The sequence below is a fragment of the Candidatus Methylomirabilota bacterium genome (assembly GCA_036001065.1).
Taxonomy (GTDB): domain Bacteria; phylum Methylomirabilota; class Methylomirabilia; order Rokubacteriales; family CSP1-6; genus MNEF01.
The window spans coordinates 1-56,631 of the sequence record DASYUQ010000116.1 but is presented as its reverse complement, the minus strand read 5'-3'; the positions used below and the strand labels follow the sequence as shown (position 1 = coordinate 56,631).

Sequence of the window (56,631 nt, the reverse complement as noted above, 5' to 3'; positions counted from 1 at the left end):
GCGAGATGCCGAGGATCCAGCCCGTCCAGCGGAGCGTCGCCGCCGCGTCGACCGGGCTGATGGCCTGGATGTGGAAGGGCAGGCTCACATAGACGAACGACCACGCGAATGTGCCGAAGAACATCGCAACGGGCAGGAGGTGCAGCCCCCGGAGGGTCACCGGCAGAGCGGCTTCAGCCCGTCACCTGCCGAGCACGCAGAAGCCCCGGGCCTCGATGCCGAGCGCCACGCCGAACCTGCTGCGAGCGAGCGATGGCCCCTCGAGAGGTCGTGATCACGGTCGTGCAGATGGTGGCAAATCACGGGGCCGGATGCAACTTTCGCCAAGGCGGGCTGAGAGTAGCGCTCCCAGGCCAAGGGCCGACCGCGCCTCCCTTCAGAGTGTCATTGTGTCGTTGTAGTGACGTACACGGGCCATTCCCATCGCCCGAGTCCGGTTCTCGGGCGACTCGCATCCGCCGCCCAAGTCCCCGTCGAACCGTCAGTTCAGCACGCAGGCTCCTTCCCACCGTTTCCCCCGAGATTGGCTCGGCGCTTGCCTCATGGATGTTGTCGAAGTCACGGAGACCCCTTCCCGATAAGGGCAAACCTGTCGTGAGGCAGGGACGCAAAGCCGCGGGTCAGGTGAAGCTGACAGCCGGGCTACCGAAGGAAGGGTGGAAGTTTCTGGGCTTGGGGTCTCCTGAATCGGAGGGGACCTATGGCCTCAGAACTCGCCGGAAGCGTTCAACGCCTCCCCGGCGCCCCGCGGCACTTTTCAGTCTCGAGTCCCCCTAGCCACCGGCCAGCCCTCTCCTGCTAAAGGGGCCACGCTCGAACCGACTCTGGCATCGATGACCAGTCCCCTGCGCCTCTTGAAAGCGGCGGCGATCGAAGCGTCCGCGCGCCCCACAAGGTCCTCCCCCTCCGCTGAGATCGACCGCTCGTCGGACACGACACGAGCTTGGTCGAGCGGTCCGCGACCGTCGTCTTGGCCTGCAGCGCTTCGCCGAACCACCGCGGTGGCGGCGGGGATTCGCCGCGAGATCAATCTCACCGGCGCCGGTATCGGTGTGACGCTGATCGCCGCACTCCTCTCCATCGCCGTCGTGGCTATCCGGATCTTGAGTAATCGTGCTGCGGCAACGTGGCCGCATCTACTCGCAGGACTCGTCTTTCTCCTCATCGTCACCTATCTCATCTACGGAAGCCTCGTGTACCAACTCACCCGCTTCGCCTATCTCAGGCGGCTTTGGCTTCACCGGCGCGCGTCAGACGATGATCTGCTCCGACTCTACCGGGCGCCCCACGTCCCCCCCGTGACGGTCCTCGTCCCCGCTTACAAGGAAGAAGTGCCAGTGGTCAGAAAGACGCTCCTTTCGGCCGCGTTACAGGGTCGCCCGAAGCGTCGCATCGCGCTCCTCATCGACGATCCGCCGCAACCAACGAACCCGCACGATCTCGCAAGTCTCTCGGCTATGCGGCGCTTACCCGAGGAGATCGAAGAACTGCTTCGAGAACCCCGACGACGGTGTACCGCGGCGTTCGCCGCCTTTTGTGACCGCCAGACAGACGCCCCTCTCGACCTCAGGCACGAACTGCGTCGGCTGTCTCGGCTTTACCGTGACATCGGTGCCTGGTTCCGGACCCAGGCGGCCGAGCATCCGATCACGGATCATGTCGACGAACTCTTCGTTGAACTGACTTACCGCGGCCAGGCCCGCTGGTGCCTCAGGCGGAGCAACGAATTGGCCTGGGGGCCGACCTCGCGCCACTTCGACGACGAGGATCTCATGGCCGCCTATCGATGGCTCGTGAGCTTGTTCGATGTCAGTGTGACCAGCTTCGAGCGAAAGCGGTACGGCAACCTCTCCCACGCCGCCAACAAGGCGATGAACCTCAACAGCTATCTCGGTCTCATGGGGCGGTCGTTTCGTGAAGTGGTGACGCCGGAGGGGCAGCTGATCCTCGAGGAGACCGGCCAGGCTGGCGCTGAGTTTTCGGTGCCTGACGCGGATTACGTGTTGATGGTCGACGCCGATAGCATCCTCCACCCCGAATACATGACGCGGCTCATCCACCTCCTGGAACAACCGGGGCACGAAAAGATTGCGGTGGCTCAGACGCCCTACAACGCGTTTCCGAATGCCCCCGGAGTTCTTGAGCGGATTGCCGGCGCCACCACGGACATCCAGTACATCATCCATCAGGGGTTCACCCACTATGGGGCGACATTCTGGGTGGGCGCGAACGCGCTCGTCCGCAAGCGCGCGCTCGAAGACATCGCCGTCGTCGACGTGGAGCGCGGCTATCCGATTCGCAAGTTCATTCAGGATCGGACCGTGATCGAAGACACGGAGTCCAGCGTGGATCTCATTGATCGGGGGTGGCAGCTTTACAATTACCCGGAGCGGCTCGCGTTCAGCGCGACGCCCCCGGACTTTGGCGCGCTGATCATTCAGCGGCGGCGCTGGGCCAATGGCGGCCTGATCATCCTGCCGAAACTGATCCAATATTTGTGTGGCCGAGCCTCACGAGGACGGAGGCTCGCAGAAGGGCTGATGCGCTGCCACTATCTGACTTCCCTCGCCGCGGTCAACACCGGCCTGCTCGTGGTTCTGGCGTTTCCGTTGGGCGAAGGCTTGGAAACTCTCTGGCTGCCCCTGACGGCGGTGCCCTATTACGCGCTCTATACCCGGGATCTGCTGCAGAGCGGCTATCGTGCTGGTGATGTGCTTCGGGTGTATGCGCTGAACTTGATGCTGATCCCCATCAATCTGAGCGGTTCTTTTCAATCACTCCGTCAGGCGTGGACGGGACGGAAGACCGCCTTCGGCCGCACCCCGAAAACCCAAAGTCGCACCCGGGTGCCGCGCGCCTATTTGGTGGCGGAGTACGTTCTCCTGGCCCAGTGGCTCCTCGGCGCCGTCGTGGAACTCCTGCAAGGACACTCACTCCACGCCGCGTTGGCGTTCGCGAACGCGGCATTTCTAGCCTATGCCATCGCCAGCTTCATCGGATTGCCGAAAATCAATTGGCTGACCCTCGCCCGCAGAGCGGACCTGCGGTCTCCGTGAACGACCCGCCTCGACCGCAGCCGCGCCTCACCGGCAGAGGCTCTCATTCACGAAACCGTAGACTTGCGGCACGTTGTGTCGCTGGAGGGTCCGAATCATCCGCTCAGCCACCGCGAGTCGACTCATCCCCGGTGCGGATGTCCCCAGGGTCTTCTCGTTCGTTCCCTCTCGGGGGCGCCGGTGTTCCGCGCTCACCAGGGCCGTTCGAGGTCTCGCGGTTCGAAGCGGTGGTCGCGCACGGTCCAGTACGACTGCCGGTTGTCAGCGCCGCGCTTGAGGTTCAGGGAATCGCCGTGCGTGCGCCGGTAGACGAAGGCCACGGGAGCCAGAACGACATAGTAGACGAGGGTCAGCAGGACCTTGGAGTTGACCGCACCCAGTACGGCCGCGAACCCGAGCCACGCCCCGGCCAGCCTCACCGCCAGCCGCTTGAAGAACAATCCGATGAGGAGCAGCCCCAAAGCCACATACCCGAATGCCGGCACGTTGAAGACCAGTCCGCAGACGATGCAGGCTGCGGCCAGAACCGCGAGGGTCTCGAGCGACCGGTGCCGCTCGTCTTCACTGCGTTGAATCGCCACTGTTCGCCCTACGCGCGGGATCAGAAGATGGTGTAGATAAACGGGGCGATGGCCGAGGCGCCGCCGCCCACGATGAGGAGACCGATCAGCGCCAGCATGATGACAACCGGTGCCAGCCACCACTTCTTTCGTTCCTTCAGAAAGTCCCACAGGTCCCTGGCCAGTGCCATGGCCCCTCTCCTTTCAAAGCGTCTCGAGCAGGAACTTCGCGATCAATGCGTGGGTCGCCGCATTCGGATGCTCGTTGCCATTCAGCTTGTGCTTCCAATCGGCCGTATAGATGTCGGCGATGATCCTGTGCACCTCCAAGAGTCTGATGTTGGCCGCTCGCAGCCGCTCCACAACCACGGAGTAATCTTTGTCGTAGGCCCCCCACATGACGACACTGAATTGTCCCCCGTATCGCGCCTCGAACAGCTCCTTCGATCTCTTGACGATCGCCACGTAGAGGTCGATGTCCCTCGACGTCCTCCGCCAGCCTAGGAGGACCGGAGCCACCGCTGGAAAGATGTGGGAGCGGTTGAGCACGGAAAAGGCGGCGTCCCCGTAGCTCGCGTAGAACGGTCCGCGGTACTGCACCGCCCCATCCCTGCCGAGGACATACCTCGGCGCGGACGGCCCCCACGAGACGGCCGGGTAGTTTCCGGCCGATCGCTCGATATGCTCGATGAGTCCCTGGTACACGGCTCGGCTGGGAGACTTGCCTCCAGCGAATTCATCGATGAGGCCGGTTTCGAGGATCCGGAGCATCTGATGAGGGCCGTAGCCGTGGAATCCGAAGTTGTACGCCCGGAATCTTCCCTTCGCGAGCGCCTCAAACACCCACGGCATGGTTTCCCGATCGCCCACGCCCTCGCCGACCGTCACCGAGCAGCCGAAGAACACGACGTTCTCGTACTCGCCGGCCCGGGTGGCCGGAAAGGTCTTCAGGTCGTGCGGTGCTATCCGAAGACCGTGGGGGTTGGTGGTGTAGACCACGTCCTCCAAGACTCGGCTGCCCGCCCACACCCTCGCGCGCGCCTTCACGTTGGGCGCGGCGGCGTACCCGCGGAGCTCGTCCGGGACGAAATACCCGCCCCCGATCCGCCCAAAGAACTCCCCTTCGTACTTCAGAGCTGGCGCCTGGCTCCCTCCCCGGCCGAACGGCAGCCATCCCCCGAAGTACGCCTCGGCCACCCCCACGGCCAGAGCCAGCACGGCGACGTTGAAGAGAAGGGCCTTGAACGCCGTCCCTGCTCTCGACGCGACCGCCGCACCCATGAGGAGGACGGCCGTGCCGACCGAGACGTAGACGAAAGGGGAATCGACGTCCCGGTTGAAGACGAAGCCAGAGTAGAGGACCACCCCGAGACCGATCGCCGCCGCTTCCAGGACGGCTCTAGTCCACCCCAACCGTCTCTCTCCAGTCCCGCTCCTCCGGCCACACCGGCTGCCGGCGCTTGTCGAACAGAAGGTTTCCGATCACCAGGTAGTCGATCTCCGTCCGCATGAAGCACCGGTAGGCGTCCTCCGGTGTGCACACGATCGGCTCCCCTCGGACATTGAAGCTCGTGTTCGAGACGAGGCCGTAGCCCGTCCGATCCTTGAACGCCTTGAGCAGCCGCCAGTAGCGGGGGTTCGTCTCCTGGTGGACGGTCTGCAACCGGGCGGAGAAATCGATGTGCGTCACGGCCGGGATGTCGGAGCGGATGTGGTACAACTTCTCCCGCCAGCCTCGGGCCCCGTATCCTTCCGGCAGCGCCTTTCTCCGCTCCTCCCGCACTTCCGCGATGAGGAGCATGTATGGGGATGGGGTTTCGATGTCGAAGTACTCTTCGAGGTCCTCCATCAGCACAGACGGCGCGAACGGGCGGAACCCCTCGCGGAACTTGATCTTCAAGTTGAGCTTCTTCTGCATCTCGGGGTTCCGGGCATCGGCGAGAATGCTGCGGTTCCCGAGTGCCCGCGGCCCCCACTCCATCCGCCCCTGATGCCAGGCCACCACGTTCCCGGCGTCGAGCAGGCCGGCGACCTCGTCACACAGCGCGCCGAAGTCCTCATAATGCCGGAACGACGCGCGGTGTCTGCGGACGGCCTGCCGGACCTGAGCCTCTGAGTACTGCGGTCCCAGGTAGGCCCCGTTCATTCGGTCGGTCTTGCCGTCGGCCTCCCGGGGATTGTTCAACCAGATGTGATGGGCGCAGTAGGCGGCCCCCAGCGCCCCACCGGCGTCTCCGGCCGCCGGTTGGATCCAGATCTCGTCGAACAGCCCGCTCTTGAGGATCTTCCCGTTGGCCACGCAATTGAGGGCCACGCCCCCGGCCAGGCAGAGATACCTCGAGCCGGTCAACCGCCGGGCCTCCCGCACCATGTTGAGCACGATTTCTTCCGTGACCTTCTGGATCGCCAGCGCCAGGTCGCAGTATTCGGGCAGCAACTCCTCTTCAGGCCTCCGGGCCGGCACGCCGAACAGCTGCCGCCACCGATCCTCATCGACCATCCTGAGACCGGTCGCGAAATCGAAATACCGCTGGTCCAGCCAGATGGATCCGTCCGGCCTGACATCCACGAGGCGTGTCCGGATCAGCGCGGCGTACCGCTCCACCCGCTCGGACGCCGAGTCCCCGTAGGGCGCCAGTCCCATCAGCTTGTATTCCCCGGAGTTGACCCGGAACCCCAGGAAGTATGTGAAGGCTGAGTAGAGGAGACCGACGGAGTGAGGGAAGCGAAGCTCTCGCAGGATAGCCAACCGGTTCTCGTGCCCGCGGCAGATAGAGGCCGTCGCCCACTCCCCGACGCCGTCGATGGTCACGACCGCCGCCTCCGGGAAGGGAGAAGGATAGAACGCGCTGGCCGCGTGCGAGAGGTGGTGCTCGGGGAACAGGAGCCGCAAGCGCTTCCGATCGAAGCGCTCGATCTCCGACAGCTCGTCCAGGATCAGGCTCTTGAGCATGAGCTTTTCCTTGATCCAGCCGGGCATCGCCGAGAGGAAGGACTTCAGGCCGCGGGGGGCGAAGGCGTAGTAGGTCTCGAGCAGGCGCTCGAACTTGAGGAACGGCTTGTCGTAGAAGACCACCGCGTCGAGTTCGTCGACGGAGAGGCCCGCTTCATCCAGGCAGTGGGCGACCGCGTGACGGGGGAACGCGGAGTCGTGCTTCTTCCGCGTGAACCGCTCTTCCTGCGCGGCCGCCACGACCTCGCCGTCGCTCAGCACAGCGGCCGCGGAATCGTGATAGAAAGCCGAGACGCCCAGGATCCGGGACATAGCCGGCCCCTGTCATTCGCAAGTATCGTGCCGCAGCGATCCCAGCCCGGAACGGCAAGGCCCGACCGATCGGTGCCGAGATGGCGTCTTATCGCAAGCCTGCGCGGCTGCCTCGGGACGGGGGAGTCTCGTCGCCGGACCGTCCGTCCTCGAACCACTGGCGTCGTGGCTCATGGTGTTGTCAAGCCGGCACGCGCCTCGTCGGGACGGTGACAATCAGCGCCATGCTCCCAAGGTGGGCGACCGAGGCGACGGAGCCGTCATGACGGTGCGCTCGGTGCGATGGACACGACGCGCGTGGGTCCCGGCGATCGACCACTGCAACCCTCGCGCAGCCGCCCTCCCACTCGTCTCAGAGGGAGGCGGGCAGAACCCCTGGGCCTCGATGCCCAGGGCGGTGTTGAACTTGCTGCGGAAGATGGGTCGAGTCACGGCCCACTGGAATTCCGCGTTATTGCGTTGCAGATCGAGGCAGGTCGATGCATGACCTGCCTCGAATCTGTCACCCAGCTGTCACCCGCGAATCGAACGGAGAAATTGCCTGAAGGTGGCCCGGCTGTCCACATCCTCGATGTCGGCCGCAGCCGCAAGCCGGACGACAACGCGCTTCACCGACCCCAACCGTGAATCCGGCTAAGAACACTCGTCCCAGGTAGCGAGGCCCACTATATCCGCTTGTTAGCGGACCCCCTACTTGGAGACGTTTGCGAATGGCGTCTTGCCGTGAGTCGCCCTGAATTGCTCGATGAGGCGAGACTCCGATGAGTCGGCGTGATGGTCCGCACATACTCGCCAATGCACCGCGAGACCTCGCCAATCGGAAAGATGCCACAGAAGACGGCCGCCCCGATGGCCTACAGGTTCTCCATATCCGAAGTCGACTAACTGGCGTAGACGTTGCCGAAGTCCTTGGCGCCCGGCTGCTTTCCCGACGTATACGACTCGAGCACCTTCCACCCAGTTCTCTTCCACGACATCGGTGGGGTAGGAAGGATCTTGGCCCTTGAACCATCCGGCCTCGCTCTTCGGGAGAAAGACGGGCTTCCCCGTCGCATTGCGCATGACAATGTACACCCCAGCAACCAACGGGACGACACCACACCTGCAGGCATACAGGTCTTGGACAGTCGCGCCATCGGAGAGCTGGTTCAATCCGATTCCGTCGACCACGTTGCTCACGGCCCCGCAACGGTCGCGCTAACCGGCCGCCGAGGAGCGACGCGACGAGGGTACCCGCAAGCGACGCTTGCCGGCGGTCCGGTTCAACGCGTGGTTAGCTGCCATCTTCAACATCCCCATCCCGGCGAGAGCAGGCCAATCGTGTTTACCGACGTTGCTGGAGCGTGTGCATCGACGACCAGCGTGTACAAGACTTGTTACTTGTGCGTTCCTCGGTACTCGGGCCACTTGCGTTCAAGAGCACCTCTGTAGTGGCGTTCGATTGAGCGACCTTTCTCGATGGAGAAGAGGTCTTCAGTCTGTGTTCCGTCTCTCTTGTCATACCGTAAGCCGATCACAAAAGCGCTCGCAACGGACGTTGGCCGGGAAACCGTCAACTGTCTCAACTCTCCATCGTCCTGCCGCAGTCGGATGCCTTGGCTCTCCAAGAGCGCAAAAAGGTCCCTTTCAGTATGCGACCGGTCGCCGGTGACATGGCGGGTCCACATGGCTTCGAGCTCGGAGTATGGATCACTCATCGCAGCGAACTCTCGCGATCAGCTGCGGCGCGGAGCGCTGTCAGCTGCATGCCGTGCTTGGGCAGCACGTTTGTTGGCAAGCCATGAAGAAAAGTCCGAAATCCACTGCCGCTGTGCGTCGGTCTCCGGGACCTCGATTCCCCTTGATCCCCGAATAGCTTTAATTGCAGTCTCAGCATTCTGACCGCTTGAGATGAGAGCAGCTGCTGCGACCATCGCCGATCGGCCTATGCCTTGGCGGCAATGGAGGGCGACGCTCTTTCCCGCTTTCAGCGCAGCGACGATTTGATCTACCAACTGCGCAACTGCCTCGCGAGAGTTCGGAACACTACGATCAGGGATAGGGAAGGAGCGAAATTCGAGGCCGCTGGCCGCAGAAGAGGCCGATTCGCCAGCAAGGGCGAGTTCCACTTCCTCGTCAGGCTCCAAAAGCGACACGACAATGTCGATACCCGCCTCACGCCAAGCTCGCGTCTCATCGTCGAGCCACTCTGCGCCGCGGGGTCGAGGGACAATCCCGAGTCGTCCTTGCCACGGCCCAGCGATCCAGAAGACCTTCGCTCCCATCCCTACTATTCTCCCACCTCTTGAGGCACCACTTCTCGCGGAAGGGCGTCCACGCTGACGCCCCGCTCGCGCAAGACCACGATTCGGTGATGGCCGTCGAGCACAGTACCGTCTGGCCTCGCCTTCAGCGCTCCCGGCCTACCCAACGCCAGGGACTCAATAAGCTCGGCCGTCGATAACCGACGAAACTGGTCAAGCTTCACTCTACTGAGGATGGCTTCAGAATGCAGCAACCGAAGCGGTGGCTGCGCCACGTACCCCCCCAAACTCTGCAAATGTTGGTGAATGTTGCCCTAGCCTGAACCGAGATGACGAATTCGCTTTCCTCCCCCGGAAGCGCACGGTCAGCGGCCGCAGTGCGAGCAACACGAGCACCCGGCCCGCGGCGCTGTAAGGTTCGGCTACCTCCTGTAGGCCGGCCTCGTTCAGCCAAAGAGCGCATCGTCGAAATCGTCGGCTCCAAGAACATGGCCCCTCTCGATTGTAAGGAGCAGGAGCTCGCGCAGCAGCCTGTACGAGTCGTTCATCGCCAACACGAGCTGCTCTCGCGGCAAAGGTTCGCCGTGAACCGCCTTGCTTCGAAGGCCGTAGAGTCTCTTCACAGCCTGAAACCTCGCCCTCCTGGGCTCGCCCCGTTTTTCGAGCAGACTGGCACACAGGATCGAGATCCGATAGACCAGCTCAGAGGAAACGCCGAACACGGCCTCGATACCGCTCCAGATTCTGCCCACTGCGAGACGCGGCTCCTTTGCGTAGCGCCAATCGATGGCGGCCTCGACGGCGTCTTCGCGCGTGCCGGGGCGCCTCTGTCCTCTATGGAACTCCACCGGAAGTGGCGCCGGGTCCTGGCGGCCGGCCGCGTCCGCTACCGGTCACCCGAGCAGCTGCGCCACACCTTCGCCTCGACCCTCCTGAGCCGGAACGCTCCGTTGCTCTACGTCCAGCAGCAGGGCGGATGGCGCAGCGCAAGTGTCCTGCTTCGGGTCTACGCGCGATGGCTGCCTCAGGACCTGCCTCCGTCTGTCACCCCCGTGTCACCGGAGATTCAGAGGGTCGCCGAGGCAACAGAGAACCGTGCTCGGTAAGTCCTTGAACTACCTGAGCACGCAAAACCCCTGGGCCTCGATGCCCAGCGCGGTGTTGAACTTGCTGCGGAAGATCGAGCCCGTCATCGCGTCGGTATGTTAACCCTTTACGGGTTGCATACCGAGGCAAAACGCGGCACCGGACGCAACCCAGGCGCAACCGGAGGCCTTGCTTGACCTCCGTCGCAACCCCAGGCGGCGGTCCCTTCCGGTCCGCCCTCGTCGCCACCCGGAGGGGGCTAGCGCGAGGAGCCGGCCAGGGCGCCTATCGGTGCGGACTGGTGGTGTTGCCTTCGAAGATCCCTGCCCCGATACCGGGCAGCTCGTCGGCTCTCGGCCCGAAATACTTCGCGACGTGGATGCCGGTATTGCTGTCCTCCCAGTAGATCAGCCCGTCTTTGAAAACCGGGTAGCTCACCGCCATACCGTGCGGCGCCGTCATCACATAGCCCACCTCGCGTGGCGTCTGCGGCTGCGAGATGTCGATCGCCCGAAGGCCCTGCCCGAACCAGGTGATGAACACGAGGTTCTCGAACACGGTTGGATTGTGAACGAACATGCGGCGTCGGCGGCGGGGTTGGCCGCTCGGCTCGGTTGTCGCCTGGAACATACAGTTCTCGATCTGAACGATCGGAACGGTGAAGGTGCCCACTAGGGTGGGGGTGATTTCGGAGTCTATGGAAGCGATGCCGAAGCCCCCGGCAGGACAGTCCGTCTTCTCGTCGGGGATGATCACGTAGGCAGGACGATTCTTCGTGTTCGACTTGTCGAGGGAGGGTCGGTTGGGTACCCAGACGGCGCTGTGGAGTCCCGTGCTGGTGCTGATCGCAGGAGCAATGTCCATGCGTGAGCGGCTCATCAGCGCTTGGTACTTCTGAATCTTCTTCTGGCCGGTCGCGCCGGAAGCGAGGAAGGCCTTAAGACCGGGATCGTCGTTCATCACCATGTGGAGGCAGTCGTTGGCGACTTGCGGGAGCTTGAGAGCATCGACGTCGCCTCCGATTGCGCCGCCGACGAACACGTTGGTGGACACCTTGTTGCAGCCCGCCGCACCAGCGACCAACGCGGCGTTGATTTGGCTCGCAATCGCCACCGAGTTCAGGATGTAGAAGCCGGCGGTGCCGTGCGCGACGTAAATGCGCTCTCCGTCGTCTGACATCGAGAGGGAGTGCAGACGATTGTTCTGGACCGTCTGCTTGCGGAGCGGAACTCCGTAACTGTCCGTCAGGTGGCTGAAGTCGGCAAAGCGGCCATCCGAAAAAAGGCCGGTTGCATCGGGCTGCTCGTCGAGCGGAGGGCCGCCCACATCCTGAAGCGTGAACTCCGCAGCAACCTTGAGGTCCGCGGGTACCTCTCCAGTTGCCTCATCCGTGATGCCCACGACGTAAGCGTCGGAGATCTTCCGTCCCGGGCTATTGGTATCCGGTCGGCCGGCGCCGGCAAACGATGCCATGATGGCGAGGACGCGGTTCTGGTTCTTCGGATCGCTCCAGACGAAGAACTCGTGAATCTCGCCATTGACGTTGAAGTTGTTGCTCTGGTTGATCGGCAGGCACGTCGCCGGGTCGATGTTGAACACCTGCAAGATAGTTTTTGTGGTGGTCCTGGCGATCCGGACGAGGAGCATGCGATCGGCGCCAGAGGTCGTCGTGTACCGCAGAGCACGAAGCTCCGCGTCGCTATAACCCACACCACTGGCATCGACGATCGCGGCGAACTCGGGGATTGGCGTGGTGATTGGCACGGGCGCGTCGCGCTCGGGGTCCGGCTGGATTCGGTAGGCGCTCATCCCGTCGGCGAGGCCGGGCCCATTGGCCTGTCCGACGTAGATGCAGTCGCCGGCAAGGGCAAATCCTCGCTTCAGTTTGCCGTCCGCGTCCAGGTCGCCGCCGAACTTCTCGCCGGTGACCGGGTTGATCTTGGATGCCAACGTCGGAACCCAGTGGAGGTGCTGGAAGTTGCGCGACAGGCCCAGCTTGCGCTCGAGGCGAAACGCTCCGGCCATCGCGTCGGCGTCGCTCGAGAAGGGGTCGATCTCGCCGAGGGCATTGACCCGCCGGCTGGGAATCTTGCCGAGGGGTGGGTCCCAGGTGCTCGGCTGACAGCCAGCCGGGTCGGCTGAAGGGTCCTTGCAGATCTCCTTGCCCGGTGCCTCGGCGGGCAGCAGGCCCAGGAACAGGAAGACGACGGCGCAGGCCATCGCGGCCCGCGGAAATGGCGGTCGGTATCTGCTTCGCATCGATTCCCCCCTTTCCCCCGAGACCGTAGGCCGATCTCGGCTCTCCCACGCTCCTATTGCGGCGCTGAACCGCCACCGGGTCCGAAGCAGCGACCCAAAGGGGAAGATCGAATCCTGCCTTGCCCCTACTTCGGCGTCACTGCCTTCGTCGCCGACCCACAGAAACTGCTCCGGACCTCGATGTTCTGCGGGTTCACCGGCCAGGTGAACTGCCCGCTATACCTGCCATCGCCCCCTTTCGTCAATGTGCCGATGGGATCTCCCGTCGCCGTCACGAACACACGGAGCGTCGCGGTCGAACTCGTGCTCTTCGCCGCGACCCGGAGCTCCCGCTTGTTGGCGAAATAGTCGGCCTGCTGGATGGTGATGGTGTCCGTCGTCGTTGGCGGGCTCACAGTCAGCCCGGCGGACCTCGTCACACCTTCGTAGGTCCCTGAGATCGTTACCACCGTCGAGACGCAGGCAGCCGTGGATCCTGTGAAACTTGCGCTCGTGACCCCGGCCGCTACGGTCACGCTGGCAGGGACCGTTGCCACCGCCGAGTTGCTGCTGGAGAGCGTGACCACCGCGCCGCCTGGAGGCGCAGCCGCGGTCAGGGTCACCGTTCCGACCAAAGGCGCTCCGCCAGGCACGCTCGCGTCGTTGAGACTCAAGGAGTAGACAGTCGCCGTTATCGCTGGAGTCACGGTCAGTCGGGCGGACGCGGTAAGGCCGCCGTAGGTTCCTGCGATCTCAAAGCCGATCGGGGCAGCGTACACCGGGCTGGTTGATACCGTGAAACTTGCGCTCGTGGCCCCCGCTGGTACGGTCACGCCGGCCGGAACCGTGGCAACAGTGCTATAGCTGCGGAGCATGACCGTCACGCCACCTTCCGGCGCCGCCGCATTCAGGGTCACCGTACCGGTCGAAGGAGTTCCCCCGGGCACGCTGGTGGGATTAAGGCTCAGAGAGGAGAGACTGGGTGGGGTCACAGTGAGCTCGGCGGACTTGGTGACGCCACCGTACGCCCCTGAGATCGTCACTGAGGTAGGAGCAGCGACCGAAATCGTGGAGATTGTGAAATACGCGTACGTGGTCCCGGCCGGGACTGTCACGCTCGCAGGGACCGTGGCAATCGCAGGGTTGCTGCTGGAGAGCTCGACCGCCGCGCCGCCTGCCGGGGCCGGCGCACTCAGGTACATCAGTCCAGTCGAGGGGGTCCCCCCGGTCGCGATAGGGAGAAAGATGTATAGGAGAGTCGGCGGCGCGATCGGCGCGTACACGGCGAGCACAGCGGATCTGGTCGCGTCATCGAAGGCAGCCGAGATCGTCACCCCGGTGCTAGCAGTCACCGGGCTCGTGGATATCGTGAAAGTCGAGCTCGGGGCCCCGGCCGGCACCGTCACGGTGGCAGGAACCGTGGCAACCGCAGTGTTGCTGCTGGCGAGCGTGACCACCGCGCCTCCATCCGGGGCCGGCGCGAGCAGGCTCACTGTTCCGGTCGACGCGCTTCCCCCGGTCACACTCGTGGGACCGAGGCTGACGGAGACGAGAGGGGAGTGTTGGAAGAGGCCGGTGGGGCTCCAGCTCGCGCCGCCATTCGTGCTCTTGAACACGCCGGCGGCAGTCGCCGCGTAGAGGATTGTCGCCGTCACGGGGTCGATCGCGATGGCGCTCACCACGGGAGGCAGCCCGAAGGTGACAAGGGTGTCGGTCAGCCCTGAATTGACCGCGCTCCAGGTCGCTCCTCCGTCCAGGCTCTTGAATACGCCCGAGAACCCCGCGTACGTGGAGGCTACATACAGGGTGGCCGGACTCACGGGGTCGATCTGCAGATCCGCGACGCAAACGCCGACGTCGGGAGTGTCGATTAGCCCAGTGGCGGTCCAGCTCACACCCCCGTCCGAGCTTTTGAACACGCCGTGACAGCCACTGGAGTAGGAGACGGCCTCCGCATACAGGATGGTCGGAGCCAGAGGATCGGTCCGACGCTCAATGGCGAGCGGGTGAAGCGGCTCTGATATAACGCTCCATGACGCACCCCCATCCGTGCTCTTCCACATTTCGCTGTATTCCGTGACGAAATCGGCATAAACCGTCCCCACATAAACCGTGCTCGGGATCAGGGGATCGACGGCCAGGGCCGCGACATACCAGACGTAACCGTCAGGTCGATTGTCCGCATTGACCAGGATGACGTTCCAGGTCGCTCCGCCGTCCGTGCTCTTGAGCAGGCCGTTGCTGTGTACCGCATAGAGAGTGGTTGGAGTCACGGAGTCGATCGCCAGGACCGATACTGAACCGTTCGTCAGGCCGGTGGCGCTCCAGTTGGCACCCTCGTCGATACTCTTGGACACCCCGCCATCCTGCGTCCCCGCATAGAGCGTGCTCGGGCTCTGAGGGTCGATCGCCAGAGCAGTGAGGGAGGCGTTGGTCAACCCGGTGGGGCTCCAGGTCACGCCCTCGTCCGTGCTCTTGAACACGCCACGGTCGAACGAGCCCGCATACAGAGTCGTCGGGACCAGCGGGTTGACGGCGATGGCCGTGATGTTGCCGGAGCCGTGCCAGGCGCTGGCTGGTATGGCCATCAGCGCAACGAGAACAACTGACGCGACGACCGAAGCGGAGGCCCGGATGACCTGCATGGGTTCCTCCTTCTTTCGCTACGTGGACCCGGCGGGCGACTCGCCGGGCTGATCGCGAATCAGCATCTTGGCGAAGATCGGCCCGATCTCCTCGACCGCCGCGAATCGCTCTTTCTCCCCGGTCCGTACGCGCTCGACCACCCCGGTGACCTGACCTGCCGGGTGCCGGGTCAAGCGCACGATGAAGACGGCCTGCTGTCCCTCACGACCCGCGATGGCCATGGCGCCTCCCTGCCCGTGCGTGTACGCCCGCGGGCGTTAGGGAATCGTCTGTGGTGGCGTTAGCGTCCGGCCGCGTGGCAGAGAATCGCGTAAGTTGCCGCACCCTTGGGGGCCATGGGCCGCGCCGCTCGCCGGTCGAGATGCCGAAGTCGCCCGCGCGAGGCCCTCGGCCAGGCCGGACAGGGGCCGGCATTGTCGTCGCGGTCTCAGCGAAGCCGGGGTCGAAGAGCGGGCTACTGGCGCAACTCGCGAGGGAGGCCGGGGAGCGCGGCGTCTTCGGCTGCGCTTACGAGAGCCAACAGATCCTGCCCTTCGGGCCGTGGATCGACGCCGAGCAGTTCCGCAGTTCAGCCGATCTCGGCCAGCAGGGTTCTGGCGGCCCGGAGATCACGCGTGTCGTGGCCCTCGGTGAACGCGCCGAGCACGGGCGCCAGCGCCGCCCGCGCCTCGGCCGGGGCCCCGCGGTCGACGAGCCACCGGGCCAGGCTCGTCACCGCGCGCAGCTCGAGCGACCGCGCGCCGATGGCTTGGGCGGCGGCGACGGCCCTGCGGAAGCACGCCTCAGCGCCCTCTGTCCCGGCGCCGACGGCGAGGAGGAGCTCGCCCCGCAGCCGATGGAGCGCGGACTCGTAGTAGCGCTCGGCGCCGGCCTCGACCGTCTTCAGGGCGTCGGCGAGGACTTCGAGCCCCCGATCCGGCCGGCCGGCACTGCCGTACGCCTCGGCCACCAGCGACGCGAAGAACGCACGGTGCGCGAGGACGCCTCGGTTCGTTTGCAGCCGGGCGAGCTCCTCGAGGACCTCGGTGAGACTCGGGCCGGCGCCGCTCAGGAGGCACGTGAGCAGCTTAGAGCCAACGGTAAAGGACGTGAGGATGTCGGGCTGGTCGCTGAGCGCCACCACCTCGGCCGTCCGCGCCAGCGTCGCATCTTCGTTTCCGCACCAGTAGTGGACAACGGCGGCGTTGTACAGCGCCAACGCCAGCGTGTACCAGTGGGCACCGTGTCGGGCGAGACGTACCGCGTCCTCGGTCGCCGCGAGACCCTGATCGGGGCAGCCGATGAGCCACAGCCGGCGTGCCGCGATGATACGGCAGCAGACACCGGGGTCGTGGTTGCCGTAGAGGAACGTGTGGCCTCGGTGCTTCGCCGGGTGGTAGAGGGCATAACCTTGCTCGAGGTGCGTGAGCGCCCGTGCGAACTCGCCTCGCTCGACGAGCGTTCGCCACAGCGAGTGGTGGGCTTCGAGAAGTTGATCCCGGTCCTCGTTCTCGCGCGCCACTTCGAGCAGGCGCTCGCCCATCTCGCGCCTGCGCTCGGGATTGCCCCGGTAGTTCTGCACGTACCACAGTCCCCAGAGCGCCGGGAACAGTCGGCCGCGGTCGTTCACCCGCTCGCAGAGCTCCCGCGCACGCGCGTAGCAGTCCTCCACCTCCTTGGAGGCTGCGCTCTTGAGCGCGACGAGGACGGGGCCCATGTCGAGGTGGATGTCGATGGCCAGCACGGTGCGCGCCCGCCCGTCCGGCAGGCGATCGAGCGCCGCCAGCGCGCGCTCGAAGCGATCGTGCGCTTCGAGGTAGGCCAAGCGCGCCGCCGCTCTGCTCCCCGCTTCCCGCAGGTAGCGCGCGGCCTTGTCCCACACTTCGCCGCACTCCGAGTGGTACGCGACCATCTCCACGTGATCGCCGAGACGGTCGAAGAAGAGCTGCTCGACGGCCTCCACGATCGCGCCATGCAGTGCGCGGCGATGCGCCGGCAGGAGTGCGAGGTAGGTCACTTCTCGAATCCGGTCGTGGGTGAAATCGAAACGCTCACCCGTGGCGTGCAGCACGCGCCGCCGGACGAGTTCCTCGACGCCCTCGGCCGTGTCATGCTCGGCGAGGCCGGCCGTCCGCTGCAGGAGCACGAACTCGAATTCCCGCCCGATGACGGCGGCGACGCCCGCGAGTTGGCGGCCGCGCGGGCTGAGGCGGTCGAGGCGGCGCGCGATCATGTCGCGCACGCGAGTCGGGAACGGCAGGCCGGCCGGAGCCCCCACGATCGCTCCCTCCGCGACCGCTCGCATGGTCTCGACCACGATGAAGGGATTGCCGGCGCTCGTTTCCCACACGTGCTCGGCCAGTGTCGGTCCGCTGGCCGTCCTGCTGCCCGTTCGGCCGAGAAGCCGGACGAGCGCCATCGTATCGTCGCGGCCGAGCCGGGGCAGCGCCAGCAGGGTCAGCCGCCCCTCGGCGGCCAACTCATCGAGCCCCTCCCGGAGCATCGGGCGATCGCCCATCTCCTCTTCGCGAACGCTCACCGCTACCAGGACTGGCGCGTCGTAGAGGCGGCGACCAAGGAAGGCGAGGAAGCGAAGGCTCATGTCGTCCGCCCAGTGAACGTCCTCCAGCATGACGACGAGCGGCCGCCGGAGGGCAAGATGCCGAAGCAATCGGGCGAGGGCCTCGAACAGGCGCAGCGGATCTCCGGGCTCGGCCACGGCCGGCAGATTCGCGGTGAGGAGCTCGGGAAACAACCGGGCCAGCTCCGCGAGCCAGACACCGTCGAGGCCCTCCAGCGATCGTGCATCCATCAAAACCCCGCCCTGCCGGAGGGCACCGACCCAAGGTCCGAACGGCAGGATGCGCTCGCTCTCGTACCCGCGGCCGAGCAGGACCAGGCCGGCCCGCCCCTCAGCTTCGGCCGCGAGATCCGCCAGGAGCCGGCTCTTGCCGATCCCGGCCTCGCCGAGGACCGCCACGACCTGACCCTGTCCGGCCCACGCCGCAGCCAGCGCCTCGTGGAGGCGAGTCACTTCGGCGCCGCGTCCGACGATCGGTGGATCGGCGGACTTGGCTGCCATCGCAAGCGGCACCGCCGCCTGGCTCGGGCGCTGCCGGAGAATCTCCTGGTAGAGCGCCTTGGTCTCCGGCTCGGGTTCGACGCCCAGCTCGTGCTGGAGCACCTTCACGCACTCCTGGTATTGCCGGAGCGCCGCGTCTCGGCGCCCCAACTGACCATAGAGCCGCATCAGCGTTCGGTGCACGGCCTCCTGCAGCGGATCGAGCGCCAGCAGCCGCAGGGCCGTCTGCACCGCGGGGGCGGCTGCGCCACTCGTGCGCTGATGAGCGAGCCGCCGCGCCAGAGCTTCGAGCGCCAGCTCGCGCAGCCGGTTGCGCTCCGTCATCAGCCAGTCCTCGAAACCCGGCTCGGCGACGCCGAGCCCCGACAATAAATCTCCGCGGTAGAGCTCGACCGCGCGTTCGAGGGCGGCGGGCGTTCCCTCGCTGAGGGCGCACTCGAACGCCGCCGCATCCGTCTGAACCGCATCCGGGGCCAGCGTGATGGCGTCGCCGATCAGTTGGAAGAGCTCTCCCCGGATGCCGCCAAGAGCCCGCCGAAGCACGAAGAGCGTTTGGCGTAGCGCGTTGCGAGCGGTCCTGGGTGGTGTGTCAGCCCAGAGCAGAGCGGCGAGCTTGTCCCGCGGATGCGATTGGCCGGGCGGGAGCGCCAGGTAGGCGAGAAGGGCTTGCGCCTTCTTGGTCGGGACCGGGACGGGCGGTCCAGGCCCGATTCTGGCTTCGAACCCCCCGAGCAGGGAGAGCGTGAGCTCGCCCATCTGGCCTCCGGCATCCGATAAATTCCGCCCGACCTTAACACCTTGCAGGTCGCGGCACCAGCCGGCGCTCGCCGCCGCTCGCGGCACTGCAGACGATTCCCTAACGGGCTTCGCGTTACACGGTGTGCGCGGCGTCCCATCGGGCGGGGCCGGGACGCACACGGAAGGGAGGGCGGATGACCGGTGGCAGTGAGCAGCGCCTTGCAGACTTACCGCAACCAAGGAGGGAGCCCATGGAGCGACGACACGTTCTCAAGCTCGGGGCGGTGGCCAGCGGCGTATTCGCGCTGGGCGGAATGCGCCGCCTGTCCGCAGGCGTGGCCGGGGCCCAGACGGTCTCCGTGCCCACGGTCGATCGTCTCGTCATGACGAACGTCGTGGACAACGTGTACGACATCTTCAGCAAAGGCGGCAAGCTCGACACCATCACGGTCCAGCGGGCGCCGTATCAAGGAAGGGTCAACGCGCTGCTGTCTGAGCACGGTCTGGCCTACCATCTCGACTCGCTCCGCGGCGGGGAGCGGCGAGAGATCCTGCTGGACTTCAGCCTGACCGACCTCACGCTCTTCAACAACTATCGGGCGCTCGGCGTGGACCCCACGCGGGCCGATGCCCTCGTCATCAGCCACGGCCATCGCGACCACTATGGCGCGCTTACCGAACTCGCCCGCACCCGGCAGGGCAAGCTCAAGCCCGGACTGGCCCTGTACGCAGGCGGCGAGGACACCTTCTGCCATCGCGTCAGCGTGGCGCCCATCGGCGCCACCATCGACTAGGGACAGCTCGACCGCGGCGCGCTGGAAGGCCGCGGCATCAACGTGGTCCTTGCCAAGCAGCCGACCGTCGTCGCGGGCCAGGCTTTCACCTCGGGCCAGATCCTCCGGACCATCGACTTCGAGAAGTCGCCAGCGGCCGCGCGTCTGATGGCAGGGCCGATGGACTCGATGTGCTCGCCGGCGCACTTCGCGGCCACGAAGGTGGAGACCAAGCCCGGCGAGCTGGTGACCGACATGTTCTGGGGCGAGCACGCCACCGCCTACCACGTGAAGGACCGCGGGCTGGTCGTCATCACCTCGTGCGGGCACGCGGGTGTCATTAACTCCGTGCGCCATGTCCAGAAGGTGACCGCGATCGACAAGGTCCATGCGATCGTCGGAGGCTTCCACCTCTCGCCGGCGCCCGATGAGATCGTGGCCAAGACCGTCGAGCATAGGGTGGTCGGCTATCAGCGTCGGACTGGCTGCTCAAGGGGCGGGAGACTATGCGGCCGCGCGCGCCGCGTACGACGAGAGCCTCGCCCTCGCGCGCGAGTTGGATTACAAGCGGATGATCGCCCGTGCCCTCACTCAGTTGGGTGAGGTCGCCCGGCTGGAAGGGAACCTGACCGAGGCCAGATCATTGTTCGAGCGGACCATTCCGATGTGGCGCGAAAACAGACACGGGACCGGGTTAGTCGATAGCCTGCGCGGGCTCGGGGACGTCGCTCGACTGGAGGGTGGCTTTGCAGCGGCCCAGTTGCTCCTCGAGGAGAGCCTCTCCGTCTGTCGCGAGATCGGCGCCCGGCCTGGGATTGCAGCGGCGCTGCAAAGCCTGGCGGATCTGGCTGGAGCTCGGAGGGATGTCGAGGGCGCGAAGGGCCATTACCGCGAGGCCCTGACCTTGTGGGGTGAGATGGAGCATCCCGACGGGATCGCCCGATGCACGCAAGGATTGGCGAAGGCCGAGGTGGTTGAGGGCCGGTTGGACCTGGCGGCGGTCCTGTTGGGCGAGTCGGAAGCGCTGCGGGACCAGATCGGGGCGATCGTGCCCCCGGTCGAGCGGCCGCACTATGACCGTGTGATGGCCACTACACGGGATACGCTCGGCGAAACCGTGTTCCTGGAGAAGTGGAACGAGGGGCAGAAACTCGGTCGGCGAGCGGCGGCTCTTGGGGTAGGGCGGCTCTTGGGGTAGGAGAAAGCGGGAACTGACTCGCGGAGGAAGCGCGAGGTCGGGACGAGGCGCGCGGGGAAACGGTGGTCGGTACGACGGGTTTGTCGATGTGGCTGCCGCCCACCGTGGCCGCCGCACTTTGACAATCAGGCTCACGCTGGTAGTCTGACTGCGTACTTGCTCCCCGCTCGACATGCCGAAAGGCCTCGGGCGGGGTTATTTTTTGCGGCACAGCACCCGATGAGCCCGTCAGAGCCGGCCGTCGAGCGGCCGGTGGTCTTTATCGCGCATCATCGTGCGCGGAGCTCTCCGCGAGCGGCTGAACAAGCCGGATCTCTACGTCACCGGGAAGTGGGACACGAGGCACCACCTTCGGCCAAAGTTCCAGAGGCGGGCCTCGCCTAATCCGGGATCGAGCGTCACGACGTCAAGGTCGTGCAAACAGGGCCTGCACCCATCGGCGTCCTTCTTTCTTGCGCCCTAACGTCCGGTATCAGCCGCGGCCGAAGGCCGTCGGCTGGATGCCGAGGTTATGCGGCCTCGAGCTGCGCTTCATCGCCGAAGAAGCGAGGTCTTTACCCGACGTGGCAAATCGATCGGGGCAAACCAGTCTGCTGGGTAAAGATAGTCCTCTCCACTTTCGTCAATGACCCGCAGGTCACCCTCTCGCGCCGCGTCTTCGTCAGCGAGAACCCTATAGATCTTGTGCAACTCCAATGAAGCAGGATACGCGGAGTTATCTATGCAGACCACGAAACGGGCAGGGAAATCGTGGGACGCTCTGCCGCGTCTAGTCGAGATACCGCTTGCGCTTGATTTCTTTCTTGCCGATGCCATGCGCCTCATACCAGTGCAGCTCCGCTTTGCGTATCGTTCCGCTTCGCAGTCGGACAAGGGCAACGCCCTTGAGTTTCCGCCAACGGCCCGGACCATACAGCCGGCGAAGCCGCGGTAGATCGCGGATGCGTCGGCCTGCCGCGATCGTCTCGATCTCGGTGATCTCGCCGACGATCTCGAACGGCATTCCTGGCCATTATGACTCGGGGTCGATCGGCAACGCTACCGTCCAGATGCCAGCTTCGATCCCTGAGGCGGGCGCCACGCTCACTGTGATCACGTCTTCCCCAGGTAGAGGGCGACCAGGACTAAGACCAAGTGGGCCCACGGTACCCAGCCTGCCTCCATGGCTCCCCATCCCCAGAACCGCATTTTCGGTGTTGCCCACATAAAAAAGAGCGGCGCGCCGAACGAACCCATACACGTCAACCGCGAGCCGGTTTGGTTTGAGTCGGTTGCGCCATCGTGCTACCCGCCTAACGACCTAGCTGCCGAGCGGCCAACCCAGGCGCAACCGAGCCCGGTCAGGTTGGCCAGCGCGACGGGGCAGAATGCGGGCTAACTACCCGAGCACGCAGAAGCCCTGGGCTTCGATGCCCAGGGCCGTGTTGAACTTGCTGCGGAAGTTCTCGAGCGCCACGGCGGCGGTCAGCTCCACGATCTCCGGCTCCGCGAACTGCCGGCCGACCCGCTCGAACAGCTCGTCGGTCACCTTCTGGCCCGTGACCGTCATCGCCTCGGCGTACTCGAGGGCAACCCGTTCCCTGTCGGAGAAGAGATCGCTCTCGGCCGCCCGACCGACCTGGCGCACCTTGTCCTCCGACGCCCCCGCCCGCATCCCCCGGGATGCGTTGATGTCAATTCAGAAGGGACAGCCGTTGATCAGCGCGACACGCAGGTAGACCAGCGCCAGCAGCTCGGGGCCGAGCAGGCCGGATTTGTCCACGGCGGCGGCGAGCTGCTTGGCGGCCTTCATGATGCCCGGCCGGTGGGCCTGGACCTTCGTGGTATTCAGGAGGAACCCGACGGTCTCGCGCTCCTTGGCGAAGACGTCGCTGAGGACGGGGTCGTCGCCGGGGTCCTCGATCTCCCTCACTCGGGGCATGGCGCGATTCTACCCCTTGTCCACCTCGTCGCGGAATCTCTTGGCAAGGGCGGTCGCGTGCGAGTGCCCTCCTGCGCCCGCCGCTCACCGCCGTCGGAGCGCCGCCTCGATCTCCGGCAACGCGCCCAGGAGCACGTCGCCGACGACCTGGAGGCTTCGCGGGGAGAGCTTGTCCAGCGTATCTTCCGGGGTGTGCCAGAAGCCACGCCCGTCGGCGGTGCGGCCGTAGGTGTAGTCGATCAGGAGCGTCGCCGCGACGCCGGCCTGAAGAAAGGGCACGTGGTCGTCCTCCATGGCGATCCGGTCATCGAGAAAATGACGTCCGTACCCCAGGCGCCGCGCCGCCGTCCACAGGAGATCGTTCAGCCAGGGGGCCGAGCCGGCGTCCTGGCGGATGTCCAGGTCGCGGTCGCCGATCATGTCGACCACGATCGCCGCCCGCAGGCGCCTCAGCTCGCCGGTCCTGGCGAGCTCTTGGACCAGGTGGCGGGAGCCGTGCAGCCCGGCCCGGTTGAACAGGGGATCGCGGTCCTCCTCGCCGTCGAGGAAGGCGACCCAGACCGTGTACTCGCGGGGGACGCCGGCCAGGCTACGGGCCAGCTCGAGGAGCAGGGCGGTGCTCGATCCCCCGTCGTTGGCGCCGACGAAGCGCAGGTTGGGATAGTACTTCGTGTCGTAGTGCCCACCCAACAGGATCGCCTCCGCCCGCCGGCCCGGAATTTCGGCGATGAGGTTGGCCATGCGGACGGGCCCCAGGGCCGTGGGCGCGACGAACGACTGGGTCCGGACGCGGACGCCGACCTTTCTGAGCTCCCCCACGATGTACTCCCGCGTGCGGTCGAGCGCGGCCGACCCCGACGGCCGCGGTCCGAAGCCCACGATCCTTTCGAGGTCGCGCCAGGCGCGGCCGGCGTCGATCGACGAGGCGGCCTCCGCCCCGAAGGCCAGGCCGAGGACGACGGCGACCAGCGACCCCAGCCGGACGCGCGCGGGTCTCATGGGTCAGGGGCCACGGTACTCCACCAGGCGCTCGAAGGAAAAGCCATGGTCGCGCCGGCGGTCGAGGGCCCGGGCGCGCTCGCGAAGCTCGCGGTCGCTCGGCTTGCTCTCGGCGATCGACCCGACGACCACGATCGTCCCCGTCCCCGGGACGCGGAAGACGTCCACGCTGGGGAAGGCGGCCTGGATGTTGGCGATGTCGGTCTCGGTCTCGTGGCTGGCGTTGACGTTGAAGACGACGAGGCCACCGGGTTGCAGACGGCGCTGGAGGCTCCGGAAGAACTCGATCGTCTTGAGCCGCAGGGGGACGCCCGTCGCGTCGGTCCCGGCCCCGGGCTTGAGGAACGCGTCCATATAGATGACGTCGTAGCGCTCGCTCGTCCGCCGCAGGTACTCGAAGCCGTCCTCGACGAAGATCCGCGTGCCCGGGCGGGGGCCGGTCCCGAAGTACTTCTCGGCGACGGCGACGATCACCGGATCGATGTCCACGACGTCCACACGCACCTCGGCGAAGAAGTGGTTGAGAAAGCGCACCATCGCGCCGCCCCCCAGACCGACGACGAGGCACGCCCCCGGCTGGGGCCGGTAGAGGAAGCTCATGAACATCAGCCGCGTGTACGCGACCTGGAGCAGGTAGGGGGCGCCGAGGTCGATGGAGGTCTCCAGGACCTCTTCACCGCTGTCCCGGATGAAGTAGAGGCTCCGGCGGGAGCCCCGATCACGAATCCGGATGTGCGAGAACTCGGAGCGGGTCTCGTAGACCAGGGTCTCCCGCTCGGAGGCGCCGGCCGCCCGGACGTCGCTCCCGGCGGCGCCCGGCCCCGTCAGCGTGGCGGCGAGCAACAGGCCGCCCACGATCCGCGCGCGCCGCGGCGTCACGTCAGTACTGGCCGTAGAACATCTTGAAGGTCCGGAACTCCACGTCGTTCCGGTCGTCCGTGAAGATCGGCCACTCGGGGCCGGCCACCGCGGCGCGAAAGCTCGCCACCGCTCGATTCGCGACCTCCCGGGCCGTGGCCGGCGCGGGCGCCGTCTCCAGCAGGCGCCGCAGGCCCGCCTCCTCCACGGGCGCCTTGCTGGCGATGAGGATGAAGTTCCCGTTCCCGATGAGAAAGACGCTCGGGAACACCGACTGCACGGTGCGGACGAAGGGCGCGATCAGATCGTCGCCGGCCTGGATCGACAGCACGTTCATCATGACGAGCCCGCGCTCGGTCAGCCGGTCCTTGGCGAGCTGGAAGAACTCGCGGGTCGTGCAGAAGAAGGGGACGTGGCCGGTGACGTAGAGGTCGATGTCGATCACGTCGTAGCGCTCGCGCGCGGATTCCAGGTAGAAGCGCGCGTCCTGCTCGACGAGGCGGACCCGGGGGTGGCCGTCCAGGCCGAAGAACTTCTTGGCCACCTCGATGACTTTGCCGTCGAGCTCGACGCCGACCACTTCGACATCGGGGTAGACGGTGACGAGCTGCTTCACCGACGTGCCGCCGGCGGCGCCCAGGAAGAGCACCTTCCGGCCGCCGTTCATGAGCGGCCCCAGGAGGAAGTAGTCGTAGTAGCTCCCCACCAGCACCGAATCCTTCAGCATGACGGTCTGGGGACCGTCCTGGTAGTTGAGGTAGAGGTAACGGGCCGCCGGCTGGTCCACCACCTGGATGATGTTGTGGATGGACTCGTCCTCGAAGATGATCCCCGGCGCCGGCGGCGGGGCCGGCAGGGCCCAGGACACCAGCAGGAGCGCCGCCGCCACGCCGTAGCCGAACCGCCGCCAGGCGACCGCCAGGGTCACTCCCGCCAGCGCCAGCAGCGTGCCGGCGACGTAGTGACTGGCGCGCGTGCCCAGCACCGGAATGGCGTAGAAGGCGGTGAAGAACGTGCCGGCGATGCTCCCCAGCGTCGACACGGCGTACACGCGCCCGGCGGTGTCGGCGATCCGGGTCGTCAGCGTCAACCGCACGACGATGGGCGAGACCACGGCCAGCAGCACCGAGGGCAGCCCCAGGAGGACGGCGCTGCCGACGACCGCGCCCCACGCCGGACCGTAGCGGCGAACGTACGGCAGCAGCGAGGTCCCCAGCGGCGGCACCAGGAAGACGTAGAGGCTGGAGACGACGAGCGCGCCGAGGAGGAAGCGGAGCGCGTAGGGCGTGTCACCGACCCGGCCGCCCAGGAAGTAGCCACCGGCCAGCGCGGCCATCACCACGCCGATGAGCGCCCCCCACTGGTAGACGGAGTAGCCGAAGTAGGGCGCCAGGACCCGGCCGCCGAGGATCTCGAGCATCATGATGACCCATCCCGAGAGGAACGCCACCAGCAGCGGCCACACGCGCGGCCAGAGGCCCCCGCCCGGATGATCGTCAGGGCCCTGGCGCGGCCTCTTCTTCATCGGGGACGTCGGCGGTTGCGGGAGGCGGGCGGCTTTGTGCCGACGGCGCCGTAGTAATTCATCGTGAGCACGAAGGCCTCCTGGGCGACCAGAGCGGTGAGCCCGTCCAGCCAGCCCTGGGCCGTCCGCTCGTCCACGATGCCGAACCGCACGGCGTTCTCCCCGCGCCGCTCCAGGAACGATTTCGTGTACGGCTCCAGCGTGGTGTCCTGGTACACGTCGGTCAGGAGCCGCACCCGCCCCAGGCCGGCCGCGCGCAGGAGCCCGGGCAGCCGCCGACCGCTCCACGGCTCCTCGTACAGGCGGGCGGCGACGCCGGCCATGATCCGCTCGGTGAGGGCGCGATCGGGATGGGTCACCGCGACCGTGCCGAAGTCCTGGTCCTGCACGGCGACGAGGCCGCCCGGCCGGGTGACCCGCGCCATCTCCTTCACGACCGGGAGCGGCTGGGCCACGTGCAGCAGCACCGTCACCGCCAGCGTCGCGTCGAAACGCCCCGCCGCGAACGGCAGCCGCCCGCCGGCGGCGACGCGCAGGGCGATCCGGCGGCGGAGCGGATGGCGGCGCAGGATGCCGGTGGCGGCGCGCACGAGCCATCGGCTCTGATCCACGCCGGCGACGCGGCCGCGGACACCGACGCGCGCCGCCAGGTCGCGCAGGACAACCCCGGTGCCGCAGCCGACCTCCAGCACGGCGTCGCCGGAGCGGACGGGCATGAAGCGGAGGAACCGCTGGCGCAGCCGGACCTGGCTCGGCGTGCGCCCGCGCTCCTCCAGCGACTCGGCGAAGCGGGTGGGATCGGGCTGGGCGTCGACGTCGCGATAGGGATCCGGGTGGAGCGCCCTCATCCTCCGAGCTGGGCCGCGTACCGGCGGGCGCAGTCGTCGCTGCAGAAATAGACGGGCTCACCCCGGGCCAGCGCGCGCACGGCGCGCGAGCGCACCACGTAGGTCTGGCAGACGGGATCCTTGACCAGCTCGTCCCGCAGCGCGGCTGGCCGGTGCCGGGGCGGGGCCAGGGCGCGCCGCAGCAGCGGCAACAGGAGGGCGGTCGCCACCAGCACCCACAGGAGGAGCAGGGCGATCCTCATCGCGCTCAGCGATCGGGCCGGATGGACACCGCGCGGAGGAACTCCTTGTCTTGCGCCGTCAGCTCGGGCGAAGGGTTGCCGCGGCCCTTGGCGCCCGCGAAGAAGATCCCCGTATCGGCGCCGCGCTTGATGATCTCCTGCACCGCATCGCGGGCCGCGTCCGCGGCGGCCAGCGAGACCTCGATCGTTCGGAGCAGCTTTTTCATCAGCGCGTCCACGTGGGGCTCTCGGGGCATGACGTGCCCCCTACGATAGGACCCGCCCTTGCGGGTGTCAACGCCGGCCGCGGGAGGTCGATGGAGTGTGGGCTATACTGCGCGCGATGAACGGGCCGTGGACTTACCTGGCCTCGTCCCCGCGCTACACGCGCGGGCATCTCACACTGCGCGAGGACGTCTGGCGGTTGCCCGACGGACGCCAGGCCGTCTATCCCGTGCTGGCGGTGGGGATCACCGTGGGCGTCCTGCCCTTCGTGGACGACCGGCGTGTGCTCCTCGTCCGCCAGTACCGCCACCTGCAGCGGGAGCACTCCTGGGAGCTGCCGGGAGGCGGCGCTCGGCCCGGGGAAGATCCCCTCGCCGCCGCCCAGCGCGAGCTGCGCGAGGAGGGCGGCTACCGCGCCGAGCGTTGCGTCTTCCTCACCCGCTTCTATCCGTCGAACGCCTATCTCGACGAGATCGCCTACTGCTATGCGGCCTGGGGCCTCACGCCCGATCCGCTGCCCGCCGACGACGACGAGTTCATGGAGCGCCGGATCGTGGCGCTCGACGAGGCCGTCCGCATGGCGCTGGAGGGCGCGATCACAGAATCGGTCTCCAAGGTGACGCTGCTCCAGTACGCCGCCGGCCACCGCCCGTGATGGCCGCCGGAGCGTGCTCCCTCAGCCGAAGATGCTCCGGAGCGCGCTCTCCAGCTCGTCGAGCCCCGTCACGATGGCGCCGCCGCCAGCGAGGATAAAGTACTCGACCTGGAGATTGACGAGGGCGCCCTCGTTGTCGGCGGTGATTCGGACGTCGCCCCGGTAGCCGACGATCGGCTTGCTCTGGGCGAACGCGAAGCCGATCTCCGCCGCGGTGCCGCTGTCCACGTCAGGCCCGTCCAGCACGGCCAGCACGCCGTCCGCCTGCTCGATGGCGCGGCGGTTGGTCTCGCCGATCTCGTGATTGAGCCGCCGCCAGGCCGCGCGCCGCTCGGGGCCGTCCGGGATGCTGCGCACCGCCTCGAGCCTCTGCGGATCGGTAAGGGCCCACGGGTCGATGACGTCGTAGCCGAGCCCTTCGACGAGGGGCAGGAGCCGGCCGTGATAGAAGGCGCGCCCGGCCTCGGAGAATCCCAGCGGACCGGCGAGGTAGAGCCGCACCCGGGCCACGGTGAGTCGGCCCATGCTAGTAGGTGGCGCGACCCCCCGAGAGGTCGTAGACGGCGCCCGTCGAAAACGAGCATTCGTCGGAGGCGAGCCAGGCCACCAGCGCCGCCACCTCCTCGGGCCGGCCGACCCGCCCCATCGGGATCTTGGCGATCAACATATCCACCGTCTCCTTCGTCATCTGCGTGAGCAGCTCGGTGCCGATCACCGCCGGCGCCACCGCGTTCACGTAGATTCCCCTGGTGGCCACTTCCTTGGCCAGCGCCTTGGTGAGGCCGATGACGCCCGCCTTGGCCGCCGAGTAGGGCACCAGCGTGGGGTTGCCCTCCTTGCCGGCGATCGACGCGACGTTGACGATGCGGCCGCCGCCCGTGGCCAGCATCAGCCGGATGGCCGCCCGACAGACGAGGAAGACGCTGGTGAGGTCGCAGGCGATGACCTGGTGCCAGTCGTCGTCGCTCAGCTCCCAGATGGGGTACGACCGCCCGGTGATCCCGGCGTTGTTGACGACGATGTCCAGGCGGCCCCAGCGCTCGACGGGGGCGTGGACGGCCCGCTCCACGTCGGCGGTGACGGTGACGTCGGCCACGATCGCGGTGGCCCCGGGCCCCAGTCGGGTCGTGGCGGCCTTCACGGCCTCGACGTCGCGGTCCACGAGAGCGACCCGCGCGCCCTCGCGCAGGAGACGTTCGGTGACGGCGAGCCCGATGCCGCGGGCGGCGCCGGTGACCAGAGCGGTGCGTCCTTCAAGCGTCATCGCGCGATCGTATCCCCTCCGGAGTCGGACGGCGCCAGGACGACCGCATCGTCGGTGGCGAAGGTGAGGGTGACGGGCTTCTTGCGCTCGAGCGCGCGCCCCCCGGCATGGGAGACGTCCACCCAGAGGGGGCGTCCGTGGACCGTCACCTCCACGCGCACGACCGGCCCCAGGAACGTGATGACCTCGACCACGCCCTGGAGGCGGTTGGCCTCGGTCCCGGTCGCGCCCCCGGCCAGGAGATGAAGCTTCTCGGGCCGCACCGAAAGCATCACCCGCTCGCCGTCGGTCCGGCCCGGGAGACGGGCCCGCAGCCGCTCCCCTTCCCACTCCAGGACACCCTGGGCCGCGGAGCGGACGCGGCACGGCAGGAGGTTGGAGATGCCGATGAAGTCGGCGACGAAACCGGTGCGCGGCGCCGCGTAGATCTCCTCTGGCGGGCCGATCTGCTCGATCCGTCCGTCGCGCATCACCGCGATACGGTCGGCGATGGACAGCGCCTCTTCCTGGTCGTGGGTGACGTAGACGGTCGTGATGCCGACGTCCTGCTGGATCTTGCGGATCTCGCCGCGCAGCCGCAGCCGGATCTTGGCGTCCAGCGCCGACAGCGGCTCGTCCAGCAGGAGAGCCAGGGGCTTGCGGGCCAGCGCCCGGGCCAGGGCCACCCGCTGCTGCTGGCCGCCGGAGAGCTGGTTGGCGTAGCGGGCCTCCAGCCCCCCGAGCTTGGTCAGCTCGATCATCTCGCCGACCCGCTCGCGGGTTCGGGCCTCGGGCCACCGCGCCAGACGCAGGCCGAAAGCGATGTTCTCGGCCACCGTCATGGTCGGGAAGAGGGCGTAGGACTGAAAGACGATGCCCAGCCCCCGCTTGCGCGGCGGCACGCCGACGACCGGGCGATCGTCGAACCAGATCTCCCCCGCGTCGGGCGCCTCGAATCCCGCGATCATGCGCAGCGTCGTGGTCTTGCCGCAGCCTGAGCCGCCCACCAGCGAGACGAGCTCGCCCTCGCGGACCTCCAGGGAGAGCCGGTCCACGGCCACCGTCGAGCCGAAGCGCTTGCTGAGGTCGCGCAGCGTGATCTTCACGTCAGCGGGAGTACCTCTCCAGCCACTTCTTGACGAGCCGGTCCTTGTACTCGGGATCGCCGGCCTTCGCGAAATCGAGGTTGATGAGGTGCATCTCCGTGATCTTCGGGCCGCTGACCGGGACGTCGGTGCGGGTCAGGCCCGTGCCCCGCCAGGTGGCGTAGGCGCCCATGGCCGATCTGGAGATCGCCCAGTCCAGGAACCGCCGGGCGTTCTGGGGATTCTTGGCCCCCTTCACCAGGGCGTTGCCCTCAAACGTCCAGGCCACGCCGTCGGAGGGGTGGATGACGTCGATGGGCGCCCCCTGCTTGCGGGCGACCTCGATCTCGTAGGCCAGCGCGATGCCGATGGGGGTCTCGCCGGAGGCGGCCATGCGCCCCGGCGCGCCCCCGGACTTGGTCACCTGCGAGAGGTTCTTGTCGAGCGCGTCGTAGTACTGCCACATCCGGTCCTCGCCCAGCCGGGTGGCGTGGCTCGCCAGCAGGAGATAGGCCAGGCCGGACGTGGACGGGTTGGACATGACGATGTGGCCGCGGTAGCGGGGATCGACGAGGTCGGCCCACGACTTCGGGGGTGCCAGCTTGAGCTCCGCCATCTTCCTCTGGTTGACGGCGAAGGCCGCCGTGAGGAGCGTCACACCCTGCCACATGTTCTCGGGGTGCTTGAAGCGCGCGGCGATCTTGTCGGACTCCTTGGCCGCGTACGTTTCCAGCAGCCCTTTGCGGGCGGCGCCGGTCAGATAGTCGTTGAAGACGCCCCAGACAACATCGGCCTGGGGATTGGCGCGTTCCGCTTCGATCCGCGCCATCGTCGGTCCGGTCGATCCGCGGATGTAGGCAGCCTTGGCGGCAAGATCCGGCAAATCCTTCCTGAACTGCTCCCAGAAGTCCTTCAGCTCGTTCTCCTCGTAGGCCGTGTAGATCACGAGCCGCTCCTCGGCGGCCTCGCCGCCGACGGGGCGCAGCGCCGACAGGAGCCCGAGCGCCAGCAGGAGCCTCAGAGTTCGTCGCATGAGCCGTCCTCCCTTCCGCCGTCCCTACGTTTTCAGGATCGCCACCCGCTCGCCGCCGACCAGCGCGCGCAGGAGCAGGATCGTGCCGATGACGATGCCGAGGATGATGGTGCCGAGCGCGCAGGCCACGCCGGGGTAGCCGTTCTCGACCTGGTTGAGGATCGCCACCGAACCCAGGTTGAACCCCGGATAGATGAGGAAGACCACGGCGCTCACGGTGACCATCCCGTTGATGAAGAAGTAGACGAAGATCGAGAAGGCGGTGCCGGTCAGCAGCGGCAGCACGACGCGCGCGAAGGTGCGCACGCTGCCGGCCCCCAGGCTCACCGCGGCCTCCTCGATGGCGGGGTCGATCTGCTTGAGCGCGTTGATGCCGGCCAGCACCGCGACGGGGAACTTCCAGAAGACCACGCTCGATACCAGGATCCAGAGGGTCCCCGTGAGATAGAGCGGCGGCACGTTGAAGGCGAGGATGTACCCGACCCCGATGACGGTGCCCGGCAGCGCCGCCGGCAGCAGGCTCAGGAACTCGATGGCCCGCGCGCCCGGGGGGCGCTTGCGCTCGATCACGTAGGCGGTGACGAGCGCCAGCGCGGTGCCGGCCACGCCGGAGACGGCCGCCAGCTTGACGCTGTTCCAGATGGGCCAGGCGCCCTCCGCGGTGGACCTGAAGGCGTAATGCGTGAGCGCGAGCGACCAGTCGCTCCCCCACAGCCGCACGAAGGAGCCGAGGGGGATGAGCCCGTAGATGACCGCGATGAACAGCGCGATCCCACCGGAGAGGACGAACAGCGGCCAGCGGATGAGCGCGGGGGTGGGCCGCGCCACCGTGCTCGCGCCCGCCGAGACCGTCACGTAGGACGCCGACCCGACCCAGTAGGCGTTGAGGAGGTACGCGATCAGGCACGGCACGATGAGGACGACGCTCATCGTCGCCGCCGAGGCGAAGTCATTCAGCCCGATGACCTCGGAGTAGATCTCCGTCGCCAGCACGTTGTAGCGGCCGCCGACGAGGATGGGGTTGCCGAAGTCGGTCATGCAGAGGATGAAGACGATCAGCGCCGCCGAGGCCAGGCCCGGCCGGGCCAGCCTCAGCGTCACGCGCCGGAGCGTGGTGAGCGGACCCGCCCCCAGGTTCTCGGCCGCCTCTTCCAGCGCGGTGTCGATGTTCCCCAGCACGTTGGCCAGCAGGATGTAGGCCGGGGGCAGGAACGTGAACACCTGGGCCATGACGATGCCGTGGAAGCCGTAGATGGACCAGCCGAGCCCCAGCCACCGCGTCACCATGCCGTTGCGGCCGAAGAGCAGGATGAAGGCCAGTGAGACGAGGAACGGCGGGGAGATCAGCGGCAGCAGGCTCATCAGCGACACGAACCGCTTGCCGGGCATCGTCGTCCGCGTCACCGCGTAGGCCAGCACCAGGGCCAGCAGGACGGTGAGGACGGTCGAGACCGCCGCCACCGCCAGGCTGTTGAGGAGGATCCGCAACAGGCGCCAGGTGCTGAAGAACTCCCGGTAGTGGCCCAGCGTCAGGCCGGCCGGGCCGACCACGCTCATCCACAACACCTTCACCACCGGCCAGACGACGAAGGTCCCCAGGAGCAGCAGGACGGCCGCCGCCACCGCCGTGACGAGCAGCTCGCCCTGGACCCACCGCGTCCGGAGCGCCGCCGGCGCGCGGGTGAGGGGCAGACTCATCGTCGCCGCGCCGCCTGTCAGCCGGCGGTGAAGCCGCCGTCGACGACCAGCTCGGCGCCGGTCATGTACGACGCGTCGTCACTGGCGAGGAACAGGGCGACGCCGGCGATCTCCCGGGGATCGGCGATGCGCCCCAGGGGGATGCCGGCCTCGAACTCCCGGCGGAGCGCCTCGGTGAGATACGGGGCCTGCAGCGGGGTGTCCACGATGCCCGGGTGGATGATGTTGCAGCGGATCCGGTCTTTGGCGAACTGGATGGCCAGCGACTTCGTCAGCGAGATGAGGCCCCCCTTGGCCGCGGTGTAGGCGTCCTGGGCCCGCGTGAATCCGGCCAGCGCCGAGACCGAGCCCATGAGGATGACGGAGCCGCCGCCGGCGCGACGCAGGCACGGAATCCCGTACTTCGTCACCCAGAAGGCCGATTTGAGATTGATGGCGACGACGCGGTCCCACCAGCGCTCGTCCGTCTCCAGCACCGAGCGGTCCCGGTCCTTCCAGAGCACGCCGGCGCAGTGGTAGAGCACGTGGAGCGCGTCGAAGTGGCGGGCGCTCTCCTCGATCATGCGACGCACGTCGCCCTCGATCGCCACGTCGCCGGTGACCGCCAGCGCCTGGCCGCCCTCGGCCTCGACCAGGCGGACCGTCTCCTTGGCGGCCTGGTCGTCGAGGTCGGCCACCACGATGCGGGCACCCTCCGACGCGAAGAGCAGCGCCGCCGCGCGGCCGATGCCCATGGCGCCGCCGGTGATGAACGCCACCCTATCTTCCAATCGATTCATTCCGATCGCCCCGAGAGATGCATTCAGATTCTCTCGAAATTCCGGATCAGCTCCCAATCCGTGACCGCCTGGTCGAAGGCTTGCTGCTCGAGCCGCGCCGTGTGCAGGTAGTGCTCGACCACGCGCTCGCCGAACGCGGCGCGCGCCACCTCGGACCGCTCCAGCCCGTCGACGGCTTCGCGGAGGGCCTTCGGCACCTGAGGCAGCGTGGCGTCCTGGTAGGCGTTGCCCTCGTAGAGCTTGGGCGCCTTGAGCTTGCTGGTGACGCCGTGCAGCCCGGCGGCGATCGTGGCCGCGAACGCGAGATAGGGGTTGGCGTCGGCCCCGGGGATGCGGTTTTCCACGCGGAAGGCGCCGCCCGCGCCGCAGAGCCGGAAGCCGCAGGTGCGGTTGTCCCAGCCGGCGGCGATGCGCGTCGGCGCGAACGAGCCCGCCTGGTAGCGCTTGTAGGAGTTCACCGTGGGCGCGTAGAAGTACGCGAACTCGCGGGCCAGCGCCATCTGCCCGGCCAGCCACTGGCCGCAGAGCGGGGTGACGGCGGCCGGCGTCCCCGGGGCCTTGCCGGCGGGGGCGAAGAGCGGCTTGCGGCCGGTGCCATCCCAGAGCGACGAGTGCAGGTGGAACGAGGAGCCCGCCGCTCCCATGTCGTACTTGGCCATGAACGTCACCGCGCAGCCCTGCAGGTGGGCGATCTCCTTGGCGCCGTGCTTGTAGAGGGCCGTGCGGTCGGCCATCTCCAGCGCCTCGGCGAAAGCGAGGTTGATCTCCTCCTGACCCCGGCCCCACTCGCCCTTCGAGGTCTCCACCGGGACATCGGCCCCTTCCATCCCGTTGCGGATGGCGCGGATCAGCGGCTCCTCCTTGGTCGTCTGCAACACGTGATAGTCCTCGAGGTAGGCGGCGACCGGCGTGAGGTTCTGGTAGCGCTTGGCCCGCGCCTCCTCGAACGACTCCTTGAAGCAGTACAGCTCCAGCTCGGCGGCGGTCTTGACCACGTACCCCAGCGCGGCCGCCCGCGCCACCTGGCGCTTGAGGATGGAGCGCGGCGCCTCTTCGATCGGCTCCCCGTCCTCGGTGAGGACGTCGCAGAAGACCAGTGCCGTCTTGGGCAGCCAGGGGATGAGCCGGAGCGTGGGGAGATCGGGCACCATCTTCATGTCGCCGTAGCCGCGTTCCCACGACGTGAGCTTGAAGCCCGGCAGCGGCTCCATCTCCATGTCGACGGTGAAGAGGTAGATGCAGGCGTGCAGGCCGTCGTCCACCACGCGCTCGAGGAAGTGACGCCCGACGACGCGCTTGCCCATGAGCCGGCCGAACGTGTCGGGGAAGACGGTGAGGACCGTGTCGATCTCGCCCTTGCGGATCAGCTGCTCGAGGCTTTTGAGATCCAGGCGGCCCGACATGACGCGGATACTAGCGCATCCCCACGGGCTGTGTCATCCTCGGGCCGTGCCCGGCGGGTCGCGTCGCACGATCGTCGCGTGGACGCTGTACGACTTCGCCAACTCCGCCTTCGCCGCGATCATCCTGGCCACGATCTTCCCCGTCTACTACGCCAAGATCATCGTGGGGAACGCCGAGGGCCGCGGCGATTTCTGGTGGGGGCTCGTCGGCTCCGTGTCGATGGTCATCGTGGCGCTCAGCTCGCCGGTGCTGGGCGGTATCGCCGATCACGCGGGCGCCCGCAAGCCGTTCTTCGTCGGCTTCACGCTCCTCTCGGTCGCCGCCACCACGCTCCTGGCCACCCTCCGGCCCGGGATGGTGGTGACGGGGTTCCTGCTCGGCGTGATGGGGGTGGTCGCGTTCGAGGCCGCCTTCGTCTACTACAACTCCTACCTGCCGCGGATCGCGCCGCCCGAGCGGCTGGGGCGGGTGTCGGCCGCGGGCTTTGCGGTCGGCTACGCGGGATCCCTGGTCGCGTTCCTCGCCGCCTATCCCTTCGCCGCCGCCGAGCTCTACTGGGCGTGCTTCCTCGTGGCCGCCGCCCAGTTCCTGGTGTGCTCGCTGCCGGCGTTCGTCGTCCTTCCCGCCGACGTCCGGCCCCGCGTGCCGCTGGCGCGCGCGGTGGCGCAGGGCTTCGGCGAAACGGCCCGCACGCTCCGAGAGATCCTCACCGATCCCGCGCGCGCGCAGATGCGCCGCTTCCTCACCGCCTACCTCGTCTACGAGGACGGCGTGAACACCGTGATCCTCTTCTCGGCGATCTTCGCCGAGAAGACGCTGGGCTTCACGTTCACCGAGATCATCGGGCTCTTCATGCTCATCCAGCTGACGGCCCTGGCCGGCTCGGCCGCCTGGGCCCGTCCCACCGACACCCGCGGGCCCAAGCTCGTGGTGACGGCGACGCTCGTCCAGTGGGTGGCGGTGACGGTGCTCGCCCATTTCGTGGACGCCAAATGGCAGTTCTGGCTGGTGGGCGTGCTGGCCGGCACCGGGCTCGGCGCCATCCAGGCGGCCAGCCGCACGTTCATGGCCACGCTGATCCCGGCCGGCCGCGAGGCCGAGTTCTTCGGCTTCTACTCCCTGGTCGGCAAGACGGGCGCCATCATGGGGCCGTTCGTCTTCGGGGCCGTGTCCCGGATGCTCGGCGGCAACCAGCGCGCCGCCATCGTCGCCGTAGGGCTCTTTTTCGTGGCCGGGCTGGCGCTGCTGTCGCGGGTGAGGGCCGGCGGCCCCACTGCGGCTACCGTACGTGGATCGGAATCGGCGGGATGAGCAGGACGAACAGGATCAGGCACACGACGCCGACGACGCGACGATCGGGGCTCAGCGGGGAAACCCCGTCGACGGGAGGCCCGTGATGGACGCCGACGAGGAAGAACACCAGCGCCGCCCAGACGAACCAGTTGAGCGATGCGGCGAAGGTCCCTCCCCACACGAGGACGTTCACCGCCATCGCGGCGAGCCCGAGGAGCACGGTCCCGATGATCGTGATCTTGCCGATGAGCGCGTGATAGCGGCCGAAGAGCGCGTAGGCGATGCGCCCGCCGTCGAGCTGGCCGACGGGAAAGAGGTTGAGGGCGGTGACGAAGAAGCCGACCCAGGCCGCGTCAGCCATCGGGTGCGTGTAGACCATCGTCCCTTCCGGGAGGCTGCCGAAGCGGAGATAGACCAGCAGCTGGGTCAGGCCCGACTGACCAAATGCTTCGTAGGTAACGGCCGGGACCGGGACCACGTTCGACCACTGGAGACCGAGGACGAAGGCGGGAATCGCGACCAGAAGGCCGGCCAGCGGCCCCGCGGCGGCGATGTCGAAGAGGGCGTTCCGATCCCGCGCCGGCGACCGCATGCGGATGATCGCGCCCAGCGTGCCGAAGGGAAAGGGCGGCGGCGCCGGGATGAAGTACGGGAGGCTGACCGAGGCCCGGTAGTACCGCGCGGTGAAGTAGTGGCCGAACTCGTGGACAACGAGGATCGCCATCAACGTGGCCGCGAAGGGCACCCCGCTGATGAACAGCGTCCCGGTGATCGACGAGCGGAAGGCATCGAAGGTGGGTGACCCCGCGTAGCCGGCGCCGGCGATGAGAGTCGACAGGCACGTGAGCACGAAGAGCAGCACGTTCACGCCGACCCGCTGCGGCTCCGTCGTCTCGGCCAGGGGCACCGCCTGCACCACCACCTCCCCCCGGCCGTCCTCGCGGAGGAACGGGGTGAAGCCGAAGGGGCGGAAGCGTGCCTGGAGCAATTCGCGCGCGCGCGGGGGGGCCAGCTGGAGCTGCCCGCGGTAGGCGATGACGGCCCCGTGGATCTGGCGCTCGCGCACGGCCAGCACGTCCTCGACGCTGCGCCGCAGGAGATCCTCGGTGATGAGCAGATCTTCGGCGGACGGCGGCGCGGCGACCGGCCGCTGCCGCGACGGCCAGAAACGCATGAACCCAGCCTACCACACGGCCAGACGCGCCACGATGCGGCGGACGGCGTCGAGGCCGTCGTCGAGGTAGACGGCGCCGAGGACCGCCTCCAGCGTCGTGGCGAGGATGGACTCGCGCGCGCGTCCACCCGTCGCCTCCTCGCCGCGCCCCAGCCTCAGCCGGGGCCCCAGCTCGAGGTCCGCCGCCCAGCGGGCCAGGTTGGCGCCGGAGACGAGCGCCGCGCGCCGGGGCGTCAGCACGCCGACCGGCGCCTCCGGATCCTCGGCGAGCAGGTGCTCGGCCACGACCAGCGCCAGGGCCGCATCGCCGAGCAGCGCCAGCGCCTCGTTGTGGGTGGCAGGCGGGTGCTCGTTGGCGAAGGAGGCGTGGGTCAGCGCGCGCTGGAGGAGGGCGGGATCGCGGAAGCGGTGGCCGAGCCGTCGCTCGAGCCCGGCGACGTCATCCGCGTCCACTCCTCAGGCGCTCAGTGGGAGTAGGAGCCGAGGCGCGCCGAGCGACGAGGCGACGCTTCAGCGGCTCGACGATCGTACGTGAGGATCGGCGTGGTCGTGCGAAGCCGAGGACGGCGGCGGGCTGGGCCCCGCCCGTCCGAGGCGAGCCTGCGAACAGTCGTGCGAAGCCGAGGACGGCGGCGAGGCCGCTGGGCGAGCCGCAGGGCGGCCAGGGGCTGGGACCCCTGCGCCCGAGGCGAGCAAGGCCAGAGAATCCCGCCCGTCCGCGGCGAGCCTGCGAACAGCCGTGCGAAGCCGCCGGGCGGTCGCCGCCCGAGGCGAGCCTGAGTGGATCCGAGAACGAAATATGGCGACGCCAGTCGGCCCGGCACTACGCGCGGTACTTGCGGAAGGCCAGCGTGGCGTTGGTGCCGCCGAAGCCGAAGGCGTTGCTCAGCGCCACCTCGACATCCTGCTTGCGGGCCTGGTTGGGCACGTAGTCGAGGTCGCACTCCGGGTCGGGCGTCTCGTAGTTGATCGTCGGCGGCAGCAGGCCGTGGTAGAGGGCCAGCGCCGTGGCGATGGCCTCCACGCCGCCCGCGGCCCCCAGCAGGTGCCCCGTCATCGACTTCGTCGACGACACGGCCAGCCGCCGCACGTGGTCGCCGAAGACGCGCTTGATGGCCAGGGACTCGAACTTGTCGTTGTACGGCGTCGAGGTCCCGTGGGCGTTGATGTAGCCGACCGCCGCCGGGTCGAGGCCGCCGTCCCCCAGGGCCGCCGCCATGGCCCGGGTGGCGCCATCGCCCTTGGGGTCGGGTGCCGTCATGTGGTGGGCGTCGGAGGTCATGCCGTAGCCGACGATCTCCGCGTAGATCCGGGCGTCACGCCGCCGCGCGTGCTTGAGCGACTCCAGCACGACGATGCCGGCCCCCTCGCTGGGCACGAAGCCGTCGCGCTCGGCGTCGAACGGGCGTGAGGCCTGCTCCGGTACGTCGTTGTGCGTGGACATCGCCTTCATGGCGCAGAACCCGGCGATGGTCAGCGGCACGATGATCGCCTCGGCGCCGCCCGCGATCATGAGGTCGGCGTCGCCGCGCTGGATGATCTTGAAGGCGTCGCCGATGCAGTGGTTGCCCGTCGCGCAGGCCGTCACCACCGACGAGTTGGGTCCCTTGGCCCCGAAGCGCATCGAGACGAGCCCCGAGGCCATGTTGATGATGAGCATCGGGATGACGAAGGGCGACACCCGCTCCGGCCCCTTCTCCAGGCGGGTGCGCTCGCCCTCCAGCAGGGTGCCGATGCCCCCGATGCCCGAGCCGATCAGGACGCCGAACCGGGCGCCATCGACCTTGCCCACCTCGAGCCCGGAATCCTCGACTGCCGTGACCGCCGCGGCGATCGCGTATTTGAGGTAGTCGTCCAGTCGGCGCGCTTCCTTCTTGTCTACGTATCGCAGCACGTCGAAGTTCCTGACCTCGCCGGCGATCCGCGTGGGGTAGCGGAAGTCCCCGCTCGCGTCCTTCTCGGCGGCGTCGAACTTGGTGATGGGACCGATCCCGGAGCGCCCCTGGGTCAGGGCGGTCCAGAACTCCTCGGCCGTGTTGCCCACGGGCGTGAGCGCTCCGAGGCCGGTGATGACGACGCGTCGGGGCTCCACCGTCAGGAGTTGTCCTTGATGTACTGGATGGCGTCGCCCACGGTGGCGATCTTCTCGGCGTCCTCATCGGGGATCTGGATGTCGAAATGCTCTTCCAGCGCCATCACCAGCTCGACCGTGTCGAGCGAATCGGCGCCGAGATCCTCGATGAACCGCGCGTTCGGGGTCACGTCGTCCTCGTCCACCCCGAGCTGCTCGACGATGATTTCTTTCACCCTCTCTTCCACTGGCTTCGCCATCGATCCGTTCCTCCCCGGAGGAATGCCCGACTAGATGTAGAGACCGCCGTTGACGTGGAAGACCTGGCCCGTGATGTAGGTGGCCCCGTCGCCGGCCAGGAATCGTACCACCTCGGCCACCTCGCGCGGGGTACCGATGCGCCCCAGCGGCACCCGGCTCAGCAGCTCCTGGCGCGCGGCCTCGGGCATCGCGGCGCTCATGTTGGTCTCGATCAGGCCCGGCGCCACCGCGTTGACGAGAATGGACCAGTGCGCCAGCTCCCGAGCGGCGGCCTTGGTGAAGCCGATGAGTCCCGCCTTGGCCGCCGAATAGTTGGCCTGTCCCGCGTTGCCCATGGCGCCGGCGGTCGAGGCGATGTTGATGACGCGCCCGCTCTTCTGCCTCACCATGATCTTGGACGCTGCGCGCGTCATCAGGAACGCGCCGCGGAGGTTGACTTCCATGACGAGATCCCAGTCCTCGTCCTTCATGCGGACCAGGAGACCGTCGCGCGTCATGCCGGCGTTGTTGACGAGCACGTCGATGCGGCCAAATCGCTGCTTCGCCGTCTCGACCAGCCGGTCCGCGTCCTCGCGGCTCGCCGCGTCGGCGACGACGCCGAGCGCCGTCGCACCGCCGGCCTCCAGGTCTTTCACGGCGCGCTCCAGGCGATCTACGTCGCGTCCCGAGACTACCACGGCCGCTCCGTTCTGCGCCAGCGACGCGGCGATGGCGGCGCCGATGCCGCGGCTGCCGCCGGTCACGATGGCGACCCGACCGGTGAGCGGCGTCTCGCTCATTGCCGCTCCCCCGCGCCGGCCAGGGCCTTGTCGAGGTCCGCGGACGTCTCCACGGTCACCCCCTTGACGCCGTCGAGGATCCGCTTGAGCAGCCCGGTCAGGACGCGTCCCGGACCGACCTCCACGAACGTCATCGCGCCTTCGGCGGCCAGGCGGCGGACGCAGTCGGTCCACCGCACCGGGCTGGCCACCTGCCTCAGCAGCGCCGGCTTCACCTCGGCCGCCGCGCGCGTCAGACCGCCGTCCACGTTGCGCGCGATCGGGATGGTGGGGTCGGCGACCCTGACGCTGTCCAGCTCCCGGGCCAGACGCTCGGCGGCGGGCGCCATGAGGGCGCAATGGAACGGCGCGCTCACCGGCAGCATGACGCTCTTCCGGCCGCCGCGCGCGCTCGCCAGCGCCACCGCACGCTCGACCGCCGCGCGGTGGCCGGCGATGACGATCTGCAGCGGCGAGTTCACGTTGGCCACTTCCACGACCTCTCCCTGGGCAGCCTCGGCGCAGAGCCGCTCCACCGCGGGAAGCTCGAGGCCCATGATCGCGGCCATGGCGCCGGTCCCGACGGAGACCGCCTCCTGCATGAACTCGCCGCGCCGGCGCACGATCCTGACGGCGTCCCGGAACGAGAGCGCGCCGGCGACGACCAGGGCCGAATACTCGCCCAGGCTGTGGCCGGCGGCCAGCTGCGGACACAGCCCGCGCTCGGCGGCGACGGCCGCCGCGGCCACGCTCACCGTCAGGATGGCGGGCTGGGTGTTCGCGGTCAGCGCCAGCTCGGACTCGGGCCCCTCGAACGCCAGGCGGGCCAGGTCGAAGCCCAGCGCGTCGTTGGCGTCCTCGAAGATCGCCCGGGCGGCGGGCGAGGCGTCGTAGAACGCCTTGCCCATCCCCACCGCCTGCGAGCCCTGTCCCGGGAAGAGAAACGCGATCATGGCTCGGGGGCCGGGGCACCCTGCTGCGACCACGAGGTCGGCGACGAAGGCGCCGTTGCGGTTTCCCGCCGACCCGCCTGCTCAGGATGCGCGGAGGGAACGGGTCTCGCCGGGCGCCCCGGCCCCCGAGCCATGTCTGCGCTCACCATTTCATTAGAGCGGCGCCCCACGCAAAACCCCCACCGAAGGCGGCGAGTAGGAGGAGGTCGCCGCGCTTCAGGCGGCCGGCCGACACCGCCTCCTCGAGGGCAACGTAGACGGAGGCGGCGCCGGTGTTGCCGTAGCGGTCGATGTTCACGAAGACCTTGTCCATCGGCAGCCCGACCCGTTTGACGGCCGCCTCGATGATCCGGAGGTTGGCCTGGTGCGGGATGAAGAGGTCGATGTCCCGGGCCGTGAGCCCGTGGCGCTCGAGGATCGTCGCCGCGCACTCCCCGAACATGCGCACCGCCACCTTGAAGACCTCGGCGCCCTTCATCTTGGCATAGTGCATCCGGGCCGCGATCGTCTCGCGCGTGGCCGGGTGCCGCGAGCCGCCGCCGGGCATGTAGAGCAGCTCCCAGTAGCGGCCGTCCGAGTAGAGATCGACGTCCAGCAGCCCGCTGCCGTCGTCGGAAGCCTCCAGCACCGCCGCGCCCGCCGCGTCGGCGAGCAGCACGCAGGTGCCCCGGTCGGTGAAGTCGGTGATCTTCGAGAGCGTCTCGGCGCCGATGCAGAGCACGCGCCGGTACTTGCCGGTCTGGATGAACTGCGAGCCCACGGCGAGGCTGTAGATGGAGCCGGCACAGGCGGCCAGCACATCCACCGAGCCCGCCTGCCGGCAGCCCAGCCGGTGCTGGACCATGTTGCCGGTGGTCGGGAAGAACATGTCGGGCGTGGTGGTCCCCACCACGATGAACTCGATGTCCTCCGGCACGAGGTTGGCCCGCTCCAGCGCCTGTTGGGCCGCCTTCACGGCCAGGTCCGAGCTGGCCTCGGTCTCGTCGGCGATCCGGCGCTCGCGGATGCCACTGCGTTGCACGATCCACTCGTCGCTGGTCGCGACCAGCTTCTCGAGATCGGCGTTGGTCAAGATCCGCTTGGGCGCGTACGACCCGACGCCGATGATCTTCGCTCGCGTCATTCGCGGCCTCCCTCCCGACCGCCGCGCTCCACCTCCGCCTCCAGCGCGGCTCGGATGTGCTCGTTCACCCCCGCCTTCGCCCACTCCCCCGCCACGCGCACAGCGTTCTTGATCGCCTTTACCGGCGAGGCTCCGTGGCAGATGATGGCGGCGCCGTCGATGCCGAGCAGCGGGGCGCCGCCCATCTCCGTGTAGTCCACGCGCCGCTTGAAGCGCGCGAAGGCGGGCAGCGCCAGGGTGGCGCCGAGCTTGGACCGGACATCGCGTGTCAGCTCCTCCTTGATCATCTCGCCCAGGGTCTCGGCCAGGCTCTCGGAGATCTTGAGCGCGACGTTGCCGGTGAACCCGTCGGTGACGACGACGTCGCAACGCCCGTTGTAGATGTCGCGTCCCTCGACGTTGCCGACGAAGTTCAGCGAGGAGTCCTTGAGCTGATCGTACGCCTCCTTGGTCAGCTCGTTGCCCTTGCCCTCCTCCTCGCCGACGGAGAGCAGGCCGACCCGCGGGTTGTCGCAGCCCAGGATGTCGCGGGCGTAGACGTGGCCCATGACCGCGAATTGGAGTAAATGCCAGGGCTTGGGATCGACGTTGGCGCCGACGTCGAGGAGCACCGTGAAGCGCCGGCGGTTGGGCAGCACCGCCGCGATGGCCGGCCGATCCACGCCGGCCAGCACGCCGATGACGAACATCGCGATGGCCATGGCCGCCCCGGTGTTCCCCGCCGACACGAACGCCGCGGCCTCGCCGTCCTTCACGAGCTGGGCGGCCACGCGCAGGGAGGAGTCGCGCTTGCGCCGGAGGGCCTGCGAGGGGCTCTCGCCCATGCCGACGACCTGGGAGGCGTGACGGATCTCGATCGCGAGGCTCTCCGCCGTGAGGCGCGCCACCTCGCGCTCGATGGCGGCCCGGTCGCCGACCAGGATGACCGCGGCGCCGAACTCGCGCGCCGCGGCCACCGCCCCCTCGACCACGACGGCGGGGCCGTAGTCGCCCCCCATGGCGTCGACCGCAATCTTCATGCGGGTCGGCTAGGCACCTTCGAGAGGAGCCGAGCGGAGCGTACCGGGGGGGTGCGAGCCGAGGCGCGGACGAGGTGCCCTACGAAATATGGCGATGCTCATCGAGCCGGCGCGGCTAGGCACCTTCGACGGCGACGATCTCCCGGCCCTTGTAGTAACCGCAGTGCGGGCAGACGCGATGCGGCAGCTTGGGCTCGCGGCACTGCGGGCACACCGACCGCGTCGGCGGCGCCAGCTTGTAATGGGTGCGGCGCTTGCGACCACGCGTCTTCGAGTGGCGTCGTTTGGGCAGCGGCATCGATGTTCCCTTCTGGCGCTCTCAGTGATTGAGGCGCGCGACCAAGTCCTTGAGGGCGGTCAGACGCGGGTCCAGCGGGCGCGTCTGACACGTGCAGGAGACGACGTTCCGGTTGCCGCCGCAGGCGGGGCAGAGCCCCCGGCAATCCTCGCGGCAGAGCGGCTTCACGGGGAGCGCCAGCGTCGTCTCGGTCTCGACCAACGCGGCGAGGTTGAGCTCGTCGTTCTGGTAGAAGTCCAGGTCGAGATCGTCGGCGCCCAGCTCGACGCTGTCGCGGGTCACCGGCTTGGGCACGTAGCGGACATCGATCGCCGGATGGACGTCGGCACGGAACTCCTCGAGGCATCGGGAGCAGACCAGGGGCACCGAGGCCGCGAGCTCGCCCGCTACGAGGATGTCCACGCCGTCGCGGACGACCTGAAGGCGGAGGCCCTGCAGGCGCCAGGACCGGTCCGCGAAGGGAGCGACGAACTCCCCCGGGTTGGCGACCACGAGACCCTCGTCCGCGATCTCTGATACCCGAATGACCATACCCTCAGTCCTACAGGGAAGCATTTAACGTAAGTCCGTGTCGTTAGAAGACTTTTTTACCGGACTGGCCCAGTGTATCGGCGGGGTGGTGGAGAAGTCAAGTATTTGACCCCGTCCGAGCCGTTTGCTACGCTTCCGAGCGAAGTTAGCCACGCTGGCAGGGAACTTGAGGGAGGCGGATCCATGTCGAACATATTCAAGACCGCGATGCTGCTCGCGCTCCTCACGGTGATGCTCGTCCTGATCGGCGGAGCCATCGGGGGCCAGCAGGGCATGGTCGTGGCCTTCATGGTGGCGCTGGCCATGAACTTCTTTTCGTACTGGTTCTCGGACCGGATCGTGCTGGCCATGTACCGCGCCCAGCCCATCGACGAGGCCCAGGCCCCGGGGCTCTACGCGATGGTGCGCCGGCTGGCCACCCGCGCGGGCATCCCGATGCCCCGGGTCTATCTGATCCCGACCGACACGCCGAACGCCTTCGCCACCGGGCGGAACCCCGAGCACGCCGCCGTGGCCGTCACCGAGGGCATCATGCGCATCCTCGACGAGGAGGAGCTGGAGGGCGTGCTGGCCCACGAGTTGGCCCACGTGACCAACCGCGACGTCCTCATCTCCACGATCGCGGCCACGCTCGCGGGCGCTATCACGTATCTGGCCCACATGGCCCAGTGGACGGCGATGTTCGGCGGCGGTCGGAACGACGACGAGGAGGGCGGCTCGAATCCGTTCGCGCTCATCCTCATGGCCGTGCTGGCCCCGATCGCAGCGATGCTGGTGCAGCTCGCCGTCTCGCGGGCCCGCGAGTATCAGGCCGACGCCTCCGGCGCCCGCCTGGCCGGCAAGACGTGGGGGCTCGCCAAGGCGCTCGAGAAGCTCGAGATGGCGCAGCGGGCGGTGCCGATGGCCGCGAACCCGGCCACCGCGCATCTCTTCATCGTCAACCCGCTGAGCGGCCAGGCGCTGATGACTCTCTTCTCGACGCACCCGCCGCTCGAGGAGAGGGTCGCGCGCCTCCGGGCCATGCGACCCTAACCTCGGAGGGGGGCTTCGCCCCCCTTCCGAAGCCTCCCCCAGGATCGGTTACGGCGGCGGAGCCGGCGCTCGAAAAGGGCGACTGAGGCTCCCGCCCAGCGGCCTTTTTTTGCCCCGCTCGCCGACCGTGGCATGATGGCCGCGATGCAGCAGTCCGACGCGAGCGCGGCCGCTCTCCGCAACGATGCCCTGATCGATCGCCGCCTGATCCGCGCGTGGCTCGCCTGGGGGTTCGTCTGGCTGCTGGTGTTCCCCACGATCGGCGCCGTCGTGTCGACCAAGTTCAACTATCCGGAGTCCCTGGGCGGTGTCGCCTGGCTCAGCTTCGGCCGGCTACGTCCGATCCACGTCAACGGCGTCATCTGGGGCGCCTTCTCCACGCTCTTCATCGGCCTCTGCCATTACGTGGTCCCGCGCCTGTGCGGGGTGCGCGTGGGGGCCGCGCGCTGGAGCCACGGTCTGCTCTGGGTGTGGAACCTCAATCTGGCGCTGGGGAGCCTCCTGCTGGCGGCGGGCTTCAACCGGGGTTGGGAGGTCGGCGAGTATCCTTTGATCACGGTAGCCGTGATCTTCCTGGTCCTGCTGGCGCTCACCGTGCAGTTTCTGGTGGCGATCGCGCGGCGCACCTCGGCCCCGCTCTACGTGTCTCTCTGGTACCTGATCGCCGCGCTCATCTGGACCGACGTCAACCTCGTGCTCCTGCTCCTGGGACCGTACCACATCCCCGGCATCAACAACGCCGCCTGGCACGGGCTGTTCATCCACTACGTGGTGGGATTGTGGATCACGCCGGCGGGCTACGTCCTCATCTATTACTTTCTCCCGGCCAGCGTTCGAAACCCGATCTACAGCCACAAGCTGTCGCTGATCGGCTTCTGGTCGCTGGCGTTCTTCTATCCGTTCGTGGGCATCCACCACTACCTCTACTCCCCGATCACCGAGTGGGCGCAGACGATCGCCATCGTCTCCTCGATGATGCTGATCATCCCGGTGTGGACGGTGATCCAGAACTTCTTCGGCACCATGGTGGGCCGCTGGTCGGAGATCGGGCGCAATCTGCCGGCGAAGTTCCTGATCGCCGGCAGCCTCCTGTACCTGGTGGGCTGCTTCCAGGGCTCGGTGCAGGCGCTGCGCTCCCTCCAGCAGCCCACCCATTTCACCGACTTCGTCGTCGCTCACTCCCACATCACCATCTTCGGGACGTTCGTGGTCTGGGCCCTGGGGGCCGCGGTCTACGTGTGGCCCCGCATCACCGGCGCCGGCCCGGCCAGCTTCGCGCCGGCCAACTGGGCCTTCTGGCTCATCACGCTGGGGATCGCCTCCATGTTCGCCGTGCTGGCCGCCCAGGGGCTGCAGCAGGGGTTCATGCTCATGGCCGGCGCCGAGTGGATGGACACGGTGAGCGCCATCCGTCCCTATTGGTGGGTCCGCACGCTCACCGGAATCTCGATGGACGTCGGGCTCTCGCTCCTGGTCGTCACCCTCATGCGGAGCTCGCTCCGCGCATGAGGTCGATCACCGCGCTGGCCGCCGGCGCCGGCTTCTTCTTCGTCACGCTGGCGCTCTTCGTCCAGGGCTTCCTGCCCGCCCTCGTGCCCGAGTCGCGCGCGCGCGAGGTGACCCGCGCGGTGCGCACCGATCTCGGCGATGTCAAGTGGGTACGCTACGCCGTCCGCGACTACACGCCGTTGGAGCGGCGCGGCCGCGCCGTCTACATCCGCGAGGGCTGCTGGTACTGCCATAGCCAGTACGTGCGACCGGTGGCGGGAGAGGCGTTTCGCTGGGGCCCGGTCGCCGAGGCGGGCGAGTACGCGTGGGACCTCCCGCATCTGCTTTCCACGCGTCGCATCGGCCCCGATCTCTCCCGGGTCGGCCTCAAGTATTCCGACGACTGGCACTACGCCCACCACTGGAATCCCCGGCTCACGGTGCCCGACTCGATCATGCCGAGCTCTCCGTGGCTCTTCGCCCAGCTCGTCGTGCGCGTGCGGGGCGGCCCCGACGGCCCGACGCCGGAGGTCACGCCCGCGCTGCGGCGTTACTTCACGCTGCGACCGAATCGCCCCATCGTCCTCTTTCCCGACCAGTCCGGGCTCACCTTCGTTCCGCCGGCGCCGGACGGCGCCTGGCCGCTCGACGGCACGCCGGTGCTCGATCTCACGCCGCTCCGGGGCCGCGCGCTGGCGGCCGCGGTGCGCCTGGTGATCCCGACGCCGGACCTGGTCGGGCTGGTGAGATACCTCCAGAAGCTGGGCACCAACCGGGGCGCCTGGCGCGAGATCTTCGAGGCGCAGAGCGTGGGGGTCTCGGCCATGAAGATCCCCGAGGGCGAGGCGCTCGTCGAACAGGGCCGGGAGGTGTACGCGGACCACTGCGTCGGCTGCCACGGCCCCAAGGGCGACGGCAACGGCCCGGCGGCCACGTTCCTCTTCCCCCGCCCGCGCGCCTTCACCGCCGGCGTCTTCAAGTTCAGGACGACGCCGTCGGGGTCGCTGCCGACTGACGGCGATCTCTACCGCACGATCACGCGCGGCCTGCGCTGGACCGCGATGCCCACGTGGCACGAGGTTCCCGACAAGGAGCGCGTCGCCGTCATCGCGTACATCAAGACGTTCTCCAAGCGCTGGAAGGAGGAGACGCCGGAGGTGGCGGTGCCCTTCGACGCCGCGCCGCCGGCGGTGCCGGCGCTGCTGGCGCAAGGCCAGGACCTCTACGGGCGAGCCAAGTGCTGGGAGTGCCACGGCCAGGAGGGGCGGGGCGACGGCCCGTCGGCGCCTCAGCTCAGGGATGACTTCGATCTCCCCAGCCGGCCCACCGACTTCACGCGGGGGCAGTTCAAGGGCGGCTCCAGCGTCGCCGATATCTACCGCGCCCTGACGCTCGGCCTGGACGGTACCCCCATGCCCTCGTTCGCCGACTCGCTCGGCGACGCCGAGCGCTGGGCGCTGGCGTACTATGTGCTGTCCCTCTCGGCGTGGGCCGACCCCCTGACCGGCGAGAAGCTCCAGCTCTCCGACGCCGCGAAGGCCGCGTTGAACTCGCGCGGCGTGGAGGCGTCCCACCCGCGGCGCGCCTGGGACCCGGCCCTGGGCGGTCCCGGCGTCGCCGAGGCCGCCGGCGGCCCCGCCCGGGGGCCGGCCCCGGACGGCCGGGAGTAGGCGGTGCTCGAGTATCTGACGCTGGGGGAGTTCGTCGTCGCGGTGCTCATGGGCTGCGCCGCGCTGAGCGCCTTCGTATGGGCGGCGGCCAGTGGCGCCCTGAGGGACGTGGAGTCCGCCAAGCACCAGGTCTTGGCGGCGGAGGCCGAGGAGGATGAGCGTTCCCGACCCTGAGCCCGACCGGGTGGAAGAGTACGCGGGCGGCGAGCTTGGCGTCCGTCGCGGCATCGTCAACCGGTGGCTGCTGGCCGTCTACGCGATCCTCGCCCTCTGGGGCATCTATTACCTGTTCCGCTACTGGACGGTGTCGTGAGCATCGAGCGGATCCTGATCGCGCTGGCGGCGGTCACCCTGGCCGTCCTCGGGCTCGAGCTGCTCTACAACGTGCTGGCCGGTCTAATCTCGTCCGGATGAGCGCGACGTGAGCACCGCGGAGAAGCTCGCGCTCACCCTCTTCCTCGCCGGCACTGTGCTCTTCTTCGTCTGGGTGGCGATCGTCGCCTTCCGAAAGTGATGCGGCTGCTGATCGCCGCGGCCGCCCTCGCTCTCGCCTCCGTCCTCGGCTGGTGGCGCCTGGCCCGGCGCTCCGCCGTGCAGGTCCCGCGCGGAAGCCCGGCGCTGGCCATCGGAGGGCTGGCCACGATCGTGGTGGCCCTGGCCTCGCCGCTCGACGAACTCGCCCACCAGCGCTTCTCTGCGCACATGCTGCTGACGGCGGTGGCGGCGCCGGCCCTGCTGCTCGCGACCTTGTGACGCTCTTGAAACCCTCCCGGCGGGCGGGCTTGGGGCCGGCCTGCTCGGGAATCCCGCCGATGGGCTTGGCCCCGGGCGCAGTTCGGGTTCCTCGGGGCCGGCGCGCGAGCGCCGCTGGATCCGGGCCGGCGCCGCTCAGGGAATAAGCGGCCCTGGCGTACGTAGTAGGTAGTAGGGAGTCAGGCCCGGGGAGAATTGTGGACACAGGATCTGAGTTTCAGGGCCTTGTCCGGAAGTATCTCAATTCCCTGTACAACTACGCCCTCGTCCTCACGCGGCGGGTCGAGGATGCGGAGGATCTCCTCCAGGAGAGCCTCGTTCGCGCGTACGACGGCTTTCACACGTTCGACCGGTCGCTCAGCTTCAAGCCGTGGATCTTCACGATCATGAGGAATGTCCAGATCGACCGGCAACGGCGGCGCCGGGTGAGGCCCGCCGAAGATCCGCTGGGGCGTGAGGAGGAAGCGGAGCCCGTGGTATCCATGGAAAGCCCCCTGTACTCCATCCCGCTCGCCCCCGAGGACATCCTCCTCCGTCGCGAGACCGTCGACCAAGTTCGGGAGGCGATCCGCCGTCTGCCCCCGCTACTGAGGGAAATCGTCGAGCTTCGCGACATCGAGGGTCTTCCCTACCGGGAAATCGCCACCATCGTGAGCCGGCCGGTGGGGACCGTCATGTCGCGACTCTATCGAGGTCGGAACTTGCTCCGAACCTATCTCGTCGAGCCCTCCCAGCGGCCCGGTGAGAAAGGGATTGGCGTGCGGAATGATGGACTGTAATACGGCGAAATCCAAGCTGTTCCCCTACGTCGACGGAGAGCTTCCCCCTGAGATGCGGGACCAGATTGCGGCGCATCTGGGGCGGTGTGGCGGCTGCCGACGGCTCGTCGACCTCGAAATCGCATTCCGGGAGACATATGTGGAACGGTTGCGACCGGACCCGGTCCCGGAGCGGGTGAGCGAGCAGGTCGGCACGCTCTTGTGGGACCTCGTCCATGGGCAGCGCGCCGGTCGCAGGCAGCGCCGGTTGCAGCGATTCGTCCTCGGCCTCGCCGCTGCGCTCCTTGTTGCGGTCGGACTGGGCACAGGGATTGCGCTCCAGTCGTACCTCGGATCCAGAACCACGCTCGCCGAGCTGGCGGACGCCGCGGTGGAACAGCACCTGAAGCTGGTCCGCGACCTCCTGCCGCCTGACATCAAGGACGTGCCGCCGAAGGCGGCCGAGGAATGGTTCAGGAAGAGGCTCGCCTTCAACGTGAGCCTCCCGGATCTCAAGACCGAGGGCCTTCACTTCCTCGGAGGACGGATCTCCCACCTCAGGGAAGTCGAAGTGGCGGCGCTCGAATATCAAGTCGACGGCAACAACGTCTCCCTCTTCATCATCCCGGAGGAGGCCTACCGGCGGCTCCGCTTGAAAGATAGGCCCCGGTTCAAGGTGGTCGGCCACCGCGGCTACGACGTGGTCATCTGGCGGTCCCAGGGCGCCGGCTACACCCTCGTCTCGGAGATCGGGGACCGAGCCTGTCTGGTGTGTCACGGACCGGATGAGAGGCTCGAGCCCTTGCCGCGTCCGTCGGCTCATCTCTGATCAGCCACGCACTCCAGAAAGGAGAGGGGTCGATGAAGCTTTCCCGAATGGCCACCGCGGTGCTCGCGGTGACCGCCATGGTGGCCGGCTTGCCCTTTCCCGCGCAGCCCTATGAGGCCGGGGCCGTGAGCGACGGAGGAACCATCAAAGGCAAGGTGCTCTTCCAGGGGAGCCCGCCGGCCAAGAAAAAGGTCATCCCCACCAAGGATCGCGAGGCGTGCGGCAGCGGCGTGCGCGAGGTTGATCTGATCCTGCTCGGCCCCGACCAGTCGGTCCAGGAGGCCGTGGTCTACCTCAAGGGGGTCGCCAAGGGGAAGCCCTGGGAGAAAGCTGCGGCCATCCCCCACATCGACAACGTCAAGTGCGACTTCAAGCCCCACGTCCAGGTCATCCCCGGCGGCGACTTCGAGATCGTCAACTCGGACCCGGTCCTGCACAACACCCATGGCTTTTACGGGAAGCTCACCGCCTTCAACGTGGCGCTGCCGAACCAGGGCCAGCGGATCAAGAAGCCGCTCAGGAAGCCGGGGCTGGTCCGCGTGGAGTGCGATGCCCACGGCTGGATGCTCGGCTGGGTCTACGTCGCGGCCAACCCCTACTACGCGGTGACCGCAAAGGACGGCACGTTCACGATCAAAGACGTCCCCCCGGGCTCTTACACGCTCGTGGGCTGGCAGGAGTACACCGGGGAGGTCGAGATTCCCGTGACCGTCAAAGCGAAGGAGGTGGTTCCCATCGCGGTGGAGCTGAAGAAGTAGAGCATCCCCCGGGTTCCGGCGGCACTACTGGCCCTGCTGTGGGAAGGAGGCGACCGCAGTGGACGATCATGACCGACTCGAACTCGCCAGAGACAAGGCCCGGCTGGCCTGGTGGCGGAAGGCCCGCTCGTGCGCCGAGCTCCAGCGAACGCGCCGTGAAATGAACAGGGAGCTGAACAAGCCGGGCGAGCGCCCGGACTCCGCACTCGCGATCACCCGCCGCACCTTCCTCCACAAATCTCTCCTGACCGGAGCGGCGGCGGGCGCGGCCACCTACGGGTGGTTCCCGCTCGTCAACACCCTGGACCTCGCGTTCGGGGCCGAGGCCTTCAAGTTCGCCTGGGTCTCCGACAGCCACCTCTACCCCAAGAACGTCAACACGCGCTTCGTCGACAAGGCCACCCGCGCGGTCAAGGAGGTCCAGGCGATGTCGCCGCCGGCCGACTTCCTGATTTACGGGGGTGACTTGGCTCAGCTCGGCGATCCCGTCGAGCTCGATCTGGGGAACAACATTCTCAAGGAGGTGAAGATCCGGAAGGTCTTCATCCCGGGCGAGCACGACTGGTACCTGGACATGGGCGCCAAGTGGCAGCAGCTCTTCGGGCCGCCGAACTGGACCTTCGACCACAAGGGCGTGCGCTTCGTCGGCCTCGACACGGTCAGCCGCGGTCCCGATTACTGGACCGCCAAGAAGATGACGCCCAAAGAGCGGATGGGCCACATGGCGACCCTCGACGGCTCGGTGGCGGGAGCGTGGGCCGGCGTGGGTCGCGATCAGCTCGAGTGGCTCAACCGCACGCTCTCCACCTGGCCCAAGAACAAGCCCGTGATCATCTTCAGCCATAACCCGCTGTACGAGTACTACCCGCCGTGGAACTTCTGGGTGCGCGACTGGCGCGAGGTCCACGAGGTCCTCAAGCCCTACAGCAACGTGACGAACGTTCATGGCCACACCCACCAGGTGCTCTACAACGAGATCGGCAAGATGCGCTCGATCGGCATGCTGGCGACCTCCTGGACGTGGCCCTACGCGCCCGAAGGAGTGCCGACGCTGACGAAGTGCAAGGTTCGGGTGGATCCGGGGGACCATTTCGACGGAGTGGGCTGGTCCAGGCTCACCATGACCGCGGCCGAGAAGATCGAGAACGAGTACGTGATGTGGCGGAAAAAAGACGACATCATCGCCGAGGCGCCCTGGGACTCGGGGTGCGCCGACAACATCAATCAGATGCTGCAACCGCGCCTGGCGGACCGCGAGTGGCCCTACTACGGCGCCTACAAGTGATCACCGGCGGGGCGCACGCCCACGGAGGGAAGAGGGCGATGAAAAGTACTCGATACGTGCTGACGGCGCGGGGTGTCTTCCTAGGCCTGCTGGTGCTGCTCGCGACCTCGGGACCGGACCGGGCGCTGGCCCACAAGGAGAAGCACACACCGGAGCAGTTGAAGGCTTTCGAGGAGGTGTTCATCGAGCAGGTCAAGATCGGCGACCTGCTCTTCCACGGGGATGGCGCGACCGAGAGGAGGCTCCGCGTCACGCTCTCCAAGACGGGCATGGCCTGCGCCATGTGCCATCCCTTCGGATCGGACAACCATCCCCATGAGTTCCCCAAGTTCCAGGAGCAGATGAACAAGTTCGCGACGCTGCGGGACATGATCAACTGGTGCATCGAGAAGCCCAATGAGGGGGTCAAGATCGATTCCGACTCCGACGCGATGAAGGCGCTGGAGACCTACATCTACTGGTCCAACAAAGGCTCGAAGCTCGACCCCGGCCGCCACTAGGACGGAGTTCGGGTCGGCGATGAGCCCGCAAATCGCCTCACGGCCGCGGCTCCAGTCCAGGCGCAGCTTCCTGGGCGTGGTGCCGGCGGCCGTGGGGCTCGTCGCGGCGGGGGGAATTCGTGGCGTCTTCGGGCGCTCCGAACCCGTGCCCGTGCGCGGCGCCGATCCCGAGGCGCTCTCGCCGTCCGAGCGCCTCCACCTGCCGCGACTCAGGCTGCCGGCCTTCACCAGCAACGGGGCGAAGGTCCCGGTCGCCGTCGAGATGTCCCACCCGATGGAGCCGGGTCACTCCATCACGCGCATCAGCATCGTGAACGCGCGAGATCCCGTGCCCCTGAAGGGCGTGTTCCACTTCACGCCGCGCAACGGTCAGGTCTACGTCGCCTTCCAGATCCGGCTGGACCATGGCGCCTCCGAGGTCGCCGCGACGGCCGAGTGCAGTCGCCACGCCCGCTGGCACGCGACGCGGTCCATCACGATCCCCGACGGCGCGGGCGGCTGCGCCGGGACCGCCCCGCCGCCCGATCGCGCGGGCAGGGACGAGATCGGCCCGCCCGCGATCCGGATCCCGCAGCTGATCGCCGATGGGGGCATCGCCCCCGACCAGACCATCGACGTCCAGGTCAAGACCAAGCATCCGAGCCGGACGGGCCTGGAGGTTCGGGAGGGGACGTTCGTCCAGGCCGGGGAGCCCCTCTACCTGAACGGGATGAACGTCTTCTACGGGGACGCGCAGGTCAGCCAGTTCACGATGACCTCCGCGCTCAGCGATAATCCTCTCGTCGCGTTCAGGCTCCGCGTCCACAGCGAGGACCTTCTGCGCGTCGTCCTCACGAACAACCGCGGGCAGCGATTCGAGGCCGCGCATCGGATCCGCTTCTCGTGATATAGCGACGCTGGCAGTCACGACCTCCCGAGAGGAGACCGAGCATGGGCGGCAGGGGAGCGGTCGAGGAGGTGCCCATCACGGACGCGCGGCGCCTGAACGACGACGTCGTCGACCGGGCGTTGGTTCGGGCCTGGCTCGCCTGGGGGTTCTTCTGGCTGCTCTTCTTTCCGACCGTGGGCGTCATTCTGTCCACCAAGTTCACGTATCCCGAGTTCCTCGGCGGCCACGCCTGGCTCACCTTCGGCCGGATCCGTCCGATCCACGTCAACGGCGTGATCTGGGGCGCGTTCTCGACGCTCTTCATCGGCCTCTGCCACTACATCGTGCCGCGCCTCTGCGGGGTGAGGATGTGGAACGAGCACTGGAGCCGCGGGCTCATCTGGATCTGGAACGTGAACCTGGCCCTGGCCGTCATCCTCCTCGCGGCCGGCTGGAACCGGGGCTGGGAGGCGGGAGAGTTCGCTCTCGTCAACGTCGTCGTCATTTTCCTGGCGATGCTCGCGCTGACCGTTCAATTCCTGATGACGATCAAGAACCGCCGGGAGACGCCCCTCTACGTCTCGCTCTGGTATCTCATCGCGGCCTTCGTCTGGACGGACGTGAATCTCGTCCTCCTGATGCTGGGTCCGTACCACATCCCCGGGATCAACAACGCGGCCTGGCACGGCCTGTTCATCCATTACGTGGTCGGCCTCTGGATCACGCCGGCGGGCTACGTGCTGATCTACTACTTCCTGCCCGCGAGCGTGCGCAACCCCATCTACAGCCACAAGCTGTCGCTCATCGGCTTCTGGTCGCTCGCGTTCTTCTACCCGTTCGTCGGCATCCACCACTACCTCTACTCGCCGATCGCCGACTGGGCCGAGACGATCGCCATCGTCTCCTCGATGATGCTGATCATCCCCGTGTGGACCGTGCTCCAGAACTTCTTCGGCACCATGATCGGCAAGTGGCAGGAGTTCGGCCGCAACCTCCCCGCCAAGTTCCTGATCGTCGGCTCCATCATGTACCTCCTCGGGTGCTTTCAGGGCTCGCTGGAGGCGCTCCGCGCCCTGCAGCAGCCGACCCACTTCACGGACTTCGTGATTTCACACTCGCACCTGACCGTCTTCGGCACGTTCGTCGTGTGGGCGATCGCCGGCGCGATCTATGTCTGGCCGCGGATCACGGGGTCGGAGCTGTGGAGCTTCACGCTCGCCAACTGGGGCTTCTGGCTCGTCACGCTCGGCATCTCGGCGATGGGGCTCGTGCTGAGCGCGCAGGGGCTGCAGCAGGGCTTCATGCTGATGGCGCAGAGCGAGTTCCTGGAGACGGTCACGTCGATCCGCCCGTACTGGTGGGTGCGAACGTTCACCGGGATCTCGATGGACATCGGCATGTCACTCGTGGTGTACACCCTGCTGAAGGGCTCCCTGGTCAGACGGTCGGCGTGACGGGCGGCTGGCCATGAGATCGATCAAGTCCCTCGCGGTCGGTGCCGGGTTCGGCCTGGTGACGCTGGCGATCTTCGTCCAGGGCTTTCTCCCGGCCATCCTGCCCGAGTCCCGCACGACGCAGGTCAGCCGTGCGGTGCGGACGGATCTCGGAGCGATCAAGTGGGTGCGGTACGAGTCGAGCGATTACACGCCGCTCGAGAAGCTCGGGCGCGCCGTGTATGTCCGCGAGGGATGCTGGTACTGCCACAGCCAGTACGTGCGGCCGGTCGCCGGTGAGGAGCTCCGGTGGGGACCGGTCTCCGAGGCGGGCGAGTACGCCTTCGACCTTCCCCACCTCTTCTCCACCCGGCGCATCGGACCGGACCTGACGCGCGTGGGGCTCAAGTACGCCGAC

At 67.8% G+C, this 56,631-nt stretch carries 56 protein-coding genes and 1 riboswitch (1 of these 57 only partly in view); of the genes, 19 read left to right on the top strand and 37 right to left on the bottom strand.

Annotated elements, in window-relative coordinates; translation table 11 throughout:
- Positions 1–160, bottom strand: partial view of an MFS transporter gene (locus VGV13_11045; protein ID HEV8641622.1) — the 5' end (the start) only. The gene continues 998 nt to the left of window position 1, outside the view; 160 of the gene's 1,158 nt are visible here — the first part of the coding sequence; the start codon lies at positions 158–160; its stop codon lies off the left edge, out of view.
- A gap of 412 nt (positions 161–572) precedes the next feature.
- Positions 573–650, top strand: a riboswitch (cyclic di-GMP riboswitch).
- A 351-nt stretch (positions 651–1,001) separates the two neighbouring features.
- On the opposite strand from VGV13_11045, the gene VGV13_11040 reads away from it, so the two are divergent.
- Positions 1,002–3,056, top strand: a complete 2,055-nt coding sequence (locus VGV13_11040; protein HEV8641621.1) for a glycosyltransferase family 2 protein — start codon at positions 1,002–1,004, stop codon at positions 3,054–3,056.
- A gap of 191 nt (positions 3,057–3,247) precedes the next feature.
- Here VGV13_11040 and VGV13_11035 read toward each other — a convergent pair whose 3' ends face one another.
- From VGV13_11035 to VGV13_10990, 10 genes are all read right to left on the bottom strand, one after another.
- Positions 3,248–3,637: an SxtJ family membrane protein gene (locus VGV13_11035; protein HEV8641620.1), complete on the bottom strand. Its 390-nt coding sequence runs from the start codon at positions 3,635–3,637 to the stop codon at positions 3,248–3,250.
- A 20-nt stretch (positions 3,638–3,657) separates the two neighbouring features.
- Complete coding sequence (locus VGV13_11030) at positions 3,658–3,807, bottom strand: DUF5989 family protein (protein HEV8641619.1); 150 nt, start codon at positions 3,805–3,807, stop codon at positions 3,658–3,660.
- A gap of 13 nt (positions 3,808–3,820) precedes the next feature.
- Positions 3,821–5,029, bottom strand: a complete 1,209-nt coding sequence (locus VGV13_11025) for a hypothetical protein (protein HEV8641618.1) — start codon at positions 5,027–5,029, stop codon at positions 3,821–3,823.
- A complete protein-coding gene (locus VGV13_11020; GenBank protein ID HEV8641617.1) occupies positions 5,016–6,881 on the bottom strand; it encodes a carbamoyltransferase in 1,866 nt (621 codons plus the stop codon). The genes VGV13_11025 and VGV13_11020 overlap by 14 nt, the downstream gene beginning before the upstream one ends.
- Before the next feature lie 1,715 nt (positions 6,882–8,596).
- Positions 8,597–9,145: a dual specificity protein phosphatase family protein gene (locus VGV13_11015; protein ID HEV8641616.1), complete on the bottom strand. Its 549-nt coding sequence runs from the start codon at positions 9,143–9,145 to the stop codon at positions 8,597–8,599.
- Between the two features lie 425 nt (positions 9,146–9,570).
- Entirely contained in the window at positions 9,571–9,972 is a 402-nt protein-coding gene (locus VGV13_11010) for a hypothetical protein (protein HEV8641615.1), read from the bottom strand.
- 523 nt (positions 9,973–10,495) lie between these two features.
- Positions 10,496–12,430: a hypothetical protein gene (locus VGV13_11005; protein HEV8641614.1), complete on the bottom strand. Its 1,935-nt coding sequence runs from the start codon at positions 12,428–12,430 to the stop codon at positions 10,496–10,498.
- A gap of 164 nt (positions 12,431–12,594) precedes the next feature.
- Positions 12,595–15,093 carry a hypothetical protein gene (locus tag VGV13_11000; GenBank protein HEV8641613.1) on the bottom strand — a complete coding sequence of 833 codons (2,499 nt, stop codon included), beginning with the start codon at positions 15,091–15,093 and terminating at the stop codon, positions 12,595–12,597.
- 18 nt (positions 15,094–15,111) lie between these two features.
- Positions 15,112–15,315 carry a hypothetical protein gene (locus VGV13_10995; GenBank protein HEV8641612.1) on the bottom strand — a complete coding sequence of 68 codons (204 nt, stop codon included), beginning with the start codon at positions 15,313–15,315 and terminating at the stop codon, positions 15,112–15,114.
- A gap of 347 nt (positions 15,316–15,662) precedes the next feature.
- The gene (locus VGV13_10990) at positions 15,663–18,911 is read right to left on the bottom strand and encodes a BTAD domain-containing putative transcriptional regulator (protein HEV8641611.1); all 3,249 of its coding nucleotides are present in this window, start codon (positions 18,909–18,911) and stop codon (positions 15,663–15,665) included.
- 233 nt (positions 18,912–19,144) lie between these two features.
- On the opposite strand from VGV13_10990, the gene VGV13_10985 reads away from it, so the two are divergent.
- Together VGV13_10985 and VGV13_10980 are read left to right on the top strand one after the other, a co-directional pair.
- Entirely contained in the window at positions 19,145–19,687 is a 543-nt protein-coding gene (locus VGV13_10985; GenBank protein HEV8641610.1) for an MBL fold metallo-hydrolase, read from the top strand.
- A 367-nt stretch (positions 19,688–20,054) separates the two neighbouring features.
- Positions 20,055–20,864, top strand: a complete 810-nt coding sequence (locus VGV13_10980) for a tetratricopeptide repeat protein (protein HEV8641609.1) — start codon at positions 20,055–20,057, stop codon at positions 20,862–20,864.
- A gap of 769 nt (positions 20,865–21,633) precedes the next feature.
- Here VGV13_10980 and VGV13_10975 read toward each other — a convergent pair.
- From VGV13_10975 to VGV13_10935, 9 genes are all read right to left on the bottom strand, one after another.
- Positions 21,634–21,867, bottom strand: coding sequence for a hypothetical protein (locus VGV13_10975; protein ID HEV8641608.1), 234 nt, complete (start codon positions 21,865–21,867; stop codon positions 21,634–21,636).
- Between the two features lie 375 nt (positions 21,868–22,242).
- Positions 22,243–22,491, bottom strand: coding sequence for a hypothetical protein (locus VGV13_10970; GenBank protein ID HEV8641607.1), 249 nt, complete (start codon positions 22,489–22,491; stop codon positions 22,243–22,245).
- Between the two features lie 51 nt (positions 22,492–22,542).
- Complete coding sequence (locus tag VGV13_10965) at positions 22,543–22,785, bottom strand: hypothetical protein (GenBank protein HEV8641606.1); 243 nt, start codon at positions 22,783–22,785, stop codon at positions 22,543–22,545.
- A gap of 84 nt (positions 22,786–22,869) precedes the next feature.
- Complete coding sequence (locus tag VGV13_10960) at positions 22,870–23,784, bottom strand: M28 family peptidase (GenBank protein HEV8641605.1); 915 nt, start codon at positions 23,782–23,784, stop codon at positions 22,870–22,872.
- Between the two features lie 3 nt (positions 23,785–23,787).
- Entirely contained in the window at positions 23,788–24,663 is an 876-nt protein-coding gene (locus VGV13_10955; protein ID HEV8641604.1) for a fused MFS/spermidine synthase, read from the bottom strand.
- Position 24,664: 1 nt separating this feature from the next.
- Positions 24,665–26,167, bottom strand: coding sequence for a fused MFS/spermidine synthase (locus tag VGV13_10950; GenBank protein HEV8641603.1), 1,503 nt, complete (start codon positions 26,165–26,167; stop codon positions 24,665–24,667).
- The gene (locus VGV13_10945; protein ID HEV8641602.1) at positions 26,164–27,015 is read right to left on the bottom strand and encodes a methyltransferase domain-containing protein; all 852 of its coding nucleotides are present in this window, start codon (positions 27,013–27,015) and stop codon (positions 26,164–26,166) included. The genes VGV13_10950 and VGV13_10945 overlap by 4 nt, the downstream gene beginning before the upstream one ends.
- On the bottom strand, positions 27,012–27,257 hold the full coding sequence (locus tag VGV13_10940) for a hypothetical protein (protein HEV8641601.1): 246 nt from the start codon (positions 27,255–27,257) through the stop codon (positions 27,012–27,014). Before VGV13_10940 ends, VGV13_10945 begins: the two co-directional genes overlap by 4 nt.
- Positions 27,258–27,262: 5 nt before the next feature.
- Positions 27,263–27,493 carry a hypothetical protein gene (locus VGV13_10935; GenBank protein HEV8641600.1) on the bottom strand — a complete coding sequence of 77 codons (231 nt, stop codon included), beginning with the start codon at positions 27,491–27,493 and terminating at the stop codon, positions 27,263–27,265.
- 65 nt (positions 27,494–27,558) lie between these two features.
- On the opposite strand from VGV13_10935, the gene VGV13_10930 reads away from it, so the two are divergent.
- Positions 27,559–28,116 (top strand): NUDIX hydrolase, encoded by a 558-nt coding sequence (locus VGV13_10930; protein HEV8641599.1) that lies wholly within the window; start codon positions 27,559–27,561, stop codon positions 28,114–28,116.
- Between the two features lie 21 nt (positions 28,117–28,137).
- Here the strand turns inward: VGV13_10930 and VGV13_10925 are convergent, their stop codons facing one another.
- From VGV13_10925 to VGV13_10895, 7 genes are read right to left on the bottom strand one after another with little or no spacing between them, the layout of a single operon-like run.
- Complete coding sequence (locus tag VGV13_10925; GenBank protein HEV8641598.1) at positions 28,138–28,641, bottom strand: nucleoside 2-deoxyribosyltransferase; 504 nt, start codon at positions 28,639–28,641, stop codon at positions 28,138–28,140.
- Position 28,642: 1 nt separating this feature from the next.
- Entirely contained in the window at positions 28,643–29,380 is a 738-nt protein-coding gene (locus VGV13_10920; GenBank protein HEV8641597.1) for an SDR family NAD(P)-dependent oxidoreductase, read from the bottom strand.
- Positions 29,377–30,465: an ABC transporter ATP-binding protein gene (locus VGV13_10915; protein ID HEV8641596.1), complete on the bottom strand. Its 1,089-nt coding sequence runs from the start codon at positions 30,463–30,465 to the stop codon at positions 29,377–29,379. The genes VGV13_10920 and VGV13_10915 overlap by 4 nt, the downstream gene beginning before the upstream one ends.
- A 1-nt stretch (position 30,466) precedes the next feature.
- Positions 30,467–31,477, bottom strand: a complete 1,011-nt coding sequence (locus VGV13_10910) for an ABC transporter substrate-binding protein (protein ID HEV8641595.1) — start codon at positions 31,475–31,477, stop codon at positions 30,467–30,469.
- 24 nt (positions 31,478–31,501) lie between these two features.
- Positions 31,502–33,175: an ABC transporter permease subunit gene (locus tag VGV13_10905; protein ID HEV8641594.1), complete on the bottom strand. Its 1,674-nt coding sequence runs from the start codon at positions 33,173–33,175 to the stop codon at positions 31,502–31,504.
- Positions 33,176–33,192: 17 nt separating this feature from the next.
- Entirely contained in the window at positions 33,193–33,954 is a 762-nt protein-coding gene (locus tag VGV13_10900; protein HEV8641593.1) for an SDR family NAD(P)-dependent oxidoreductase, read from the bottom strand.
- A 23-nt stretch (positions 33,955–33,977) separates the two neighbouring features.
- Complete coding sequence (locus tag VGV13_10895; GenBank protein HEV8641592.1) at positions 33,978–35,357, bottom strand: glutamine synthetase family protein; 1,380 nt, start codon at positions 35,355–35,357, stop codon at positions 33,978–33,980.
- On the opposite strand from VGV13_10895, the gene VGV13_10890 reads away from it, so the two are divergent.
- Positions 35,356–36,669 (top strand): MFS transporter, encoded by a 1,314-nt coding sequence (locus VGV13_10890; GenBank protein ID HEV8641591.1) that lies wholly within the window; start codon positions 35,356–35,358, stop codon positions 36,667–36,669. The two genes, VGV13_10895 and VGV13_10890, sit on opposite strands and share 2 nt — an antisense overlap.
- On the opposite strand, the gene VGV13_10885 is transcribed toward VGV13_10890, so the two are convergent.
- From VGV13_10885 to VGV13_10840, 10 genes are all read right to left on the bottom strand, one after another.
- Positions 36,638–37,825 (bottom strand): site-2 protease family protein, encoded by a 1,188-nt coding sequence (locus VGV13_10885; GenBank protein ID HEV8641590.1) that lies wholly within the window; start codon positions 37,823–37,825, stop codon positions 36,638–36,640. The two genes, VGV13_10890 and VGV13_10885, sit on opposite strands and share 32 nt — an antisense overlap.
- A 9-nt stretch (positions 37,826–37,834) precedes the next feature.
- Positions 37,835–38,278, bottom strand: coding sequence for a ribonuclease III domain-containing protein (locus VGV13_10880; protein ID HEV8641589.1), 444 nt, complete (start codon positions 38,276–38,278; stop codon positions 37,835–37,837).
- A gap of 370 nt (positions 38,279–38,648) precedes the next feature.
- Entirely contained in the window at positions 38,649–39,923 is a 1,275-nt protein-coding gene (gene fabF / locus VGV13_10875) for a beta-ketoacyl-ACP synthase II (GenBank protein HEV8641588.1), read from the bottom strand.
- Positions 39,920–40,156 carry an acyl carrier protein gene (acpP, locus tag VGV13_10870; GenBank protein HEV8641587.1) on the bottom strand — a complete coding sequence of 79 codons (237 nt, stop codon included), beginning with the start codon at positions 40,154–40,156 and terminating at the stop codon, positions 39,920–39,922. Before acpP ends, fabF begins: the two co-directional genes overlap by 4 nt.
- A gap of 30 nt (positions 40,157–40,186) precedes the next feature.
- On the bottom strand, positions 40,187–40,936 hold the full coding sequence (gene fabG / locus VGV13_10865) for a 3-oxoacyl-[acyl-carrier-protein] reductase (GenBank protein ID HEV8641586.1): 750 nt from the start codon (positions 40,934–40,936) through the stop codon (positions 40,187–40,189).
- Positions 40,933–41,868, bottom strand: coding sequence for an ACP S-malonyltransferase (fabD, locus tag VGV13_10860; GenBank protein ID HEV8641585.1), 936 nt, complete (start codon positions 41,866–41,868; stop codon positions 40,933–40,935). Before fabD ends, fabG begins: the two co-directional genes overlap by 4 nt.
- A gap of 142 nt (positions 41,869–42,010) precedes the next feature.
- Positions 42,011–42,991, bottom strand: a complete 981-nt coding sequence (locus VGV13_10855; protein ID HEV8641584.1) for a beta-ketoacyl-ACP synthase III — start codon at positions 42,989–42,991, stop codon at positions 42,011–42,013.
- Entirely contained in the window at positions 42,988–44,010 is a 1,023-nt protein-coding gene (gene plsX / locus VGV13_10850) for a phosphate acyltransferase PlsX (GenBank protein HEV8641583.1), read from the bottom strand. The genes VGV13_10855 and plsX overlap by 4 nt, the downstream gene beginning before the upstream one ends.
- A 115-nt stretch (positions 44,011–44,125) precedes the next feature.
- Positions 44,126–44,308: a 50S ribosomal protein L32 gene (rpmF, locus tag VGV13_10845; GenBank protein ID HEV8641582.1), complete on the bottom strand. Its 183-nt coding sequence runs from the start codon at positions 44,306–44,308 to the stop codon at positions 44,126–44,128.
- 21 nt (positions 44,309–44,329) lie between these two features.
- Positions 44,330–44,839, bottom strand: coding sequence for a DUF177 domain-containing protein (locus VGV13_10840; protein ID HEV8641581.1), 510 nt, complete (start codon positions 44,837–44,839; stop codon positions 44,330–44,332).
- A 183-nt stretch (positions 44,840–45,022) separates the two neighbouring features.
- Here VGV13_10840 and htpX point away from each other — a divergent pair, with 183 nt between their 5' ends.
- The 14 genes from htpX to VGV13_10770 all read left to right on the top strand — a co-directional run.
- On the top strand, positions 45,023–45,871 hold the full coding sequence (htpX, locus tag VGV13_10835) for a zinc metalloprotease HtpX (GenBank protein HEV8641580.1): 849 nt from the start codon (positions 45,023–45,025) through the stop codon (positions 45,869–45,871).
- A 144-nt stretch (positions 45,872–46,015) separates the two neighbouring features.
- Positions 46,016–47,380, top strand: coding sequence for a cbb3-type cytochrome c oxidase subunit I (locus VGV13_10830; GenBank protein HEV8641579.1), 1,365 nt, complete (start codon positions 46,016–46,018; stop codon positions 47,378–47,380).
- Entirely contained in the window at positions 47,377–49,029 is a 1,653-nt protein-coding gene (locus tag VGV13_10825; GenBank protein ID HEV8641578.1) for a cbb3-type cytochrome c oxidase subunit II, read from the top strand. The genes VGV13_10830 and VGV13_10825 overlap by 4 nt, the downstream gene beginning before the upstream one ends.
- Before the next feature lie 3 nt (positions 49,030–49,032).
- Positions 49,033–49,203 (top strand): cbb3-type cytochrome oxidase assembly protein CcoS, encoded by a 171-nt coding sequence (gene ccoS / locus VGV13_10820; GenBank protein HEV8641577.1) that lies wholly within the window; start codon positions 49,033–49,035, stop codon positions 49,201–49,203.
- A complete protein-coding gene (locus VGV13_10815) occupies positions 49,184–49,342 on the top strand; it encodes a hypothetical protein (protein ID HEV8641576.1) in 159 nt (52 codons plus the stop codon). The genes ccoS and VGV13_10815 overlap by 20 nt, the downstream gene beginning before the upstream one ends.
- 200 nt (positions 49,343–49,542) lie before the next feature.
- Positions 49,543–49,782, top strand: a complete 240-nt coding sequence (locus VGV13_10810; GenBank protein HEV8641575.1) for a cytochrome c oxidase assembly protein — start codon at positions 49,543–49,545, stop codon at positions 49,780–49,782.
- A gap of 197 nt (positions 49,783–49,979) precedes the next feature.
- A complete protein-coding gene (locus VGV13_10805) occupies positions 49,980–50,561 on the top strand; it encodes a sigma-70 family RNA polymerase sigma factor (GenBank protein ID HEV8641574.1) in 582 nt (193 codons plus the stop codon).
- A 139-nt stretch (positions 50,562–50,700) separates the two neighbouring features.
- The gene (locus VGV13_10800) at positions 50,701–51,369 is read left to right on the top strand and encodes a hypothetical protein (protein ID HEV8641573.1); all 669 of its coding nucleotides are present in this window, start codon (positions 50,701–50,703) and stop codon (positions 51,367–51,369) included.
- Positions 51,370–51,401: 32 nt separating this feature from the next.
- A complete protein-coding gene (locus tag VGV13_10795; protein ID HEV8641572.1) occupies positions 51,402–52,127 on the top strand; it encodes a hypothetical protein in 726 nt (241 codons plus the stop codon).
- A gap of 160 nt (positions 52,128–52,287) precedes the next feature.
- Positions 52,288–53,412, top strand: coding sequence for a metallophosphoesterase (locus VGV13_10790; protein HEV8641571.1), 1,125 nt, complete (start codon positions 52,288–52,290; stop codon positions 53,410–53,412).
- A gap of 38 nt (positions 53,413–53,450) precedes the next feature.
- On the top strand, positions 53,451–53,912 hold the full coding sequence (locus VGV13_10785; GenBank protein HEV8641570.1) for a hypothetical protein: 462 nt from the start codon (positions 53,451–53,453) through the stop codon (positions 53,910–53,912).
- Positions 53,913–53,931: 19 nt separating this feature from the next.
- Positions 53,932–54,798 carry a thiosulfate oxidation carrier protein SoxY gene (locus VGV13_10780; GenBank protein HEV8641569.1) on the top strand — a complete coding sequence of 289 codons (867 nt, stop codon included), beginning with the start codon at positions 53,932–53,934 and terminating at the stop codon, positions 54,796–54,798.
- A 44-nt stretch (positions 54,799–54,842) separates the two neighbouring features.
- Positions 54,843–56,234 (top strand): cbb3-type cytochrome c oxidase subunit I, encoded by a 1,392-nt coding sequence (locus VGV13_10775; GenBank protein ID HEV8641568.1) that lies wholly within the window; start codon positions 54,843–54,845, stop codon positions 56,232–56,234.
- A gap of 13 nt (positions 56,235–56,247) precedes the next feature.
- A partial coding sequence (locus VGV13_10770) for a cbb3-type cytochrome c oxidase subunit II (GenBank protein ID HEV8641567.1) occupies positions 56,248–56,631 on the top strand: 384 nt, incomplete at its 3' end.

Excerpts from the sequence above, each read along its gene's own strand:
- VGV13_11030 (HEV8641619.1), bottom strand. The coding sequence starts at position 3,807 with ATGGCACTGGCCAGGGACCTGTGGGACTTTCTGAAGGAACGAAAGAAG.
- VGV13_11020 (HEV8641617.1), bottom strand. The coding sequence starts at position 6,881 with ATGTCCCGGATCCTGGGCGTCTCGGCTTTCTATCACGATTCCGCGGCC.
- VGV13_11015 (HEV8641616.1), bottom strand. The coding sequence starts at position 9,145 with ATGGGAGCGAAGGTCTTCTGGATCGCTGGGCCGTGGCAAGGACGACTC.
- VGV13_11005 (HEV8641614.1), bottom strand. The coding sequence starts at position 12,430 with ATGGCCTGCGCCGTCGTCTTCCTGTTCCTGGGCCTGCTGCCCGCCGAG.
- VGV13_11000 (HEV8641613.1), bottom strand. The coding sequence starts at position 15,093 with ATGCAGGTCATCCGGGCCTCCGCTTCGGTCGTCGCGTCAGTTGTTCTC.
- VGV13_10995 (HEV8641612.1), bottom strand. The coding sequence starts at position 15,315 with ATGGCCATCGCGGGTCGTGAGGGACAGCAGGCCGTCTTCATCGTGCGC.
- VGV13_10990 (HEV8641611.1), bottom strand. The coding sequence starts at position 18,911 with ATGGGCGAGCTCACGCTCTCCCTGCTCGGGGGGTTCGAAGCCAGAATC.
- VGV13_10985 (HEV8641610.1), top strand. The coding sequence starts at position 19,145 with ATGGAGCGACGACACGTTCTCAAGCTCGGGGCGGTGGCCAGCGGCGTA.
- VGV13_10980 (HEV8641609.1), top strand. The coding sequence starts at position 20,055 with ATGCGATCGTCGGAGGCTTCCACCTCTCGCCGGCGCCCGATGAGATCG.
- VGV13_10975 (HEV8641608.1), bottom strand. The coding sequence starts at position 21,867 with ATGCCGTTCGAGATCGTCGGCGAGATCACCGAGATCGAGACGATCGCG.
- VGV13_10965 (HEV8641606.1), bottom strand. The coding sequence starts at position 22,785 with ATGCCCCGAGTGAGGGAGATCGAGGACCCCGGCGACGACCCCGTCCTC.
- VGV13_10960 (HEV8641605.1), bottom strand. The coding sequence starts at position 23,784 with ATGAGACCCGCGCGCGTCCGGCTGGGGTCGCTGGTCGCCGTCGTCCTC.
- VGV13_10950 (HEV8641603.1), bottom strand. The coding sequence starts at position 26,167 with ATGAAGAAGAGGCCGCGCCAGGGCCCTGACGATCATCCGGGCGGGGGC.
- VGV13_10945 (HEV8641602.1), bottom strand. The coding sequence starts at position 27,015 with ATGAGGGCGCTCCACCCGGATCCCTATCGCGACGTCGACGCCCAGCCC.
- VGV13_10940 (HEV8641601.1), bottom strand. The coding sequence starts at position 27,257 with ATGAGGATCGCCCTGCTCCTCCTGTGGGTGCTGGTGGCGACCGCCCTC.
- VGV13_10935 (HEV8641600.1), bottom strand. The coding sequence starts at position 27,493 with ATGCCCCGAGAGCCCCACGTGGACGCGCTGATGAAAAAGCTGCTCCGA.
- VGV13_10925 (HEV8641598.1), bottom strand. The coding sequence starts at position 28,641 with ATGGGCCGACTCACCGTGGCCCGGGTGCGGCTCTACCTCGCCGGTCCG.
- VGV13_10920 (HEV8641597.1), bottom strand. The coding sequence starts at position 29,380 with ATGACGCTTGAAGGACGCACCGCTCTGGTCACCGGCGCCGCCCGCGGC.
- VGV13_10910 (HEV8641595.1), bottom strand. The coding sequence starts at position 31,477 with ATGCGACGAACTCTGAGGCTCCTGCTGGCGCTCGGGCTCCTGTCGGCG.
- VGV13_10905 (HEV8641594.1), bottom strand. The coding sequence starts at position 33,175 with ATGAGTCTGCCCCTCACCCGCGCGCCGGCGGCGCTCCGGACGCGGTGG.
- VGV13_10900 (HEV8641593.1), bottom strand. The coding sequence starts at position 33,954 with ATGAATCGATTGGAAGATAGGGTGGCGTTCATCACCGGCGGCGCCATG.
- VGV13_10890 (HEV8641591.1), top strand. The coding sequence starts at position 35,356 with ATGACGCGGATACTAGCGCATCCCCACGGGCTGTGTCATCCTCGGGCC.
- VGV13_10895 (HEV8641592.1), bottom strand. The coding sequence starts at position 35,357 with ATGTCGGGCCGCCTGGATCTCAAAAGCCTCGAGCAGCTGATCCGCAAG.
- VGV13_10885 (HEV8641590.1), bottom strand. The coding sequence starts at position 37,825 with ATGCGTTTCTGGCCGTCGCGGCAGCGGCCGGTCGCCGCGCCGCCGTCC.
- acpP (HEV8641587.1), bottom strand. The coding sequence starts at position 40,156 with ATGGCGAAGCCAGTGGAAGAGAGGGTGAAAGAAATCATCGTCGAGCAG.
- fabG (HEV8641586.1), bottom strand. The coding sequence starts at position 40,936 with ATGAGCGAGACGCCGCTCACCGGTCGGGTCGCCATCGTGACCGGCGGC.
- fabD (HEV8641585.1), bottom strand. The coding sequence starts at position 41,868 with ATGATCGCGTTTCTCTTCCCGGGACAGGGCTCGCAGGCGGTGGGGATG.
- VGV13_10855 (HEV8641584.1), bottom strand. The coding sequence starts at position 42,991 with ATGACGCGAGCGAAGATCATCGGCGTCGGGTCGTACGCGCCCAAGCGG.
- plsX (HEV8641583.1), bottom strand. The coding sequence starts at position 44,010 with ATGAAGATTGCGGTCGACGCCATGGGGGGCGACTACGGCCCCGCCGTC.
- rpmF (HEV8641582.1), bottom strand. The coding sequence starts at position 44,308 with ATGCCGCTGCCCAAACGACGCCACTCGAAGACGCGTGGTCGCAAGCGC.
- VGV13_10840 (HEV8641581.1), bottom strand. The coding sequence starts at position 44,839 with ATGGTCATTCGGGTATCAGAGATCGCGGACGAGGGTCTCGTGGTCGCC.
- htpX (HEV8641580.1), top strand. The coding sequence starts at position 45,023 with ATGTCGAACATATTCAAGACCGCGATGCTGCTCGCGCTCCTCACGGTG.
- VGV13_10830 (HEV8641579.1), top strand. The coding sequence starts at position 46,016 with ATGCAGCAGTCCGACGCGAGCGCGGCCGCTCTCCGCAACGATGCCCTG.
- VGV13_10825 (HEV8641578.1), top strand. The coding sequence starts at position 47,377 with ATGAGGTCGATCACCGCGCTGGCCGCCGGCGCCGGCTTCTTCTTCGTC.
- VGV13_10815 (HEV8641576.1), top strand. The coding sequence starts at position 49,184 with ATGAGCGTTCCCGACCCTGAGCCCGACCGGGTGGAAGAGTACGCGGGC.
- VGV13_10810 (HEV8641575.1), top strand. The coding sequence starts at position 49,543 with ATGCGGCTGCTGATCGCCGCGGCCGCCCTCGCTCTCGCCTCCGTCCTC.
- VGV13_10795 (HEV8641572.1), top strand. The coding sequence starts at position 51,402 with ATGAAGCTTTCCCGAATGGCCACCGCGGTGCTCGCGGTGACCGCCATG.
- VGV13_10790 (HEV8641571.1), top strand. The coding sequence starts at position 52,288 with ATGAACAGGGAGCTGAACAAGCCGGGCGAGCGCCCGGACTCCGCACTC.
- VGV13_10785 (HEV8641570.1), top strand. The coding sequence starts at position 53,451 with ATGAAAAGTACTCGATACGTGCTGACGGCGCGGGGTGTCTTCCTAGGC.
- VGV13_10780 (HEV8641569.1), top strand. The coding sequence starts at position 53,932 with ATGAGCCCGCAAATCGCCTCACGGCCGCGGCTCCAGTCCAGGCGCAGC.
- VGV13_10775 (HEV8641568.1), top strand. The coding sequence starts at position 54,843 with ATGGGCGGCAGGGGAGCGGTCGAGGAGGTGCCCATCACGGACGCGCGG.